The organism is Brucella rhizosphaerae (assembly GCF_002252475.1).
Classification (GTDB): Bacteria; Pseudomonadota; Alphaproteobacteria; order Rhizobiales; family Rhizobiaceae; genus Brucella; species Brucella rhizosphaerae.
Genome location: NZ_NNRK01000022.1, coordinates 1 through 57,671 on the forward strand (window position 1 = coordinate 1; position 57,671 = coordinate 57,671).

The window sequence follows — 57,671 nt, forward strand, 5'->3', positions numbered from 1 at the left end:
CGAATACCCCATCTGTTGCATGTAAACTGAACTGCAATCACGTTCGACGCCAACTCCAGACTAAAGAGATCTCATGTCCGTCCAGCGCGTAAGTTTTTATATTCTTCTGGCTCTGGTCACTATAGCTTTCGCTTGGCTGCTCATTCCTTATTATTCCGCCGTTCTTTGGGGCGTCATTCTGGCGGTCATTTTTTACCCGGTTCAGCAATGGCTGCTGCGGGTATTGAAGGGGCGGCGCAATGTTGCAGCGCTGCTCTCGGTATTGATGTGTATCTGCCTTGTGATCATTCCAACGCTTTTGATTTTTGGATCGCTGGTTCAGGAAGGCAACTCGCTCTACCAGCGGTTAAGCACACGCGAATTCGATCTCAACAGATACATCACCAGCATTCTGGGGGCGTTGCCCGACTCCCTTGAAGAATGGATGGTTCGTTTTGAACTCGGAAGTTTTGCGGAATGGCGCTCGCGAATTTCATCCGCTATTTTGCAGGGCAGTCAGCTTTTTGCTGGCCGACTGGTAAGTCTGGGGCAAAACACGCTCCAGTTCTTCATAAGCTTTGGCATTATGATTTATCTGCTGTTTTTCTTGTTCCGCGATGGTGCTGAGCTGGGCGCAAAAATTCGCCAGGCCATTCCGCTTAGCGATGAATATACGGGCCAAATTCTGGAAAAATTTACAGCAGTCATCCGCGCGACTGTTAAGGGCAACATCATAATAGCGCTTATTCAGGGAACGCTTGGCGGCGTCACCTTCTGGTTTCTTGGCATCGAAGCCGCGTTGCTCTGGGGCGTGATGATGACAATTTTTTCATTGCTTCCGGTGGTCGGCGCGTCCCTTGTATGGGGACCGGCAGCGATCTGGTTTATGGTCAACGGCATCTGGATCAAAGCGACAATCCTGATATTCGTAGGGGTTTTCGTAATCGGCCTGATCGACAACTTCTTGCGCCCACCGCTGGTTGGCAAAGGCACGCGTATGCCAGATTTCGTCGTACTCATTTCAACAATCGGCGGTATTTCGCTGGTGGGCATCAATGGCTTTGTAGTTGGTCCCATGATTGCAGCCATGTTTATCGCTGGCTGGTCTCTTCTCGCTCAAGAGCAGAAAACAGAGATTGCCCCTGAGAAGCAATCTGACTGACAAAATACTCGGGAAGTGCAGGGGGCCTTAAAACGAGAAAGCCCGCTGCACTGGGAGGAGGAGTGTGCAGCGGGCTGATCTGGAAAGCGCGACTGGGAGGAGGAGTGCCGCGCTTCGAGTTCAGTTTCTGGGAGGAGGAGTGAAACTGAACAACCCCAAAATAGGAGCATGGCCCGCCACTTACAAGAGGCGATGCTGCAAGGCAGTTATGCATTTATGAATAGCTTAAAAAAGAAACCGCCCCGCAGCGATATACGCGCTGGGGCGGCTCTATCCTCCTCCAAGTGGAGCCGACAATAACGGCAAGCTGTTAAAAAGCAACCCCTTAATATCCGCCGTCGATTTTCAGAAATTACTGAAAATAATGTATGTTTAAGTGCTGTTATATAATAGTGAACAAGCCTTAACTGAACAATTTTCATTCCTCATCTGTATTGAGTAATTTTTTCGTTCTTCTGTAAAATTTTACACGCACTAACCTCGGTTACATCTTGAAGAAACTGGCTAAGCACTCAATTCTTTAATCGATTGAAGCTTTGTAAAGCCGAGCATTTTGCAACCCTGCACATAGCCATACTCACATTCATATAATTAAAGTTGACTAATTATATCATGATTAATATAGCCTCCCATTTAATATGAGTCTTTTTATCATCTTAGTGGCATGACGGCGGAAGCCAATACGGGGGTTGCAATGAAAGTGAAGTCAAAACGCGGTGGCTATCTGTTGGAAACAACAGTTCTGGGCGGGGCAATTGGTTTGGGTCTTCTGGCGGCAATGCCCGCTTTTGGACAAACTGTTCAGAATCAGAAGACAGCAGAGGAAGGTCAGCAAGCTCAAAAGAAAGAGCAGGCACTTCAGCTCGATACAATCACCATTTCGCCAACCATCCAGAACCAGGCTGCTATTGATGCCATGGCATCGACAAGCGTCATCACGCAGCAGCAGCTTGATCGCATTCAGGCAACCACTGCCGCTGACATTTTCCGTTCCACACCCGGCGTACATGCGTCCCTGAATGGTGATGATCCTGCGACATCCATCAATATTCGCGGCCTTCAGGAATACGGTCGTGTCGCAGTAACTATTGACGGCGCACGTCAGGATTATTGGCGCGTCGGTCACGGCTCAGGCTCATTCTATATCGACCCGGAAATGCTCAAGCAGGTAACGGTCATTCGCGGACCTGTTTCCAATGCCTATGGTTCTGGTGGCATCGGCGGTCTTGTTGCTTTTGAAACCAAGGATGCGGGCGATTTCCTTCGCGATGATGAAACATGGGCGTTAAGCGAAAAGCTGCGCTATGAAAGCAATGGAAACGGCTGGATGACCAGCACGGTGGGCGCCTATCGCTTGAACCCCAATTTCGATGTCATCGGCAATATCAACTATCGTGACAGCGATGCTTACAAGAATGGTGATGGCGATGTCGTTCGCTGGACTGGCGAACGTGTGGTCAGCGGACTTGGTAAAGTCACAATCCGACCGGCTGATGGTCACGAAATAAAACTCGGTTTCCAGCGCCAGAAATATAATGACATTATGACAGGCAGCAGCGGATCAACGTCCAGCACATTGTCGCGTTATAATGCCGAAACGATTGTCAGCACTTATACAGGTAACTACACCTATAAGCCGGACGATAATCCGTTCTGGGACCTGTCGGTCAATGCCTATTATAGTGACACCGACAATGACCAGTATCAGGTCTGGCCAAAGGCCAACATCGGCAAGAGCCGTTATTACGATGTTTCGACGGCTGGTTTCCGCGCCTATAACAGTTCACGCTTTGAGACAGCTGCCATGAGCCACACGCTCACCTATGGCGTGGACTATTACAAAATGCGCGGTGAATCTGACACCGACAATTTTGGTAATGGCGAGCAACAGGCTTACGGCGGCGTTATTCAGTGGCAGGGCGATTATCAGAAGTGGCTCGAACTGATCGGGGCTCTACGGTACGATGGCTACCGTCTCGACGGCACAACCAAGGCTACCAATGTTTTGCCATCCGACGACGTAAGCGTGGACGGCAATCGCGTTTCCCCGCGTTTCAGTGTTGGTGTAACGCCTTGGGATGGTGTGCAATTTTATGGCCTTTATTCGCAGGGCTATCGCGTTCCACATATGCAGGACATGTTCAGGCAGAATGGCGCGCACGGCTCAGGTTATGAACCGAACCTGCTTCTTAAGCCAGAAGTCGCAACCTCGTATGAATTTGGTATCAATCTGCGTCAGGACGGTGTTCTGGATGGGGGTGATCAAGTCCGCGCGAAGCTCAATTTCTTCCATACCGACGTCAAGAACTACATCAATACCGTCAAAACCGGCAATGTAACGACATCCGAAAATGTCGGCGATGCGCGCCTGCGCGGCGTCGAACTCGAAGGTACCTATGACAATTGGTGGGGCTATGTGAACCTTGGTGCTTCTTATACTGCCGCAGAGATGAAGGATGGCGTTTACAAGGGTGAAAGCCTGAGCAATACACCGCTCAACAACTTCAGTGCAACACTTGGACTCAAGGCGTTTGAAGAAAAACTTGTCTACGGTGTCGAATATGAAAGTGTCGGCAAGGTCAATCGGGCGCTTACAACGGGCGGAGTCAAAGTTTATCCGCGCGTTGATCTCGTGAATGTATTCGCCAACTGGCAAGTCACCGACAATGTGAAGCTCGACTTTGGCGTCGATAACCTCTTCAACAAAGCCTACACCGACGCGCAGACCGGCTGGGCTACCAGCACAGATATCGAACAGGCGAAGGGGCGCACCTTCAAGGTTGCCATCACCGGTCGCATCGGCGGCTGACTTTGCGGGAGGCGAGGCATCTGTTTTGCCTCGCTTGCCAACTTCCATCCATAACGACAAAACTTTTCAAGAATACTCATGTTTATGCTAGAGGTTCTTTAGATTTCGACATTTGTCCAACGCCGATATCCGTGGGATGCAAATGTCGGAATCAGACCACTCGTGAGATTCTGGAAAACTCAGATTGAGAAAAGCCGTGTCCAAGCTGTCATCAGAACTGACCTCCAAGCTGACAAGCCATTCCCACATCAGCCTTCAGAAAGGCGAGACTTACCTGCCGAACATTATTGATCGGCTGAACTCCTATCAGGCGCAATATGATAGCCACAAAGGCCGCCATGCTTTCCGGTACCACTTCGGCCGGATTGAAATTGATGCGGCAGATAGTGGATATCGCGTTTCACTTTTCGCTGATGAAGATATTGGGCTGCATCGTCTCAAGGACCTCGCAGCCGTCGCTATCAAGCTTTACACCAAGGAAGAAGCACCAGAAATCGTGTGGCAGGGTGACCGCGCTGGCGAACAGGTCTTGCCGCAGTTTCGACTGATGCGTGTTTTGTCCGCGAGCCATTTCACACCGCATATGATGCGGGTACGGCTTGCTGGTGAAGATTTGAAGCGCTTTTCGCTTTTTGGAGCGATGCATGTGCGTCTACTACTACCCACGGAAGAAGCACCTCAGCCAGTATGGCCAATAATGGGGCCGAACGGTTTGCCATTCTGGCCTGATGAAGCCCGCAGACCGGCTTCCCGCGCCTATACGATCCGTGGTCTGGATATCGATGCGGGCTGGCTTGAAATTGACTTCTATCTTCATGACGTGGAAGGCTTGGCCTGCAAATGGGCCAAAGGCGCACAGATTGGTGATATTGTGGGCCTGATGGGACCAGTGGGACGTCCGTTGCGCCAGGCAAGTCGTTACCTGATTGGGGCCGATGCCACTGGATTGCCAGCTATCGGACGTATGCTGGAGGAGTTTTCCCCGGACGTAACGGGCCGCGTTATAATCGCTGTTGATAGTGAAAAAGACGTACAGCCTTTGCAGCATCCCCAAGGTATTTCCGTCGACTGGATTATCGATCCAGATCAAAGGCGCGCTGCGGAAACATTGACGCAAGTTCTCTGCGAAGCCGATTGGCCAGAAGGCCCGGATAGTTTCGGCTGGTTTGCAGGCGAGGCGGATCAGGCCAAGATTATTCGACAATATTGGCGACAGACACTCGGCAAGAGCCGAGAGAACACGCTTGTCGCTGGTTATTGGCACAAGGATGCAGTGGGTTTCATGGCAGGATAAAAGCCTGTCGTGGCTAAAGACCATAATAACCTGCACCACCATGCAGTCCTCAAAGCAAGATAGTGGGTCTTTCGAATTTGACGTTTGAAACAGAATTTTTGATGGTCGGGATTCAAACGTCAAATTCAATCCACCACAGCGGACAGTGAGTATACTATGGTTGAAACAACCATTTCCGAAAGAATGCTGACTTAGAAAGTCATAATAACCTTTCGCTTGCAAACAGAATGCGCTAGGCACCCTACTAATTGTGATTAGAAGGAGCCGCGCCATGGCCGATTTGTTGAAACGCTTTGCCAGCTATTACCGACCGCATCGTGGTTTGTTTATACTGGACTTTTCAAGCGCTGTGGCAGCCGGTCTTCTGGAACTGGCTTTTCCAATTGCTGTAACACTATTCATCGACAGGCTGCTGCCGACTGGCCAACTTGGCCTTATTTCGCTGGCGGCTTTAGGTTTACTTGGGATCTATCTGGTCAACGCGTTCCTACAGGTTATTGTAACCTATTGGGGCCACATGCTCGGTATCAACATTGAGACCGAGATGCGCCGCAAGGCTTTCGATCACTTGCAAAAGCTGTCATTTGGCTTTTTCGATAATCAAAAAACCGGTCATCTGGTCGCCAGATTGACCAAGGATCTCGAAGAGATCGGCGAAGTCGCCCACCACGGGCCGGAAGATCTGTTCATTGCCATCATGACGCTGATAGGCGCGTTCTGTCTGATGATGTGGGTTCACGTGCCGCTGGCAATTATAACGGCTGTGATCGTGCCGCTTTGTGCCTATGTGACGCTCCGCTATGGTGGGCGCATGACGACTACATGGCACGCGCTCTATCGCCGTGTCGGCGATTTTAATGCCCGTATTGAAGAGAATGTAGGTGGTATCCGCGTCGTCCAGGCCTTCACCAATGAAGACCACGAACGCAAACTCTTTGCAGAAAGCAACGAGAACTATCAAAAAACAAAGCTCGCCGCCTACAAGATCATGGCAGCCTCGATGTCGCTGTCTTATCTCTCCATGCGCTTCGTGCAGGTGGTGGTTATGCTTGCTGGTGCATGGTTTGTCTTGCGCGGTGAGCTGACTGCAGGTGGCTTTGTCGGCTTCCTTTTGCTCGTGAACGTCTTCTTCCGGCCCATCGATAAGATCAATTCGGTTATCGAGACTTATCCGAAGGGCATTGCTGGTTTTCAACGCTATATACAGTTTCTCGATACGCGGCCTGATATTGCCGATCGCCCGAGTGCGACTTCGGTCGCACGCCTCAAAGGTGACATCGATTACCGCAATGTTGGCTTCGGTTATACTTCAGAGCGACCGATATTCGATGGTCTGAATATGACAATCAATGCAGGCGAAACAATCGCTTTCGTTGGCTCTTCCGGGGCAGGCAAGACGACGATCTGTTCCTTGCTGCCACGTTTCTACGAAGTTAGTGGCGGAGCAATTCTGGTCGACGGTATCGATATTCGCGACATGACCTTGAAGTCACTCCGTTCCAATATCGGAATTGTCAGTCAGGACGTATTTCTGTTCGCGGGAACCATCCGCGAAAACATTGCCTATGGCCGCTTAGACGCAAGTGATCAGGACATTGCCGATGCGGCCCGGCGTGCTCGTCTCGACGCAGTCATCGCTGCAATGCCTGAAGGTTATGACACAGTTATTGGCGAGCGTGGCGTCAAGCTTTCCGGCGGACAGAAGCAGCGCCTCGCTATCGCACGAATTTTCCTGCGAAACCCACCGATCCTGATCCTCGACGAGGCGACCTCTGCTCTCGATACGGAAACCGAGCGCGCTATCCAGCAGTCTTTGTCGGAACTTTCGATTGGTCGAACGACACTGGTAATCGCGCATCGTCTGGCGACCATCGTCAATGCAGACCGAATTATGGTTGTCGAGGGCGGTCAGATTGTCGAGCAGGGAAACCATGCGGAACTATTGTCTGTAAAGAATGGGCGCTACAAGCGCCTTCATGCGGCACAGGCGGGCTCATCAGGGGACGGCTTGTTTTCGGCCGCAGGCTGATTAGAGCCTCAACTTAAATTAACATTTAAATAAATCTCATCATCTGTTTGTAATATATAATTTAAAGCGCCCTGAATTTGATAATTCGGGGCGCTTTATCTATCAGAATTATGCTTTGAATTCTAATTCTACCACTTGGTATGAACCTTCAGCAGAGCCTTTCGACCTTCGCCATATCCACAGACGAAGACACCCTGACATCCTGCAACATAATTCTTATCGAACAGGTTGGTCACATTGAGGTCAACACCCCAATTATCCTTCTCATAACCCAGCTTCAAATCAGCAAGAGCTACGGCAGGAACCTTGAGTGTATTTTCTTCGTCCGCATAGGATGAGCCGACATAGCGGACACCGCCACCCAAAGTGATACCTTCGAGCGCACCTTCAGGTACTTTGTATTGGACAAAGACGGAGGCTTGCTGTTCAGGCAGGAGATACGGCCGCTTGCCAATGAGTGCTTCGTTGCTGTCATTTTCCTTGATCTTCAGATCGTAGGCGGTCACAGAAGCGGTCACTTTCCAAGCGTCATTGATATTGGCCTGAACTTCCAGTTCGAAACCACGCGAATTAACCTTGCCAAGCTGTTCGCGGGCGAAGCTGGAACCGGTCAGCGCATTTTCTTTGGTCAGATCAAACAGTGATGCAGTAATCAGACCATCAAAGAGTTCAGGGCGATATTTCACGCCCACTTCATATTGCGTGCCTGTTTCGGGCTGAGCGTAGCTGCCGTCAAAAAGCGTCTCAATAATCGGATTAAAGAACGTTGCAACACTCAAATAAGGCGTGATGCCATTGTCAAACTGATAGCCCACACCGGCACGACCCGACAGGCGACCCGTATTGTATTCATATGCAGGCAGGCCGGTTGCATCCGTCCAGACATAGTCATAGCGACCATTCGCCGTCACGATCCAACCGTCGCCAAACTCGAGACGATCCTGCGCATAGACGCCAAGCTGATGTCGGCGCAAATCCTGATCAATATACGGGTCCCACATCGGCCCCTGCGGCTCACCATAAACCGGATCATATGGATTGATAGGCGTTGCTCCGCCGGTTTGCTGCATCTGATTGATGCGGAAATACCGATATTCGGCGCCGAACAGCAGATTATGAGTGAGAGCGCCGGTCGTCACAGCACCTTCGAGCTGATTATCCGCCTGAAAGGTATGGACCGTCGTGTCGTGCTTGAAATTGATGCGAGCAACACTCGGATCGCCGGGCGCAGGCTGTGCGAGATAGTTATAGCCGTAAGCATAAAGGCTATGTTCTGTGACATGTGAAAAGCCATAACGAACGTTTTGACGCACAGTCCAGTCATTGTCGAACTGGTGTTCGAACTCGTAGCCAATCTGGGCCTGCTCTCGCTTATAATCGTCCAATCCAGGTTCGGTCAGATTGGTCTTACGTGAGATCTTGCCAAACTCCGTAGGTACGACAGTGCCATAATAAGGGAGGAAGCCACCACCATCATGCGTCAGGTCGAGGTGAGTATAATTGGCAAGAATTGTAAGACGTGTCGATTCATCCGGCTTATATTCAATACTCGGTGAAATGACGCCGCGAAATTCCTTGGAAAAGTCAGTGTAGTTGTCGCCACCCTGAATTTTGCCGTTGATGCGATAGTTGATCGTATCTGTCGCCTTATCGCCAATATCGAAACCAAGGTAACCGTTACCGTAACTATTAATGCCGGCTTCCAGATAGCGGATGCGCTCACCAGTCGGACGCTTGCTGATATAGTTGACGATACCGCCTGGATTGGACCCGCCATAAAGCGCCGAGGAAGCGCCGCGCAGAACATCAATGCGCTCGATATCGAAGCTGTCGATAAGGAAGCCACCAAAACCATAGCTGAAGTTTTGAAGGCCGTTGAGATACGTACCATACTGCGTCGCTTCAAAGCCGCGAATATAGATCCAGTTTGTATCATTATCGACGCCGAAAGGTTGGCCGAGCACGCCGGGGGTATAGCGCAGCGCTTCATCAAGTTTCTGCGCACCGATGGCATCCATCTGGTCTCGACCAACGACGGAAACAGATTGCGGGATTTTTTCGATAGCCACGCTGCTTTTCGAACCGGTTGTCGTTGCGGCAGGCACAAAACCATCGACCGGTGCCGTACCATCAGAAGGTTTGCCAGCTCCGGTCTGCACGACAACGGGGTCAAGACGTATCGATGTATTGGAATCCTGTGCATAAGCTGGATTACCCGTGAGCGGAAGCAGGGCAAGCGCAGTTCCGCTCGCCAGCAGCGTCATCATTTTGTGCTTCATCGATATCGTCATATGGCTTTGGCCCCTCATATAAACTGATAAGTGCCTGCTTAACTGACGGAAACATCCACTTCAGGTGTATTCTCAGGCACAATCATTGCAAACTCTGATCAAGTTGCAAGTTAATATGAGTATTTACATCAAGATATGATCTGAAGATTGATCATTATTCCGCTGAATTGAACGATATTTGGCTAATATCACCAAGCAATCAAATGATGGGTTTACAACTGCAAACGCAGCCATGCCGCTGGCGTAATACCGGTCAACCGTTTGAATACGCGTGTAAAATGGGCTTGATCTGAAAAGCCTGTAATTGTCGCTATATGAGGGAGTGAGGCGCGAGGCTGCAAGAGAAATATCTGCGCATGTTCAATACGCCGCTTCATCTGCCATGCATGCGGCGAAACACCAGTCGACGCTTTGAATGCGCTGCAGAAGTAGGATTCTGATAGTTCCGCTAAGGTAGCAAGCTCCTGAAGGCGGATAATTCGATAGTAATTATCCTCAATGAAATCGGTGACCCGACGCAATTGCCATGGTGACAGCTTGCTTGCGCGCGCCGCCTTTTCGGGGCGGGCTTCAAACAACTCGCTGACAAGCGCATTGATCAGCCCTTCGCCATAAAGCCCATGCAAAGGTGCATCAGACAGGCATTCCTCCGCAAGGAGAGTACCAATCTGTTCTATCCTGGTGTTGGAGAAGAGAAGGCGCGGACGCTCCATGGCAGTGACGTCAAGCGCATTGCCAAAGCGCTGTTGGAGCACGCGCGTATCGAGATGCAAATCGAGATGTTTCAACTTTCCCGGTCTGGTGACACGGCTCCAGATTGTCATGCCTGCCGGTATATAGCACAGTTTCGGCTGTTCCGCTGTTTGTGCAATTGCGCGGGAGCTTAGCTCAGGTCTGATCGCCAGTTCGCCGCGACTTTCAAGGACCAGAAAAAGGCGTGGCGCCTGAGAAACATATTCTCCACGTGCACCCGGGCCGCATTCAACTGACCACACATCAGCAATAGCGCCATTCCAGACGCGATAATGAAGATCGTCCAGCAAGCGGACGTCTTCAATGCGGCTTTTCATGTGCGGATGGAAGCCCAATGGCATTTTTCCTGATGAAACAATTTTAACATGTATATATTCGTCATGTTTTGCTATCAACCAGCCAAATGCAGCTTTAACGCACACCTGCTATCCGAAAACGGAATAAATTGATGACTTCCGCATTGTTCGAACTTGAGAATGTCAGCTTCGCAGTTCCAAGGCGCACCTTGTTGCAGCCTTTGACCATGTCGATCCCAGCAGCAAGCCTGACAGCACTCATCGGACATAATGGATCGGGGAAATCGACACTTTTGAAAATTCTGGCCCGACAGCATCCCGCATCAGGCGGAACAGTGCGCTTTGCCGGCAAGCCGCTAAACGATTGGGGCGATCGAGAGTTTGCGCGCAAACTGGCTTATCTGCCGCAACAAACGGCGGCAGCTTCAGGTATGTTGGTCAAGGAGCTGGTGGCACTGGGCCGATATCCATGGCACGGCGCACTTGGTCGCTTTAGTGCAATCGACCGTCAGAAAGTCGAAGAAGCTATCGAATTAACAGGCATCGCGCCTTTTGCGGATCGCATGGTCGATACGCTTTCGGGCGGTGAACGTCAGCGCGTTTGGCTCGCGATGCTGGTCGCACAGGATGCAGAATGCCTGCTGCTGGACGAACCGACATCGGCGCTCGATATTGCGCATCAGATCGAAGTTCTTTCACTTGTGCAGAAACTCTCGCATGAAAAGAACCTGAGCGTATTCGTCGTCCTCCACGACGTGAATATGGCAGCTCGCTTCTGCGATGCGGTGTTCGCATTGCACAGCGGGCGTCTGATCGCACAATCGACGCCGACTGGTATTATGGTTCCTGAACAGCTTGAAGAGATTTACGGCATCCAGATGGACGTCATGCAACACGCATCAACGGGCCACCTGATAGCCGCGCCTAGATAAAAGCGAAACTCAGCCTTCAGATTTGTAATCCGCCCGGTTTATCCCGTGGCGTTGCATCTTGTCATAAAAGGTCTTGCGCGGAATACCGAGTGCTTCGAGCGTTTGCTGAACATCACCATTATTCGTCGCAAGCGTCTCACGGATCAGCGTCGCTTCATAAAGCTCCAGCCGTTTAGGCAGTGTCGTTTGCTCGTCCAGAAGAGGTGCTGACTTGGCAGGCGTGGAGACGCCCAGCGAAAACCTCTCGGCAAAATGTACCAGCTCGCGAACATTGCCCGGCCAATTATGCTCCATAAGATGCCGATGGGTGGCAGCATCCAGCACAGGAATATCCCGATTAAACCGCCGCGCAGCACGCGCAAGAAAATGCGAGAAGAGCAGGGGAATATCCTCACGGCGTTCCCGTAAAGGCGGAATGGTCAATGTGACGACATTCAACCGATAATAGAGGTCTTCGCGAAAATCACCGCGTTGTTCAGGACTACCGAGATCAATCTTGGCTGCGGCAACCACGCGCAGATCAACTGGCCGGATTTCATTCGTTCCGAGCGGCGTAATCTCGCGCATTTCCAGCACGCGCAACAGCTTCACCTGTGTTGCGGCTGGCATACTTTCTATCTCATCGAGAAACAACGTGCCGCCGCTTGCATGTTCGATGCGTCCGACCCGCTTTTTCTGTGCGCCGGTAAAGGCTCCCGCCTCATGACCGAACAATTCACTTTCGATAACGGTTTCCGGCAATGCCCCACAGTTAAGTGCAACGAAATTTCCTCGCCGCCGCCGTCCCCAATCATGAAGCAATTGAGCCACAACTTCCTTGCCGCTACCGGTCTCACCTGCAATCAGCACGTCCACATCTGTATCCGCAATGTCGCGTATAGTGCGCCGAAGATTTTCGATAGCTGGCGTTTGACCTATCAGCGGCATATCGTTCTGTGCTTCATTTGCAAGCTGCCTCAGGCTGCGATTTTCCAGAACAAGCTTTCGCCGTTCTCCAGCTCTCAGCACGCTGTGAACCAGCCTGTCAGTCGCAAACGGCTTAGCGATAAAATCGTACGCGCCGTCCTGGATTGCCTGAACCGCCATAGGAATATCACCATGACCGGTAATCAGGATAACTGGCAGGTCCGCGTCAATTTCGCGAATGCGGGAAAAGAGCTCGAGCCCGTCAATCTGGGGCATCCGCACATCTGTAACAATAACGCCCTCGAAAGACGGCACAATTGCCATTAACGCTTCACTGGCGCTTCCAAAATCCAGAACTTCATAGCCTGCCAGCTCCAGTGTCTGTCTGGTTGCGCGGCGTAGCGCCTTGTCATCATCAACGAGTATGACCGGAATATTCATCATGCCTTCTTAAATTCCACACGAAATACAGTGCTGTTGGCACTGCTCTTAACTGAAATCTTGCCGCCATAATCCGTAAGAATTTCCTTGACGATCACCAGACCAAGCCCAAGGCCTCTTTCTTTCGACGTATTGAATGGCGTGAAAAGATTATCCAGAATATGCTGCGGGATGCCGGGACCATTATCAGAAACGGTCAGCACAACGCTCTTCGACAAAGCTTTGGTTCGGACTTTAATCTGACCTTCACTACCTTTATTTTCAACAGCTTCCAGCGCATTTTGAAACAGGTTTATCAGCACCTGTTCAAGCCGGATCGAATGTCCGGTCACACAGAGATCAGGGGTGGGCAGTTCAATACTGAGTTGATCCATGCTGCCTGCAAACCGGCTACGCAGCAGCACCAACGCGCCTGAAATCACCTGCGCAAGCGGCACAGCTTCGGAAGCACGGTGACCTTTGCGCGCAAAGGCACGCAAATCGCCGGTAATTGTTCCGATGCGCTCTGTGAGCGATGCAATTTCCGCCAGATTATCCGCTGCTGCATCCAATCGCTTTCGATCAAGGAAGGTGCGGGCATTGTCCGCATAAGCACGGATTGTCGCGACCGGCTGGTTGATTTCATGTGCTACACCCGCCGCAACTTGCCCCATGATGGCAAGTCTGTTCGCATGTACGAGATCCTGCTGAACACCTTGCAACATAGTCTCAGTTTTATGGTGATCATTGATTTCGGATTCGAGACGGTCACGCGCGCTCATGAGATCGCGGGTTCGCTCATCCACACGCTGCTCCAGTTCGATCTGCCGGCGTTGCGCGTCAGCAATTCGCGCCACGACACGCTGACGGCGACGCAACAGAATACCAGCAACGGTGGCGATGCTCGCGATCAGAATGAAAGCAATCAGACGCGCCTCCCGCATTGCGGCTTCGACTGGCTGCCTGATGGGTGCAAGGCTATACATCAACCATGGTGTGCTTGGTACATGGGAGCGAATAGCCAGAAAGTCCGTACTGCGTGCCGAGCCGGGGAGAATGGCATCGACCAGCACCATATCGTCACCAGCCACAGGTTTGAGCGAAAGGGGTAATGGCTTTAAAGGCGCATCGCCAAACTGGAGGCTATTGCGGATGGTTTCAACATTCTGAGGCTGTAGTTCGCCAATGGTCATAAACCGCCAGGACGGCATAGTCGTGATCAGTACGATATTTCGATTGTCGGTCACGAAAGTCGGGCGACCGGTTTCGTTCCAGTCGCTTTCAAGCTGATCGAAAGACAGTTTCACCACAACAACGCCAAGCGGTCCATTTGGCCCATCTACCCGACGCGAGATGTAAAGCCCTGGACGAAGGCTAACGTTACCAAGCGCAAAATACTCGGCATTGGTATTTTTCAGAGCATCATTGAAATAGGGCCGGAATTTATAGTCATTGCCAACGAAACTATCCGGCTCGCGCCAGTTACTGGCCGATATGGCATAACCGTGCAGACCCACGAGATAGATCACGGCTGCTTGTGTGCCTTCGGCCAGCGCTTCCAGTTTGCGATTAAGTTGATCAACAGCCACATTGCTGGGCATTGCAAGCGCATCGGCCAGTTCCTTGTCTTTGGACAAGACCAGTGGAAGCGCGCGCTGTTTCTCCAGAACCGTGCGGAGGAGGGCGGTGTTGAGATTAGCATCAATCTGCGTCTGCTTGCCCAATGAAAGCAACGCACGATCACGCGCCGCATTTCCCACAATCCAGAAAGCCAATGCAAATATGACAGCGCAAATCACGCCAAATACCCACCATGTGCGGTGATTACTGGCAAATGGTGGGTTCGTTTCGATTGTAGAACCGTCCGCTTCATTCATAGAACGCAATGTGCATTATTTCGCACTTCATGAAAAGATACTTGTGCGATAAATCGCACAAGTTGAACAATTCTCACAGCGATGAAATAATATAATTATTATATTTCAGTAAGTTAATTCATTTGCCATCAACTGGCACGAACCTTGCAAATCATGATGTGAGCGGCGGCGAGGGCCGCCGAACAAGAGGACGAAAGGCTCGGGAGGCTGGACGCGTTCCAGATAGAGCCGAACGGAGGACATCATGATTGCCGTACCAAATGGTGCCGTGGCAGAACCACGCCGCCCGATCCCATTCTACAAGCAGCTTTACGTGCAGGTTCTGTTTGCGATTGCAGCGGGTATTCTGCTCGGGCATTTTAATCCTGATCTCGGCACGCAGCTCAAGCCTCTGGGCGATGCCTTTATCAAACTCGTGAAGATGATCATCGCTCCGGTGATCTTCCTGACGGTCGCAACCGGTATTGCCGGCATGACCGACATGAGGAAAGTCGGGCGTGTAGCTGGCAAGGCCATGATCTACTTCCTGACCTTCTCTACCCTTGCGCTGATCATTGGCTTGATTGTTGCCAATGTTGTGCAGCCGGGCGCAGGAATGCATATCGATCCCGCCTCGCTTGATCCAAGCGCCGTCGCAAATTACGCCGAAAAGGCGCATGAGCAGACCATCACGGGCTTCCTGTCCAACATCATCCCAACCACAATCGTTGGCGCGTTTGCGTCAGGCGACATCCTTCAGGTCCTGTTCTTTTCGGTCCTGTTCGGTGTGTCTCTTGCCATGGTCGGCGATAAGGGCAAGCCGGTAACCGACTTCTTACAGATGCTGACTGCGCCTGTTTTCAAGCTGGTTTCTATCCTGATGAAGGCTGCGCCAATCGGTGCTTTCGGCGCGATGGCATTCACTATCGGCAAGTATGGCATCGGCTCCATTGCCAATCTGGCAATGCTGATAGCGACCTTCTACATCACGGCATTGCTGTTCGTTCTCGTCGTACTGGGTGCCGTTGCTCGCTATAACGGGTTCTCGATCCTCGCGCTCATTCGTTATATCAAGGAAGAGCTACTGCTCGTGCTTGGCACGTCATCATCAGAAGCTGCTTTGCCCAGCCTTATGGACAAGATGGAAAAGGCAGGTTGCAAGCGCTCCGTCGTTGGTCTCGTTATTCCAACGGGCTACTCCTTCAACCTTGACGGCACCAATATCTATATGACGCTTGCAGCGCTCTTCATCGCACAGGCGACAGATATTCCCCTGTCATTGACGGACCAGATTCTGCTTCTGCTGGTTGCGATGCTGAGCTCGAAGGGCGCAGCGGGTATCACAGGTGCAGGCTTCATCACGCTTGCCGCAACGCTGTCAGTTGTACCGGCAGTTCCCGTTGCCGGCATGGCACTGATCCTTGGAATTGACCGCTTTATGTCGGAATGCCGTGCTTTGACCAACCTTGTCGGCAATGCAGTTGCGACCATCGTTGTTGCGCGTTGGGAAAACGAACTCGATACGGAACGTCTCAATGCCGCGATGAATGGTAAGCCGATGGCGATCGAACCCGAGCCAATGGGCGAGCCCATCTTGCAGCCAGCCGAATAAGATTCAGAGCGTTTTTCCGTAACAAAGTCTTGAGAAAAACGCTCTGAATATCTCTTTGTGGAATTATCCCACGCAAAGCCGTTACGCATTTTCGCAGGAAATGCCCAAATCTCTCAGGCAACAGAAACGGCCCGCTTTTGGCGGGCCGTTTTGTTTTATTTATTATCTTCTGCGGCTTTTCCCTGCGTAATCAGGCGGGCGCTATGTTGACCCGATATGAAGGTCCAGAGCCAGCTCCAGGCCACAGCCGCGCGACTGCGCGTACCAATAAGAAAGAAGATATGGGCAATACCCCATACCCACCAGGCGATTGCACCCTTGAGCTTGATACGCCCCATATCGACCACCGCAGCCCCTCGACCAATAGTCGCAAGGTTTCCCTGATGGCGATAGCGAAACGGTCCCGGAACTGCTGTCCCAGCGGTGCGGCTGCGAATGACCTTGGCAACATAGGCTCCCTGTTGCTTGGCTGCTGGCGCAATTCCCGGCACAGGTTTTCCATCCGGCCCTTCAACCCAAGCCGTATCGCCGATCACAAAGATATTCTCATGGCCGGGCACAGTCAGGTCTGGCAGAACGCGAGCACGGCCAGCGCGGTCGCTTTCAGCACCCAACCATGCGGCTGCGGGCGATGCAGCAACGCCAGCCGCCCAGATGGCCGTTTTGCAAGGGATAAACTCCTCACCAACTGTCACGCCATCTTCCGTAATTTCCTTGACCGGCACACCGAGGCGCACTTCGACACCGATTTTCTGCAATGCATTCTGCGCATAAGTGGAAAGATCTTCCGGGAACGCCGCAAGAATACGTGGTCCCGCTTCAACCAGCAGGATGCGGGCTTGCCTTGTGTCAATGTTCCGGAATTCCGGCCACATGGTCTGTTTGGCCAACTCAGCAATGATACCCGCCAGTTCCACGCCAGTCGGCCCTCCACCAACTATCGAGAATGTGAGCAAGGCCTGCTGTTTTGCCGGATCGGTTTCGCGTTCGGCGCGTTCAAATGCAAGAAGCAAACGGCGGCGAATGGTCGTGGCGTCCTCCAGCGCTTTCAGACCGGGTGCAACCTTTTCCCAACGATCATTGCCAAAATAGGCATGGCGCGCACCGGTAGCGAGTACAAGCGTATCATAGGCAATCTCCGCACCATTTTCGAGCCGCACTTTCTGAGTGGCAGTATCCACACCGACAACGGTACCAAGTAAGGTTGTTACGTCCTTGCGATCGCGAAACAGGTGGCGGATCGGCCAGGCAATTTCAGAAGTTGCGAGGATTGTCGTCGCAACCTGATAAAGCAGGGGCTGGAAAAGATGATGGTTGCGTTGATCAACAAGCGTAATGCGGACATTAGCACCTTTCAGATCATGGATAAATTGCAGGCCGCCGAAGCCTGCACCAACGACGAGGATATGGGGGGTATCCGGTTCGTTCATTGAAATTATACACCTGCGTTTGGCGTGAGACTGAGTCACGCTCGTCAAAAATAGCTACGCTTTGCAAACTAACGCTAACAGGTGGATGGTAAAGAGCCTAACGGCAAAGCGCCACTAATTCCTGACGAAATAATTCAAGGTTGCCGCCAGGAAACGTGCTTTCAAGTTTTGCGTGGGCTGCGGTCCAGATTGGGACAGCAGAAGCAAGCACTGCTTGACCTTCGGATGTGAGACAAAGCAGTCGCTCACGACGATCCTTCGGATTGACAATGACTTCAATCCAGCCGTTGCGCTGCAAGGGTTTCAATGCAGCGGTGAGGGTAGTCTGATCCATGGCGAGAAGCTCAGCAACCGGCTTCATAGGGGGAGGACTAGGGCGGTTAAGCGACATGAGCAGGGAGAATTGGCCATTGTTCAGGCCTGACTGTCGCAATTCATCATCAAAATAGCGCGCAAGCGCACGCGCTGCACGCTGAACATGCAGACATAAGCAGGTGTCACGCACAAGAAGCGTGGTTTCAAACGGAACGTCGCGACTTTCTGGCATCACCTAGTAATGTTGATATCAATCTATTTCGTCAAGCCAGTTAGTTCGCCTCATCACTAAAATACCAGTTAGAAATCATCACCGTGATGCATGTGACGAAGATAGGCGAACGCGGTTCCTGCCAGAATCGGCAGAATGACAAGTGCCATCCAGAAAATGATGTTGCTCATGTTTCCCTCCCTTTTTTTGCCAGTTTAACATATCCGGCGGATAAAGGAAAAACGCGCAAAGTTGCGGCTTGTTCCCGAGATATGGATTGCGAGCTTTCCGCCCGGAAGTGCTTACTTGCCCTGGAAGACAGTTCATTTCGTCTTCGGACTGAAATACCAATCCGGCAACCTCGATCAGCCCAAAGATTAGAATGAAATCCCACTGAGCTGAATCGCACGACGTTTAATCACTATTGCCAGCGAGCATCAGTTTGAGTAAAAGTATCGTCACATCAAGAGTTGGGGCGACGCCCAACGCCAACCTGCCTTTCCGGGCAAGGTGGTACTTCCTTAAAAGGAAGGATGTGGCCAACCGGCAAATATACGGATGAAGCCACGCGCGTCTGCTCTGACACAACGAAGGACCGACGCGACATGCCTATCAAGATTCCTGACGATCTGCCCGCAACCAGTGTTCTCGAAGCCGAGGGCGTTATGGTCATGCGTGAGGCGGACGCCATCCGTCAGGATATCAGGCCGCTCAAGATTGGCCTTCTCAATCTCATGCCGAATAAGGCTACAACAGAAACGCAGATTGCGCGGCTGTTGGGGGCGACACCTCTGCAACTTGAGTTGACGCTCGTGCGTATAACCAATCATGTTGCGCGTCACACGTCTGCTGATCACATGCTCTCCTTCTACCGCCCGTGGGAAGAAGTTCGCGATGAGCGCTTTGATGGCTTTGTTGTTACTGGTGCACCGGTTGAACGCATGCCATTCGAGGAAGTTACCTATTGGGATGAAATGCAGCGTGTTTTTGACTGGACCCAGACGCACGTCCATCGCACACTCAATATCTGCTGGGCAGCACAAGCGGCAGTGCATCATTTTCACGGTATGGGGAAATATGATTTGCCAGGTAAAGCTTCCGGCGTTTTCAGCCAACAGAATCTGGCACCGTCGTCACCCTATCTGCGCGGGTTCTCCGATGACTTTGCAATTCCCGTCTCTCGCTGGACAGAAGTGCGCAAAGACGACATCCCGTCAGAAAGCAGCCTGAAGGTTCTCGTTGACAGCCCGGAAAGTGGCCTTTGCCTGCTGGAAGATCCTCAGCACCGTGCGCTGCACATGTTCAACCATGTTGAATATGATACGACATCGCTTGCTGATGAGTATTTCCGGGATATCCAGCTTCAACCGGAAACGCCCCTACCTGCGAACTATTTTCCAAATAATGATGCAAGCCGCAAGCCACAGAATTGCTGGCGTGGCCACGCGCATCTTCTTTTTGGCAACTGGATCAATGAGATGTACCAGTCAACGCCTTATGATCTCGAAAATATCGGTAAGTTCTGACTGCTGCATTGTTCCTGAAATTTGCATCAGTCCAGTGTAAAATTATGCATGAAATTTAAACTGTTAGAGCCAATCCCCAAAAGGGATTGGCTTTTTCATTATCATGATTGGCTGGCAAAGCGATCAACCCATTTGTGCCATTGATCTTCGCTTCCGTGGAAAACGTTCAGGTCGATCTTGCCATTCACACCCTGAGACAGACCTGAGCCGGAATACTGCCAGAAGACCCAGCGACGGCCCGGATAGACCTTGGAAGGGTGCTGGGCGACTGCACGCAGCCAGAATGGATAATCTGTAAACGCGCCCTTCAAATTATCATCATAGAAATCCGGGGCGGTGTAGATGACTGGACGCTTGCCATAATGGCGCTCCAGCGCATCCATAAACACCTGCATCTTTTCACGCACCTGCGCCGGTGATGGACGGCGCTTGCAAGATGAATCGCCATTCCACTCGACATCGATCACAGGGGGCAGCGCATCGGGGTCGACCGGCACGTTACGGATAAACCAATCAGCCTGTTGGCTGGCTACACGGCACCAATAGAAGAAATGATAAGCACCACGCTTCAAGCCTGCTGCCTTCGCATCGCGCCAATTCTTGCGGAACATCGGATCGAGGTGATCGCCACCATCTGTTGCCTTGATATAAGCGAAGTTTGCACCATTTTTGCGCAGCGTTGCCCAATCGATATTACCCTGCCAGCGTGAGACATCGACGCCATGCACGGCATGTCTGCGTGGAGAGACGCTACCGAAGTTAATGGGCTTCGCATCACGGAAACGCTGGCTGTAGACACGCGAACGTTCTTGCGGCGCAAGACGTACAGGTGGATAGGCCGCAACTTCTGGCTTCGGAACGGAAATGGGAGCGGCCACACTCTGTTCCGGGCGCTGCGTCAAGGGAGCGGGAGGCTCACTTTTAAAAGGGCCCGCATCGGGCACAGGACCTGCCCATGCAAGAACTTCTTCCTGCGGCGCGGTGGGCATCGATTGCGGCGCCCTCGCTGTTTCCATCACAGGTGCAGATGGCCGCACCACGGAGCTGGTCAGCTCAGCAGATGGCTGCGGCATAAGACCGTCGATGCCGGAACTTGACGTGCAACCCGCCAGAGCGGTGCAGGCAAGGGCAATTGCTGACACAACTGAAAAACGCATGATACCCGTACACAAACTCAGGCGCTCTACAGCCAAACAAAAAAGGTTGCAGAAAAGCCATCAACCAACACTCGCAATGCTCCTCCCGAGCAAATTGCTAACCAAAGATTACCGCACAAAGCTGAATCCAAAGTTTACGAAAGGCTTAAAGGTTCTGGAATGACAGGCCGAGCTATAAGCAGGTACTATGAAGTAAAAACAGTATGTTACGTCTCTGATTTAGTAAATCATCTGAATATGCAGATTCTCGGCGATTGATTGTCCATAAATTTTTTGGAATTTCATCGAAGACGTCAGGCCGTTCTGGCGGCGCGGTCCAAATCCTGCTCGAACACCTGTTCTGCAAAAGGTTTTGGTTTTACGCTTTCAATTTGCATCATGAGATCGGCTATTTTGTCGGGATTTGAAATACCGCATTCATAAATCTGGATGATTTCGTGCGCCATTTCATCTTTCTGAGGAGAGGTTATGGGGCAACGCCCAAGACGTTGGCACGTCTCTACAAATGCCGCCTGCAACTGTTCCAGTTCAGCGGGCTTAAAACGCTTAAAGTAATAATCTCTCGAAAACGGCATATCAATTCATTCGCAGTTTGGTCGTGATTGACCGAATTTCATAACCTGGACGATCATCCGGAGCGCGTTTCAATCTGATTATACCAGATCGGCGCTCCAATAGTTTGTCTTAACGCGCATCTTATCCAAAAACCGGTTCACACTTTTCGGGGATGCGCTCTTAAAGCATGTCCTTAGTAAATCTGAACGTATTACTATCATACATCGCGATAGTTTACATTCAGTAACTGGTTTCAACTGCGCATAAGCTCTACTCGCGCTGCGATTGCAGCAATTTTTCCTGGATCGCACTCACCGGATTGAAATGTCCTGATAATGGCGCGTGCGAGATCATTTTTTGCCTCATGTGTCGTCGGACAACGGTCCAACAAGGCACAGCTTTGATTATAAGCGGCTTGCATCAACTGCAAGTCTTGGGGCGTGAACGTTCCGTGATACTGGCTGCCTCTGAATGGCATGGTGTTTTCCCCTTGAATTTTTCGATTGAAGCTCGAATTTCAAAGGAAAGCAACAGCATTTTAAGCGGAACTCGATAAACAGTGTTCGGGATATGTCCGCTTAGAACCGAAACCTTCACAAGCGTTAGAGGCGGCTGTATAAGCCACGCTAAAAGTTCAATGAAAAGGATGCGATAGTGAAAATCGGCGTCGTTACAGTTTCCGACCGTGCAAGCCGCGGCGAATACGAAGATTTGAGCGGGCCGACAATAGAATCCTGGCTAAGAAGCGCGATTGTGACACCGTATGAGATCGTCAAACGCGTCGTTCCAGACGGCATGGAATCCGTGCGTGATACACTGATGGATCTTGCCGATAATGTCGGATGCGATTTGATACTCACGACAGGTGGCACAGGCCCCAGTCCACGTGATGAAACACCGGAAGCGATGAAGGCTGTTTTACATAAAGAGTTGCCGGGCTTTGGCGAACAGATGCGCCGGGCAAGCCTTGAGCAGACACCGACAGCAATCCTCTCACGTCAAACTGCTGGCAGTCGTGGTAAGAGCTTCATACTCAACCTCCCAGGAAAACCTGCATCCATTGCAATGACCTTGCAGGCTATTTTCCCAGCTGTGCCTTATTGCCTTGATCTGATTGGAGCAGGGCGCATCGAGACCGATCCTTCAGTTGTGAAAGCCCATCGCCCGGGTTGAGATTAGCGGCGTCACGGTTCATTCGCGAAATTTGCATCTCTCGATGCAAATCCCTGCATGATTTATAAGAAATACCGTCACAAAATGGACGGCGCTGATCATGTGACGCCATATTTTTAAACCAGAATTATAAGTTCCCGGCACTAAATATTGTTAGTGCCGGGAATAAGCATACCAGTTACTTATCTGCACTGGGCTCGGACAACGGCAGGCCTTTCGCTCCAGCATAAAATACAATGAGAGTAACAGGCTTATCTCCAGTTACGCCCCTATGAATCTGTCCGACTGTCTCAGCTATTGCTTGTCCTTCGGTAAAATGCCTGGTTTCTCCTGTCGCCTTTTTTTCAAGAGTGATTTCACCTGACAGAATATACCCAGCATTGATCATTGGATGAGTATGCCACGGTAACTTGGTATGTGGTGGTATTGTAATTTTTACCATTGATATCTCCGGAGCTACATCGGGATACGATTTGTAAGCAGTTCCCTCCCAAGATGAGCCAGTGCTTAGCAATTTTTCAACCTTGACGGTTGGTAGCTCTTTGGCACTAACCAAACCACTTGGCGCTAATATGAAAGTGCACATTGTCAAACTCAAATAAAACAATTTATCTTTATTAATTAATATCAAAAATATACTCCTAATTTATTGTATTAAATGTATTAATGTAATTTATATTTCGTATTATTGTGTTTAAATATTGACTCTGTCAGTCAAAGTGAAATTTATACGTATAAAAAGCGGTTCTCCGGCTGCGGTCCAATTTGCAATCAAGCCACGCCAGACACAGTTAAAACATCGGATTGGTTCAATAAAATCTGTGCTTTAAGCCTATTCAGAATGGATTAGAAACCATCGCCAATTCGCTGTCGCGACGAAATTGCGCAACCCAGCCTTGCGCTTTTGCATGACGTGCACACTTGCATTTCTCTGATTTGAAGCTGAATATTAGCGAAAAGAAGGGGAATTAAGTGAAGCCATTCGATGAGATGCTCAATCATGGCGGGGGTGTCCGCCAACCATACGAATTTCTCAAGCAGTGGCTCGACCAGCAGGATCAACACAAACTTCTGCAGAAAACGCAGGATGCCGAAAGCGTCTTTCGCAAGACCGGTATTACATTTGCGGTTTATGGCGATCAGGATGCAGCCGAGCGACTGATCCCGTTCGATATCATTCCGCGCATTATTTCGGGTCAGGAATGGCGACGACTTTCGCAAGGTATTGAGCAGCGTGTCATGGCGCTCAATGCTTTTCTTGACGATATCTATCATCGTCAGGAAATTGTCCGGGCAGGGCGCATCCCCAAGGAACTCATTACCAATAATGAGGCGTTCTTGCCGGAAATGATCGGTTTTCGTCCACCCGGCAATGTCTATACGCACATCATCGGCGTCGATATCGTCCGCACTGCTGAAAATCAGTTTTACGTGCTCGAAGACAATGCACGTACTCCTTCCGGTGTTTCCTATATGCTGGAAAACCGCGAAACCATGATGCAGCTCTTTCCGGAATTGTTTCAGAATGTGAAGGTTCGCCCGGTTGAAAATTATCCGCAATTGCTGCGCCAGTCATTAGCCAGTGTCGCACCTCCCGGCACGCAAGGTGTGCCGACGGTGGCTGTGCTGACGCCCGGCATCTACAACTCGGCCTATTTCGAACACGCCTTCCTCGCAGATCAAATGGGTGTAGAACTTGTAGAAGGGAGTGACCTACGCGTTGTGGATGGGCGTGTCGCAATGCGCACAACGAAAGGATATCGTGCCATCGACGTGCTTTATCGTCGTGTGGACGATGAATTTCTTGATCCTCTGACATTCAGACCAGATTCAACCCTTGGCGTCGCTGGCATCATGGATGTCTATCGCGCCGGAAACATCACCATCGCCAATGCGCCGGGGACGGGAATTGCCGATGACAAGGCAATCTACTCCTATATGCCTGAGATCATCGAGTTCTATACGGGCCGCAAAGCGATCCTTGAGAACGTTCCGACCTGGCGTTGTTCTGAACCGGACAGCCTGGCCTATGTTCTCGATAATCTGGCCGACCTCGTCGTCAAGGAAGTACATGGTTCAGGCGGCTACGGCATGCTGGTAGGCCCAGCTGCGACCAGGGCTGAACGCGATACTTTTGCAGAAAAGCTTAAAGCGCGTCCGCGTAACTACATTGCGCAACCGACATTGGCGCTTTCAACAACGCCTATCTTCACTGAAAGCGGCCTTGCACCACGCCACGTTGATCTCAGGCCATTTGTACTGGTCTCAGACCGCATTCGTATTACACCCGGCGGTTTGACGCGCGTGGCACTGAAGGAAGGCTCACTCGTTGTGAATTCCAGTCAGGGCGGCGGCACGAAAGACACTTGGGTACTTGACGACTAATGGAATGAATTTGGAATTGCGCATCAAAGCCGGCAACAAGACCGGAGCGCGAGAAGGGGAATGAATTTATGCTTCTTGGCCGTACGGCAAACGGGCTTTACTGGATGTTCCGCTATATCGAGCGCGCCGAAAACATGGCACGTCTCGTGGATGCGGGCTTGCGTATGGCACTTACAAAAACATCGGATGCACCGGAAGAGTGGTCTTCTGTGGTGGTATCGGCAGGTGCAAGCCAGACATTCTCAGCAAAATATCACGCATATAATGCTGCCAATGTCGCCGATTTTCTGTTGCGTGACATGGACAATTCGTCAAGCGTCATGTCCTGCATAGAAACTGCGCGTTCCAACGGACGTATGGTGCGAACAGCACTGACGCGCGAAGCGTGGGAAAGCGTCAATGAAGCATGGATGGTGCTTAAAAAGTCGCTCTGCAAACCGCTGAAAGAAGCAGATTTGCCGCCACTGCTCGATCAGATCAAACGCGAGACAGCACTGATCCGCGGTGCCTTTCACGGCACGATGTTGCGCAACGAGATCTTCGATTTTGCCGGGCTTGGCACTTTTATTGAGCGCGCAGACAATACCGCCCGTATCCTCGACGTAAAATACTATGTGCTTCTTCCAGCTGTTTCCTATGTGGGAACCACGCTCGATAATTATCAGTGGGAGTCGATCCTCAGATCAGTTTCAGCACATCGCTCTTACCGCTGGGTCTATGATGGCGACTATCGTCCTGCGCATGTCGCAGACTATCTGATCCTCAATGGACGTATGCCGCGATCGCTCAATTATTGCTATCAGAGCATCAACGGACATCTGAACTATCTGGCGAAGGATTATGGCGATAGCGCCATTTGTCACCAGACGGGGGATAAAATCTATGCAACCCTGCAAAATCAGGACATTGGTGCGATCTTCGATGTCGGCTTGCACGAGTTCCTGACGGATTTTATTTCACGCAACAACCGGCTCGGCAACGAGATCGCGGAAAACTACAATTTTTATTGAGGTGATCGCTTGTTGCTCAATATCCGGCACGTTTCGCATTATCGCTACGAAAATCCGGTTCCCTATGCGGTCCAGCGCCTGCGTTTACGTCCACCGACGTTGCCCGGCCAAGTGGTCAAGCACTGGGAACTGAAGATTGAAGGTGGAGAGCCTGAAGTCTCCTACATCGATGGTTTTGGCAACAAGACCGATCTGGTACAGCACGCGCGCAACGTTAATGAGATCATCATTACGGCGAGTGGAAGCATTGAGGTGGAAGATCGCGTTGGCGTTCTGGGGCCGGTCTACGGCTATGCGCCACTGTGGTTGTATGAACGCGAAACGCACCTGACCATGCCCGGCGAACGCATTCAGTCACTTGCCGGTGACTTGAGGAAAGACCAGGAACGCCTCGCATTGTTGCATGAGCTGATGAATTCTATTCATACGTCAGTTGCCTATATGCCCGGTACGACGAGCGTTGCAACCAATGCCGAAAGTGCACTGGAAGCAGGCAGTGGCGTTTGTCAGGATCACAGTCAGATATTCCTGTCAGCGGCTCGGCTGCTTAAAATTCCGGCCCGTTACGTCTCCGGCTATCTGTTGATGGAAGGTATCGAGGAACAGACGGCAAGCCATGCATGGGTGGAAGCGCATGTTGATGGGCTTGGCTGGGTCGGATTTGATGCCGCGAATAATGTCTGTCCCAATGATCGTTATGTTCGTCTGGCGACAGGTCTTGACTATCGCGATGCCGCGCCAATTTCCGGGGTAAGGATGGGAGGGGCTATCGAAAGTCTTGCGGTCCACATCAATGTAGGGCAGTGATTGTTCAGAGCATTGCGCTTCATGAATGAATAAGAAGCAATACCCAGATGATCGGGGCTCTAAGTGTTTGTTTTGTCGCATTGTCCTATGCAAAACCGCTTCGCACTTTTGCTGGAAATGCTCACGATTTTAAAGTGCCCGCCGGAAACTGCAGATGACTTATTGCGTTGGAATGAAAATTGATCGCGGCCTCGTATTTATGTCCGATACAAGGACAAATGCAGGACTCGATAATATCTCGACATTCTCGAAAATGCGTAGCTGGAACAAGGACGGCGAACGCGTAATCGTGCTTTTATCAGCGGGTAATCTCGCCACTACACAAGCCGTTGCCAGCCTGCTTGAAGAGCGCATGAAAGCGCCGGAAGACAGGCACCCGTCAGTATTTGATGCACCGTCCATGTTTCAGGTGGCTCGCCTTATCGGCGATACCGTCAAAGAAGTAATCATAAATTCAGCGACTGGCGGACAGAGTGCAGACGCATTCGGAGCATCGTTCATTCTGGGTGGGCAGATCAAGGGCGGACAGCCACGGCTGTTCTATATCTATCCTGAAGGCAATTTCATTGAAAGCTCGGTCGATACGCCGTTTTTCCAGATTGGTGAAAACAAATACGGCAAACCAATTCTGGTGCGTGCCTATCACGAGACAATGAGTTTCGAGGAAGCGGTCAAGCTGCTGCTGGTTTCTTTCGACTCCACCTTGAAGGCAAACCTCTCAGTAGGTTTACCGCTCGATATGCAGATTTACGAGACCGACAGTCTGGAACTCGGCGAACACAGGCGCTTTGAAGCAAGCGACCCTTATTATCAGACGGTTTCGGAAAGCTGGTCTGAGGCGCTGAAATCGGCACTCGAGCAACTGCCGCCGTTCAGCTTCGACAAGTAAAGAGAATCCCGGATGGTTTAGTGCAGACCGATTTGATTCAATCTGATCGGTACACCAAACCCTTGTTTTAACGCGCATCCCGAAAATCGTTTCATACTTTTCGGGATGCGCTCTGACATCCGGCCTATGTGTTTTAGTCTTTGGTCACGGTCGCTACATAATTCGCATCAGCAACCATATTGAAGTTGTGAACGTTGGACGCTGTCACAGCAGTTTCGATCTGCTGATAAATGACTGCAAACGGGCTTTCTTCCTGAAATTTCTTCTGAAGGTCACGATACATGGCCTCACGCTTGGACGTATCGCGTTCCTCTGCGGCCGCCATAGTTTCCGCGGTTAGTTCTGGAATATCCCACGACGCCTGCCACGCGGTTGTGCGCAAGTTGACGTCATCTCCATTGTTCGGATTGTTGGTGAATGTGACGGCGTTGGTGTGCGGATCCCAATAATCCGGGCCCCAGATACCCAATGCGAGCTGATGTTTGCGTGCGCGAACCTTGGTAGTCGTAAGCTTGCCGTCACCTTGCAGGATTTCAACATTGACCCCGGCTTTGCCCATAGTCTGCTGAATGCTTTCAGCAATGCCGACATATGGCTGGTTATTGCGAACATCGAGTGTAATGTTGAATCCGTCCTTTAGCCCTGCTTTTTCAAGCAGTTCCTTTGCTTTCTCAACATCATACTTGAAAGGTTTGTCATCCACCGCTCCAAACATGCCCACAGGCAGGAACGACTGGTGCTTGCGACCAATGCCTTTAATCAGTGTGGCTTCGATAGTGTCATAATCGACCAGATATTTCAGCGCCTGACGCACTTCGGGCTTCGCCAATTCCGGCACATTCTGATTTGCAACGAGATAGTAGATACGGCCCTTCGGCGCGTTGATCACGCTGAACTTGGCATCTTTGCCCAGTTCTTGAATGTCGCCCGGTTCGAGATTGCGTGCAATATCAATATCGCCAGCCTGAAGCAGCAGGCGCTGCGAAACACCTTCCTTAATGTGACGATAGATAATGCGCTTCATAGCGGGCTTGGCGTCAGTATAGTTCTCATTGCGTTCAAGAAGCATAACCTCATTGGCACGCCACTGTTTCAATGCGAATGGACCAGAACCGGCATAATTGTTTTTCAGCCACTCATAGCCGAAGTCAGTGTCATAAGCATAAGTGTCCGTCTTCTCGGTCTTCTGCTCGTGTTCCTTCACCAGTTTGCTGTCGACAATCGATGCAACGCTGGAGGTCAGGCAGTTCATAACAAAACTCGGCGCAAAGGCCTTGCCAGTGGTAAAAACGAATGTCTTGTCATCCGTCGCAACGACATTCTGGTCAACGTTTTCGGCCGTGATGCCAAACTGGCTCAGAATAAATGCAGGGCTTTTGTCGAGCTTGATTGCACGTTGGAGCGAATAGGCGGCGTCATGCGCCGTAATCGGGTTGCCTGAGGCAAACTTAAGACCATCACGGATTTTAAACGTGATCGATTTTCCGTCCTCAGAAAAGGTCCAGCTCTCAGCGATCTGTGGAATGATCCTGGTTGGATCTTTCGTATCTGTGGTCACCAGTCGTTCATAGGTACTGGTCAGCATCTCGGATGTTGTGATTTCAAAGATTTCCGCCGGATCGAGCGAAATGATATCGTCGATACTCATTGCGATCACGAGCGTGTCGGAGGGCGTAGCAGCTTCCACGGCCTTTGGTGAGGCTGACAGGCAAAGAGCAAATGCCAGCGCTGCAGGAATGGATACACGCAACAGTCTGGTGGTGAGCGCCCCATGCTGCCAAGCAAGAACAGGTAATGCAGTTCCGAATTTCATGTGTTTTCCCCTCGAGATCATGTCCATTCCCCGGACATGCTCATCAACTCTCTATTCGTTCCGGTTACGACTCTCCTGAACGTGAAAGTATTAGATTCCGTTTTTTAAGGGGGCACAATGGTAGGGGATATTTAGCCGCAAAATAAAAACGGCTGGAAAAATCCAGCCGTTTCACAAGTCAATCGAGAAGGATTATGCGAAGACTTTGAAGCGTTCAGCGTCATCCATGAATGCCTTATCGCCAAAATCCTGCTCGTTGGAACCGAATGGCATCTGGGCGCGCAGCTTCCATGACGATGGAATGTTCCAGGTTCTGGCAACTTCAGCATCAATCAGGGGATTATAGTGCTGAAGGCTAGCGCCGATATTTTCATTGGCAAGCGCCGACCAAACCGAAAGCTGTGCCATGCCGCCGGCCTGTTCTGACCAGACAGGGAAATTGTCTGCATAGAGTGCAAAGTTTTCCTGCAAGCCCTTAACGACATTCTGGTCTTCAAAGAAAAGTACCGTACCGGCACCTGCAGCAAAGCTGTCAAGCTTGGCTTCAGTTTGTGCAAACGCATCAGCAGGAATGATCTTGTGGAGCGTTTCCTTGGCGATGTTCCAGAGCTTGTCGCTCTCTTCGCCGAAAAGAATAATGGCGCGCGAGCTTTGCGAATTGAAAGAAGATGGCGAATGCTTGATTGCTTCACGGATCAACTCAGCTGTTGCATCCTGGGAGAGAGGAAGGTTCTTGCCGAGTGCATACTGTGTACGACGCTTCTTGAGGGCGGCGATATAGCTATTGCTCATAATCATTGTCCTGTTTTTACAGCGATTCTTTGCTGCGAACTTATTGCAGCTTGCAGAGATCGGGAAAATCTTATGTAAAATATTGCGATTTTTGAGCAGGAAGCCAGCCCATGTTTCTGAAACACACTGTCAACAGATAATGCGGTTTTCGGTTTCATTGTTTCAGCTTGCTGAACTAATCGATCGGGATTTTTTGGATAATTTAGCTTTTTCCTTTCGTTTATAATCAATATCTGACAAAATTTATCGGAATATGGGAACCCCAAAACGCGTTGCGGAAAACGCGACATGCTTTCAAGAAAAGGTCAGTGTGAGCCGCCGGTTCATAACGGACTATGGACTATGAGGTTACAACAGTTTGAAGTCATTTATCATTATCGGGGGCGGTGCGAGCGGTGTTCTCATGGCGTTACAATTGCTTGTCCGATCGCCAGAAGCCACGGTTCGTATTTTCGAGCGATCAGGTAGTTTGGGCGCGGGGATCGCTTACTCAACGCAAAATCCCAACCATTTGTTGAATGTCCGTGCGAGCAATATGAGTGCATTTCCGGATCAACCCGAACATTTTTTTAACTGGCTTAGCACCAACTCTCACGCAGCCAGTGAAGGCGGATGGCAGCCGCAATCTTTTGCACCACGTGCGCTCTATCGACTCTATCTGAATGATCTGCTCAAGCCATATCTTGAGAGTGATAACCCACGTATTACTATCGAAAATGCAGATGTTTCGGACGTGGCCTTTAATGCCCTCCGACCGCAGGTAACAAGCTCATCAGGAGAGAGCTTTTCAGCAGATGCTATTATTGTCGCCACAGGCAATGAGGCTGCAATTGCGACCTCAGGCAGCCATGTGACAGAATACTGGTCCAGCAACGGCTACTTCGATATTCCCTCAGATCATTCGGTCGCAATTCTCGGGACCGGACTGTCGATGATCGATAGCGTGATTTCACTGCTCGATAAGGGACATAAGGGGCAGATTCATGCAATTTCGCGGCGTGGCCTGCTTCCTGCACGCCACGAACCAGCAGAACCGTTCCCAATCGAAGCAAGTGCGCTGCCCGTGGCAGATGGATTACCTAAGCTTTTGCATATTGTGCGTAAGATGATTGATCAATGCGAAGCAGAGGGCAAAAGCTGGCGCAGCGTGATTGACGGATTGCGGCCGCACACAAAAAACATCTGGAACAGATTACCATTGAGGCAACGCCGTAGCTTCCTTCGACACTTGCGGCCATGGTGGGATGTACATCGTCACCGGATGGCCCCGGCAATCGCTGATCGGATCGAATTTGCCCAACAATCAGGGCAACTCACTATCACCGCTGCCCATCTTGCCTCGGTTAAAAACAAGGCTGAATACATCGCAATCCGTTATCATAAACGAGCCGGCGAGGGCCTTGAAGAGCTTGATGTTCAATCCATCATTGATTGTCGAGGAGGAAGCTCGCGGTTTTCGACAACGCGCAATCTCGCACTGATTAGCCTCATGGAGCGTGGTCTGGCAAAGCCAGACGCACTTGATCTTGGTCTGGATGTTACAGCCGATCTGCAGGTCCTGAATGCCCGTGGCGAGCCTTCAGGACCAATCTTCGCAATTGGGCCGGTAACAAAGGGCATTTTCTGGGAAGTGACGGCAGTGCCTGATATTCGTGTTCAGACGGAAAAACTCGCCAAAACGCTTCTGGTGGTCTGATTCCGACTTTTACATCCCTCGGTTACAGGCGCTGGACAAATGTCAGAATCAAAAGGGCCATTAACAAGTTTATGAATTGAGTGGATTTTTCGAATTTTACGTTTGAAACAGCAGTGTGGGTTGGGATTCAAACGTCAAATTCAATCCACCAGAAGGTTAGGAATCACTAATTTAATTAGCCGATGCAAACAGAGGCATGTTGTCATTCGGCTGCAAAAATTACGCGTCAATATGTCCGATAAAAAGTGGTTGTGTGGACAGCTGGCCCCAAGGAAGCAGTTTTCTCGGGCGTTTGTAGAATAAAATGATTCAAAATATCGCGATAAGCCATTGAAAGCTATTGCCATAATAACCGCTAGCCGGTCATAATAAAGACATCGGAATATATGATTCCTCTCGACATCTTACCGGAGCGTTCCTGTTACTGTTTTCATGAGCGGTGCCTGCTTCGGATCAACCCTGATTACGGAATGGAGGCCTGTGGCGCATGACGATGGACGGCAGAATGCTTTTCTTGCTTGTCCTTCTACCGTTTCTTGGCAGCGCTGTAACAGGTCTATTCAGGGGTGTAGATCGCACCGGATCGGCATGGTTTACAGCTGCCATAGCGCTCGTTGCCTTTGTCATCACAGCAAGTCTTTATCCTATCGTATCGAATGGCGGCGTTGTTCGCGGATCGATTGATTGGCTTCCGAACTACGGTCTGAATGTAACGTTCCGAATGGACGGCTTTGCATGGCTTTTTGCCATGCTCATTACCGGCATTGGCCTTTTGGTCGTCATTTACGCGCGCTATTACATGTCGCCGGAAGACCCGGTCCCGCGTTTTTTCTCGTTCCTCCTATCCTTCATGGGGTCGATGCTCGGCGTTGTTCTGTCGGGTAATATCGTTCTGCTCGCAGTTTTCTGGGAGCTGACCAGCATCTTCTCGTTCCTGCTCATCGGCTACTGGTATCACAATGCCAGCGCGCGTGATGGCGCACGTATGGCTTTGACAGTGACTGGTATCGGCGGCTTCTGTTTGCTCGCAGGCGTGCTTTTGCTCGGTCACATCGTCGGTAGCTACGATCTCGACAAGGTGCTTGAAGCAGGAAACATTGTTCGTGCGCATCCACTTTATACGGTCGCGCTTGTTCTCATTCTAATGGCGGCTTTCACCAAGTCGGCACAGTTTCCATTCCATTTCTGGCTTCCCAATGCAATGGCAGCGCCCACGCCGGTTTCGGCCTATTTGCATTCTGCCACCATGGTGAAAGCAGGCGTCTTCCTGCTTGCACGCTTGTGGCCAGTATTTGCCGGTACTGAAGAATGGTTCTGGATTTTAGGGCTTGCAGGTCTGACGACTTTGTTGATCGGCAGCTTCTTTGCTGTTTTCCAGCAAGATCTTAAAGGCTTGCTAGCCTATTCAACCATCAGCAACCTTGGCCTGATCACCGCATTGTTGAGCCTCGGCAGTCCGCTCGCAGCAGTCGCAGCCATCTTCCATATGGTCAACCACGCCATCTTCAAGGCATCGTTGTTCATGGCAGCAGGCATCATCGACCATGAAACCGGCACGCGTGACATGCGCAAGCTAAGTGGTCTTGCACGCGCCATGCCTTACACTGCAACACTTGCCATGGTTGCGAGTGCATCCATGGCTGGTGTTCCGCTGCTCAACGGCTTTCTATCCAAGGAAATGTTCTTTGCTGAAGCGGTTGAAACGCATATGGCATCGTCATTGGATACGATCACACCATATATCGCGACACTGGCTGGTGTATTCACAGTCGCATATTCGATACGTTTCATTTATTCGACCTTCTTTGGTCCTGCACCGCATGATCTACCAAAAAAACCGCACGAACCTCCGCACTGGATGCGTCGCCCCATCGAACTTCTGGTTTTGCTCTGCCTGTTGATCGGCATCATTCCAAATATTGCAATCGGGCCTTTCCTTCACTCGGCCGTGGTTTCTGTACTCGGTGATGCAACACCGCAATATAGCCTTTCAGTCTGGCACGGATTCAACCTTCCGTTGATGATGAGTATAGTTGCGATGATTGGCGGTATCATTCTGCATTGGGCGCTGAAAAACTATCTTGCGACCAGTGAAGATGGACCACCTTTCTTCCGTCATTTGCAGGGACAGCGTATTTTCGAGCGCGTGCTTGTCACTGTTTCCTGGAACTGGGCACGTAAGGCTGAAAACTTCTTCAGCACGCGTCGTCTCCAGCCACAGCTTCGCATTGTTGTAGCCGTTGCACTTGTTGCTGCTGCATGGCCAATTTTTGAAGATGGCATCCATGCAGGCATGCTTGGCGTACAACCTGTCGATCCGATTTTTGCCGGTCTTTGGATTTTGGGCGGAGCCTGTGCGATTGGTGCTGCTTATCAGGCGAAATATCACCGTCTAGCAGCTTTGATCCTGCTTGGCGGGGCGGGGCTTATCACCTGCATTACGTTTGTCTGGCTCTCCGCACCCGATCTTGCCGTGACGCAGTTGCTGGTAGAAATCGTGACCACCGTTCTGCTTTTGCTCGGGCTGCGCTGGCTGCCCAAGCGTTGGGAAGATCCAGATCCCATTCCTGTGAAATTCGGCCCGAGATTGCGCCGTTATCGCGATTTCGCGCTGGCTATCGGCAGTGGCGTTGGCGTGTTCATCATTTCATATGCCATGATGACCCGCCCATCACCGGTCAGCATTGGAGACTATTTCCTGCAAAACGCCTATTCGGGCGGCGGCGGCAAGAATGTCGTCAACGTCACTCTGGTCGACTTCCGCGCTTTCGATACATTTGGTGAGATTGCGGTTCTTGGTATCGTTGGTCTTACGGTCTTCGCGCTGTTGCGTCGTTTCCGTCCGGCACCAGACAGCACTGGCTCAACTGCACAGCAGAAGATTCAGGATGCCTATGATGAGGCCATGGAAGATCGCGAAAAAGGTGAGACGCTCGCCGATTATCTGGCAGTTCCTTCTGTGATCATGCAGTGGTTGTTCCCTGTCATCATCGTGCTTGCGGTTCATCTGATCTTGCGCGGTCACGATCTGCCAGGTGGCGGTTTTGCGGCCGGTATTACCCTAGCGGTTGCGTTCATCCTGCAATATCTCGCGGCTGGCACGCGCTGGGTTGAAGATCACCTGCGTATTCTGCCTGTTCGCTGGATCGGCTTTGGCTTGTTAATTGCAGCGGCAACTGGTGCGGGTGCATGGATATTCGGTTATCCGTTCATGACCACATTCTTCCAGTATGCAGATATTCCATATGTAGGAAAAATGCCCGTTGCGAGCGCGTTGATCTTCGATATCGGCGTCTTCGCTCTGGTCGTGGGTGCCACTGTTCTGATGTTGATTGCGTTGGCCCACCAGTCAATCCGTAAACACCGTGTTGAAAAACTTGCCGCTGCGAAGGAGGAGAACTGATGGAACTGGTTCTCGCTATTGCAATCGGCGTGTTGATGTCGTCTGGTGTCTGGCTGATCCTGCGTCCGCGCACGTTTCAGGTCGCCATCGGTCTGGCGCTTGTGTCTTATGCGGTTAATCTGTTCATCTTCTCGATGGGCCGTTTGCGCACCAACGCACCTCCCTTGCTTGATTCCGGCATCAATGTTCAGGCCGCGCAATATACCGATCCTGTGCCTCAGGCACTGGTTCTGACTGCTATCGTTATTGGCTTTGCAATGACTGCGCTTTTCCTTGTCGTGTTGCTCGCATCGCGCGGAATGACACGCACCGACCATGTCGACGGCAAGGAGAATTGATGATGGATTGGAAATCACACCTCATCGTTGCGCCCATTCTCTTGCCGCTGGTAACTGCTGCATTGTTGCTGATGTTCGATGAACGCAAGCGCAAGCTCAAAATGGCGATCAATACGATCTCCATCATCGGCCTGATTTACATCGCGTTCACGCTGCTCGGTGTTGCAAGCGAAAAAGCGCCTGAAGCATCAGTTTATCTGATCGGCAACTGGCCTGCACCATTTGGCATCGTGCTGGTTCTCGACAGGCTCGCTGCGCTGATGCTCATGTTGACCAGTGTGCTCGCTCTGGCAGCTCTCAGCTTTGCGCTTGCCCATTGGCACAAAGCGAGCCCGAATTTCCATACGATTTTCCAGCTCCTGCTCATGGGCCTTAATGGCGCGTTTCTGACAGGCGATCTGTTCAACCTATTTGTTTTCTTTGAGGTTATGCTCGCAGCCTCTTACGGTCTGGCGCTCCATGGTTCAGGACCGGCGCGTGTAAAAGCTGGCATGCATTACATCGCGGTCAATCTGGTTGCTTCATCGCTGTTCCTGATCGGCGTCAGTCTGATCTACGGCGTAACGGGTACGCTCAATATGGCGGATCTGGCGCAGAAGATTTCACAGGTTGCGCCAGAAGATCGTATGCTCCTTGAGGCAGGTGCGGCCATTCTTGCCGTTGCATTCCTCGTAAAAGCAGGCATGTGGCCGCTCAACTTCTGGCTTGTTCCTGCTTACACGGCAGCAGCCGCTCCGATTGCGGCGATTTTCGCGATCATGAGTAAAGTCGGCATTTACGTTCTTCTGCGTCTATCGCCGCTCATGTTCGGTATTGGGGCTGGCGAATCCTACGGTTTTGGTAACGACTGGCTCTACTACGGCGGCATGGTCACGCTGGCCTTCGGCCTGATTGGCGTCGTCGCGTCACAGGCGATGGGTCGCCTCGCAAGCTACAGTATTCTGGTGTCATCCGGCACGTTGCTTGCAGCCATCGGTAGCGGCAACACCGCGATGACCGGTGCAGCACTCTTCTATATGGTCAGCTCTACACTGACGATTGCAGCTTTCTTCCTCCTGATTGAACTTGTTGAACGCGGTCAGGATGCGGCGGCAAACGTTCTTGCCGTTACCATGGAAGCCTATGGTGACGACGAAGAGGAGGAAGAGGAAGAAGAAGTTGGCGTGGTACTGCCTGCCACCCTGGCCATTCTCGGCACCTGTTTTGCCGTGGTCGCAATTCTTCTCATTGGCTTGCCGCCATTTTCCGGCTTTATCGCAAAGTTCCTGATCCTTGCAGCCGTATTCAACGGCGACGGCGCAGCACCGACATTAGCCATGCCGGTCAGCCCGGCAAGTTGGACACTGATCGCACTTATCCTGTTGTCAGGTCTGTCGGCGCTGATTGCAATGACACGCACAGGCATTCGTACGTTCTGGGCTTCGCTTGAGGGTAATGTGCCTCGCGTTCTGGTGCGCGAAGTGGTGCCAATTGCCGGTCTTCTGGCTGTCTGTCTGGCACTGACAATCGCAGCAGGCCCGGCCATGCAATATATGGATGCAACCGCTCGTTCGCTGCACAATCCAAAAGACTACATTAACAGTGTCCTGAATACGCCACGCGTGGGCGGAGAAACGGTGGAGGTAAAATGAGAAAAATTCTACCATTCCCGCTGCTCTTCCTATCGTTGATCGTGTTTTGGCTCTTGTTGAATGGCTTCACACGCGCGCAATTGATACTGGGCATCTTTATTTCGCTCTTTGCCTGTCATGCGATGACGGCGCTGCAGCCGCAGAAAAACCATCTGCGCTCGATTCCAACCATGTTGTGGTTGTTTGGTGCGGTCAGTATCGACATTCTTATGTCGAACATTGCGGTGGTGAAACTCATCCTTTCCAGACGTAAAGAACGTCATCCGGGCTTCGTGGTTATACCGCTCGATCTCGAAAATCGCACAGGACTGGCAGTCCTTGCGTGCATTATCACAACAACGCCCGGGACCGCCTGGGTTGACTACAATGTGGCCCGCAAGGCGCTGACAATCCATGTGCTTGATCTCGAAGATGCGAAAACCTGGCGAACGACGATCAAGCAGCGCTATGAACAGCCGCTTATCCGCATATTCGGAGCCAGAGACGTGATGAAAGAGGAGCAATCGGCATGAGCGCAGTTATTCTTTTCTGGTCACTGCTGGCTGCACAGATCATGCTCGTCGCCGCTATGGGCTGTGTGGTTTATCGATTGCTCATCGGGCCACGCGCGCAGGATCGTGTTCTGGCGACTGACGCTCTTTATCTCAATGCGCTTCTTCTGTTGCTCACTTTTGGCATGCGTACAGGCAGCGTTATCTATTTTGAAGCCGCACTCATCATTTCACTGCTCGGTTTTGTCGCCACGGTGGCGCTTGCCAAATTCCTGATGCGCGGGGAGGTGATCGAATGATCGGAGCAGCTGATCTGCCCGTCTGGGCCGCAATCGTCATTTCATTTTTTCTTGTTGCCGGTGCCTTCCTGACACTTGTCGGTTGTATCGGACTTGTTCGTTTTAAGAGTTTTTATGAACGCATTCACGCGCCGACAATTGGTTCTTCGTTCGGTGCCGGTGGAATCTTGATCGCTTCCATCATGTTTTTCTCCATCTTGCAATCCAAGCCGATTCTGCATGAAGTGTTGATTACCGTCTTTGTGGTCATCACAACGCCGGTAACGCTCATGTTGCTAAGCCGTGCGGTGATTCATCGTGATCAAACGCAGGACAGCAAAGAGCTTCCTTCATCTTCCGACCAGAAATAATGGTTGGAAGCATCGGCTTGAGGCATTTGGAGGAGTGCTGAAGGCTGCGGCCAATTGTCCATATGCGCCATGCATCCAGACATGCGGATTGAAGATTGAGGCCATTTGAATTATCTGAATTTCAGTAATTTCTGAAAGTTCAGAATTTACGGGAGAGAGAACTTGGAATTATCGCCAATTGTTCAGTCGTTTGTACTCCACTTCGGAGAGATGGGTAGCCGCTGGGGTATCAATCGTACGGTTGGACAGATTTATGCGCTGCTCTATCTATCGTCTGAACCCTTGTGTGCGGATGATATCGTTGATGCGCTTGGTGTTTCGCGCTCCAACGTCTCGATGGGTATCCGCGAATTACAGGGCTGGAATCTTGTACTGCTAAAGCACATACCCGGTGATCGTCGTGACTTTTTCACGACCCCCGGCGACGTATGGCTGATTTTGCGAACGCTTGCAGAAGAACGCAAGAAGCGCGAAATCGATCCGACCCTGACCGTACTTCGCGAAGTGCTGATGGAACAGCCGGAGAGCGACAGCGACCGATTTGCGCAAGATCGCATGAAGGACATGTACGCACTCATCGAGCGGCTGACCAACTGGTACGACGACGTCAAGAAACTCGATACAGACAGATTGACCAGCCTTCTGGCGCTTGGCGCCAAGGTAACCCGCTTCCTGGAAACCACAGACAAGATCGTGGCGCTGGGACGTGGGAGAGCATCGGCCAAAAAGGAGCCTAAACGAGAGTGAAACCCGTTGCCCCCCGAACGGAAGACGCGGCACAACAAGACGGCGAAACATCTGGCGACAAACGTCGCCCGCGTCGGCGTCCAGTTCCGTCTCTGCTCAAAACGGGGGCAAGGCTTCAGGCCGTGGCAGCGCTTCTATGGCTGCCACAGGCCGCACTTCTCGCCTACGGGGTAGGTTATCTCGCCAATACTGGTTTTGATGCCACAATCTATTATCTTGCTGCTGGGTTGTTTCTTCTTGGTTGTTTACGCAGCCTTCTGGATGCGCGCGGCGCGACAATGGCTTTCGATGCCGCACGAAGCGAATTGGCCAGCCTGCGCGAAAAGGCAGTAACGGCATTATCGCAGCGCTCACCTCTTGATACATTCCGCCCATCTTCAGGGGAGGCGGCCAGCATACTCGCCGAACAGGCCGAGATGGTCGTTCCATATCTCTCTCGTTTTGTACCTGTTCGCATTCGCGTCATGCTGGTTCCACTGGCAATTCTCGTAGTTGTCTTGTGGTTTTCCTGGATTGCAGCGCTCATCCTGCTGATTGCAGCACCTTTGATCCCAATTTTCATGGCACTGATCGGCTGGCGCGCAAAAGCGGCCAGTGAAAAACAGCTTGTTGCATTGGGCGATATGAATGGTTTTCTGCTTGATCGCCTGCGGGGACTGGCAACAATTCGTAGCTTTAACGCCGTCGATATGACCGCCACGCGTCTTCGCGATAATGCCGAGACGTTGCGCAGAAAGACAATGATTGTTCTGCGTATCGCTTTCCTGTCATCTGCTGTTCTTGAACTCTTCGCGGCCCTTGGGGTTGCGATGGTGGCTGTTTACATTGGCTTTCATCTGCTCGGCCCGCTGGGCTTTGGAGCATGGGGACATCAGCTAAGCCTCGCTGAAGGCTTGTTCATTCTGCTGCTTGCACCCGCATTCTTTGAACCTCTGCGCGATCTGTCCGCCGTTTGGCATGACAGAGCATCTGGTGAAGCAGCCATTGATGCACTGGAAGAACTCGCAAAGCATGAAATGCCGGTTGTAGGCAGCAGCATCGCCGCCGAAGAAGTCAACAACGCACCTTCGCTGATGTTGCGGGATATCCGCTTTCGTTATTCCACTGGAGAGGATGTCTTCAGCGGCTTTAATCTGGATATTGAGCCAGGCGAGCATGTGGCACTTCTTGCGCCAAGTGGTTTTGGTAAGTCGACATTGCTCGCGCTAATTGCCGGACTAGCTGCACCGCAAGAAGGCCAGATCACGATTGGCGGTGTGACACTTCAGAATGAAACCGCCGCAACCCTTCGGGCAAGAATGCGTTGGGTCGGTCAGAAGCCGCATATTTTTGCTGGCAGCGCGCGACACAATATAACGCTTGGCCGTCATGCTGATGCTGAGAAGACCGCGTCAATCATCAACCAGATGGCCTTGAGCCATGTCGCCGGCATTACCGGAACCGGTGTGATTGGTGAAAATGGTGCAGGACTTTCTGGCGGTGAAGCACTTCGATTGGCCTTGGCACGCATTGCTGTGGATCAAAACGCTGACATCATTCTCGCTGATGAACCAACTGCACATCTTGACCACGAAACGGCGGACCGCATTGCTGATAGTTTGATCAGCCTCGCCAAAGGCAAGACGCTCATCATCTCAACCCATGACGAGAAACTTGCAGGTCGGATGGACCGCATCGTTCGGCTCAATGATTTGAGTGGTAACGCGCAAATCTGGCAGAAGAGGGCAGCAGAATGAACGGACTTCAATCGCTCCGCCCGATCCTGCAACTCTTCTTCCGTACAAAAGGGATGATGCTCTATGCGGGTATTGCAGCTGCAACGGCGACGGTTCTTGCCGGGATTGCGCTGCTCGGTCTGTCCGGATGGTTTATCACAGCCACTGCCATCGCTGGCTTGAGTTTGGCAACCGCCGTTGTATTCGATGTTTTCGCACCAGCTGCCGGCATTCGTCTTCTTGCAATTTTAAGAACAGGCGCACGTTATCTGGAGCGCCTTGTAACTCATGACGCAACGCTCGCCATTCTTGCAGCGCTTCGCGAAAAGCTGTTCCGCAGCTGGGCTCGTCCCGCAGCAGCAAGTGCGTTGCTCAAACGACCAGCACGACTTCTGTTCAGGTTAACCGCTGATATCGATGCGCTTGATTCACTTTATCTCCGCGTTCTCGTGCCAGCAGGTGCAGCTTTCGCCACAGCGCTCGTTGCGGGTGTGGCACTTGGGCTAATGCATCCGCTTTTTGGTCTGATTATCGCTTTGACACTGCTTGTTGTCGGACTGGGACTACCGCTCAATGCAGCCAAGCGTGCTGAAAAACCGATGCGTCGGCGTGCCAAGGGTACCGAAGCATTGCGGGCGCGAACGGTTGATCTGGTTGCAGGACAGACCGAACTCATCATGGCTGGCCGCATGGACAGTCAGAATGCGAGCATCATACGCGCCGACAATTACATTGCATCGAGCGACCGCGTTCTCAACCGCATTGAAATTTCGGCGGGTGCCGGTCTGGGCATTCTTCATGCGGGTCTTCTCGCCGGTGGACTGGTTGGTGCCGGTCTGCTCATGCAAGCCGGACTGATCAATGCCCCGGTAGCGGCGCTCGCATTGCTGATCATCCTCGGCGCGATGGAGCCATTTGCAGCACTGCGCCGTGGTGCGATGGAACTTGGCCGCACAATACTTGCCGCGCGCCGTGTGGCTCCGGCACTTGAAGCAACTGATACATTCCAGTCGCTGCCATCGCCCGCAAAGGGCAATGCAGTAAACCTCGAACAGGTTACCGTTCGCCATGAGGGTTCTACTGCGAAAGCGCTGGATGCGATCGACTTGAACATTGCCGTAGGTGATCGCGTCGCGATCATTGGCACCAGCGGTGCAGGCAAGTCTACACTTTTCAATGTGCTGGCAGGCGAGATCAATGCCGAAGACGGCAATGTCCGAGTTCTGCCAGCACGACTTCTGACCCAGCGAACTGAGCTTTTCAAAGATAGTCTTCGTAACAATCTCAGGCTCGCAAAGTCAGATGCAAGCGATGCGGAGTTAAACGCCGCATTGGAAGCCGCCGGTTTAGGCGACTTCATGAAAGCCCAGACCGAGGGACTGGATACGGTTTTGGGTGAGGGGGGACTTGGGCTCTCTGGCGGTCAGGCCAGACGCCTTGCTTTGGCTCGCTTGTTCCTGACTGACGCTCCTTTATGGCTCCTTGATGAGCCCACTGAAGGACTCGATCAGGCAACAGCAGAAGATGTGCTTTGCCGCCTCAATGAACAGGCCAAAGGCCGTACCTTGTTGATAGCAACGCATATTCAGCGTGAAGCACGCGTTTGTGATCGTGCAATTGTTTTGGATCAAGGCGCGATCGTTCAATCGATGACCAAAAAAGAAGCCTCTTTCGACGACGTCCTCAAATTCTTGAGGTGAAATTTAAGTAGGGGGGCTGTGAGCCGACGCAGTGTCGGGAACAGCTCGTAACATCAGGAGGGCCGGACTTGCCGGCTTAAAGAGATGGAATTCGATATTGTCTCCCTGTCGAGATTGCAGTTTGCAATCACGGCACTTTATCACTTCCTTTTCGTACCTCTGACATTGGGTCTATCCGTGTTGCTTGCCATCATGGAGACCGTTTATGTCATGACCGGACGGCTCATCTGGCGGCAGATGACCAAATTCTGGGGTACGCTGTTTGGTATCAACTTCGTTATGGGTGTTGCGACCGGCATTGTGATGGAATTTCAGTTCGGTATGAACTGGAGCTATTACAGCCATTATGTCGGCGACATTTTCGGAGCGCCGCTGGCCATTGAAGGCATGATGGCCTTCTTCCTGGAAGCGACCTTTGTCGGCCTGTTCTTCTTTGGCTGGGATCGGCTTTCCAAGGTTGGCCACCTCATGGCGACCTATGCGGTTGCTGCCGGTTCTAACTTCTCAGCGCTATGGATTCTGATCGCTAATGGCTGGATGCAAAATCCGGTTGGTTCGGCTTTCAATCCTGAAACCATGCGCATGGAAATCACCGACTTCTTTGCGGTTCTGATGAACCCGGTTGCTCAGGCGAAATTCGTGCACACGGTTTCGGCGGGCTATGTAACGGCTTCGATTTTCGTACTCGGCGTTTCAGCCTGGTATCTGTTGAAAGGGCGCTCAACCGAACTTGCCAAACGGTCGATGACTGTCGCGGCATCTTTCGGTCTTGCCGCTTCTCTCTCAGTGGTCGTTCTCGGCGATGAAAGCGGTTATCTCGCAAACGAACATCAGAAGATGAAAATCGCGGCCATTGAAGCCATGTGGGAAACAGAGCCAGCTCCGGCTTCCTTCACCGTCTTCGGTTTTCCAAATCAGGAAGCCCGTGAAACCCACTATGCCGTGCATATTCCCTGGGTCATGGGTCTGATCGGCACACGCTCGCTCACAACGCCTATCGAAGGCATTGAGCAGCTTGTCGAAAATGCGCAGGGACATATCCGCAAGGGTATCATCGCTTATGACGCGCTACAGAAAATCCGTGCAGCAGGCGATACAAGCGTTGTGCCGCAGGACGTGAAAGATCTGTTCGCCGATAACAGCCAATGGATGGGCTATGCGCTGCTTCTGAAGCGTTACGTCGATGATCCCCGTCAGGCGACGGATGCGCAGATCACGCAGGCTGCCAATGATACAGTTCCCGGTGTACTGCCATTATTCTGGGCCTTCCGCATCATGGTCGGCATCGGCTTCTTCTTGATCCTGTTGACGGGCACATTCTTCGTGCTGTCGGCAAGACGCAAGCTGGATCGCCATCCATTCCTGCTCAAAGTCGCGGTCTTTGCAATTCCGTTGCCATGGATTGCCGCAGAAATGGGCTGGATAGTTGCCGAGTTCGGGCGACAGCCATGGATTATCGAAGGCATTCTGCCGACAGCAGTTGCTGTCTCCAATCTTGGTGCTTCTACGGTTCTTCTCACCATCGTCGGATTTGTCGCGATCTATACGGTCCTGTTCGTTATTGAAATGGGCCTGATGTTGCGCGCTATCAAAGCTGGTCCTGAACCGGACAGCAAACCAGAAGCAAAGCTTGCACCTGTAAGCATTGCGCCAGCGGAGTAAAGATCATGATACTCAGCGACTTGTTGGACTATGAAACACTCCGCATCATCTGGTGGGTACTGCTCGGCGTATTGCTGATCGCCTTTGCTGCGATGGACGGTTTCGATCTTGGTGTCGGCATTCTGTTGCCGTTCGCCGGTAGAACGGATGTGGAGCGTCGTGTCGTCATAAACACCATCGGTCCCATTTGGGAAGGCAATCAGGTGTGGCTCATCCTTGGCGGCGGCGCTATCTTCGCCGCGTGGCCACCGCTTTATGCCGTATCGTTCTCAGGCTTCTATCTGGCAATGTTCCTCATATTGTTTGCCCTGATCCTGCGTCCGGTTGGCTTCAAATATCGTTCCAAGCGCGATAGCGTTGCTTGGCGTACCGGCTGGGACTGGGCTTTGTTCATCGGCGGTTTTGTGCCTTCGCTGATCTTCGGCGTTGCGGTCGGAAACGTACTGCAAGGCGTGCCATTCCGTTTCAACGACGATCTCCAGATCTTCTATGACGGAACATTCTTCGGCCTGCTCAATCCGTTCGCACTGCTTTGCGGCCTGCTTTCGGTCGCAATGCTGACGATGCTCGGCGCGGGATGGCTTGTACTGAAGACCACTGGCGAGGTGCAGGCAAGGGCGCGTTCATATGGCAGCATCGCAGCGCTGCTGACGACCGTACTCTACGTGTTGGCAGGTATCGTCAGCTGGCTCTGGGTGTCGGGTTATACGATCACAAGTGCTGTTGTCACGGGTGGACCATCGAACCCATTGCGCAAGGCGGTTGAACTGGATCACGGTGCATGGTTCGTCAATTATACGAACTATCCGATCCTGCTGATCGCGCCTGCACTTGGTATTCTTGGTCCGCTGCTGCTTTTCATCACGCTTCGCAGCAAACGAGAGATAGCACCAATACTTATCGGTCAGCTATCGATCTTCGGCATCATCGCCTCGGTTGGTGTTTCGATGTTCCCGTTCATTCTGCCATCTTCGATCGATCCACGTTCGAGCCTGACAGTATGGGATTCATCGTCGAGCCATATGACCTTGTTCATCATGCTTGTTGTGACGCTGATCTTCCTTCCACTCATCGTTGCGTATACCTCATGGGTCTACAAAGTTCTCTGGGGCAAGGTTGAGAAGGAAATGATCGAAGACGAAAGCAACCACGCTTATTAAGCGCCCGAAAAACCTGAACTGAGAAAGGAAAAGCAAGATGTGGTATTTCTCCTGGCTTCTGGGACTTCCGCTTGCTGTAGCCTTCGCCGTATTGAACGCCATGTGGTATGAGTTAATGGATGACAGGGCACGCAAGCGCCTTGCTGGCGACCCGACCGCTGAACTGGCACGCGAAGGCACCAGGCATCATTGATGCTATGAAGTGAAATGGCCCGGAAACGGGCCATTTCCTTTTTCAAGCACCCATTTCCTTTTTAAAACGCCCAAGCCGGATTGATTCCGGGAGTTGGGTTGGCCCGCAAAGCTGCTGTGCCTATGTTTTCGCGTGTGTCAGGCCTGTGGACAAAATGCCTCATGCATCGGTAAGACCTGAAGTTTATTTTTCATTTTCATTACAATAGTACCGAAAAGTACTGACCTTATCGTCAACGATAAGTAATAATATTGCGCGACGCACATCCAATCTTATCATAAAAAACGTATACGAAATCAGTTGTATAAGCTTGTTTCGATCGCACATTTCCACGATCCGTATTTCTATTGGGAACCAACCGGCTTTTCGCGCTTATCGACCCAAGAAGAATAATCTTGCTTTATTTCTGAAGCCGTTCCACCCTGAATGAAGTGAAATCGGAGGAGGAAAACCGGCTTCACGTCGCATGGGAGGAATGAAGCCAATCTGGTTTAGAATGGCTATCGGCCAAGCGCAGATGCTTTGCTGGAACAAAATCAAAATCCACCCGTTCGACATTTTGTGCCAGTTTTGCGAGGTATCCCGCATGAGCGACGATGTCGTCCTATCCCTGCATGTTCCGGAACCGGAATGGCGGCCCGGCGATGCGCCGGATTTCTCCCATGTCAAAATCCCGCGTGCAGGTAGCGTGCGCCGCCCCGAAACAGATGAAAAGCCGGAAGCGATGCGCGATCTGGCCTTCAGCATCATTCGGGTGCTCAATCGCGAAGGAGAGGCGGTTGGTCCGTGGGCCGGAACTCTGACTGACGATGAGCTGAAAGAGGGCTTACGTCATATGATGATCCTGCGCGCTTATGATGCGCGCATGATGATGGCGCAACGTCAGGGCAAGACATCATTCTATATGCAACATCTGGGAGAAGAGGCCGTCAGCTGCGCTTTTCGGAAGGCGTTGCGCAAGGGCGACATGAATTTCCCGACCTATCGGCAAGCCGGGCTTCTCATTGCTGACGACTACCCACTTGTCACAATGATGAACCAGATTTTCTCCAATGAGCAGGACCCGCTGAAAGGCCGTCAGCTTCCGGTGATGTATTCATCACAGGAGCATGGCTTCTTCACCATTTCAGGCAATCTTGCCACGCAATATACGCAGGCGGTGGGCTGGGCGATGGCATCGGCTATCAGCCACGACACAAAAATTGCAGCCGCCTGGATTGGCGACGGGTCTACGGCGGAAAGCGACTTCCATGCCGCACTGGTTTTCGCATCAACCTATAAAGCCCCGGTGGTGATGAATATCGTCAACAATCAGTGGGCGATCTCGACATTCCAGGGCATCGCACGGGGCGGCTCCGGCACATTTGCAGCGCGCGGCCACGGCTTCGGTATTCCGTCATTGCGTGTGGATGGCAACGATTATCTGGCTGTTCATGCTGTAGCCAAATGGGCAGTCGAACGCGCAAGACGCAATCTTGGTCCAACTATCATTGAATATGTGACCTATCGCGCTGGCGGACACTCAACATCTGACGATCCATCCGCCTATCGCCCGAAAGCTGAAAGCGATGCATGGCCTTTGGGTGATCCAGTGCTGCGATTGAAGAACCATCTCATTCTGCGTGGTGTTTGGAGTGATGACCGTCACAAACAGGCCGAAGCGGAAGTGATGGACATGGTTGTGACTGCACAGCGTGAGGCAGAGGCCATCGGTACATTGCATGACGGACGCAAGCCTTCGATGCGTGACATGTTTGAAGATGTCTATGCCGAAACGCCGCCGCATCTGATCCGCCAGCGCCATGAAGCGGGGTTCTGAGACATGACCAAGACGACAAAAATGAGCATGATCGAGGCCATTCAGAACGCCCATGACATTGCAATGGAGCGTGATCAGAAGGTTGTCGTGTTCGGTGAGGATGTGGGCTATTTTGGCGGTGTATTTCGTTGCACTGCCGGCTTGCAGAAAAAATATGGCAAAGAGCGCTGCTTCGACGCGCCTATCAGCGAGCTTGGCATTGTTGGCACAGCCATCGGCATGGCAACCTATGGGCTGCGGCCCTGTATCGAAGTGCAGTTCGCGGATTATGTCTATCCGGCTTATGATCAGATTGTCTCCGAAGCGGCACGCTTGCGTTATCGCTCGGCGGGTGAATTTACCTGCCCTCTGGTGATCCGTATGCCTTCGGGCGGCGGCATCTATGGAGGACAAACGCACAGCCAGAGCCCGGAGGCACTTTTCACCCACGTTTCGGGTTTGAAAACGATAATGCCCTCAACGCCGGCCGACGCGAAAGGCTTGCTGCTGGCAGCCATCGAAGACCCTGATCCAGTTATCATGTTTGAGCCGAAGCGGCTTTATAACGGCCCGTTCGATGGCCACCACGATAAGCCGGTTACATCCTGGAAAAAGCATGATCTGGGCGATGTGCCCGAAGGCTATTACACTGTACCGCTCGGCAAGGCGGCAATCCGTCGTGAAGGCAATGATGTAACCGTGCTCGCATACGGCACCATGGTGCATGTGGCTTTGGCCGCAGCAGAAGAAACAGGAGTCGATGCTGAAATCATTGATCTGCGTACGCTTCTGCCGCTTGATACCGACACCATCATGGCTTCTGTCAAAAAGACCGGGCGCTGTGTGATCGTTCATGAGGCAACGCTTACCTGTGGCTACGGTGCTGAACTCGCAGCCCTCGTGCAACGCGACTGCTTCTATCATCTCGAAGCGCCAATCGTTCGTGTGACCGGCTGGGACACGCCGTACCCACATGCGCAGGAATGGGCTTATTTCCCTGGCCCTGAACGGGTAGGCCGCGCACTCACATCAATCATGGAGGCCTGAGGGGAGAGAAGCATGGCTCATTTTACAATCAAGCTCCCCGATGTTGGCGAAGGTGTTGCTGAGGCCGAACTTGTCGAATGGCACGTGAAGGTTGGCGATATTGTTCGCGAGGATGATCTGCTTGCTGCCGTCATGACTGATAAGGCGACGGTAGAAATTCCATCGTCGCGTGCAGGCAAGGTTTTGCTGACAAACGGCGAAATCGGTGAAAAAATTGCCGTAGGCTCCGAACTCGTACGTCTTGAAATTGAAGGTGCTTCGGATAGCAAGGCCGAACCGGCTAAGGCGGAGACATCGGCTTCTGTCGAGCCTCCAAAGGCAAAAGCCGCAGAAGATGCACCGGTTCTTTTGCAAACACCAGTGCCAGAAAAACCTGCCGCACCCAAACGCGAAACGGTAAATCGAGCCTTCGCGGGAGCCGGTCCGGTGCGAGCGGAGGGAGAAAAGCCGGTCGCGACACCTTCGGTCAGGCTGCGAGCACGGGATGCAGGCATTGATCTCAGACGTGTGCGTGGCACAGGCCCAGCAGGGCGTATCACGCATGAGGATATGGATGCATATTTCAAGCTGGAGGCGGGCGGTGCGCCGCAATCTGCTGGATACGTTGCCGATACGTCTATCAATGAAATCAAAGTAATCGGACTTCGGCGTAAAATCGCCGAACGTATGGCGGAAGCCAAACGTCATATCCCGCATATCACCATCGTCGAAGAAGTCGACGTCACGCAGCTTGAAGAACTACGCGCAGGCCTTAACAATGAAAAGAAGGAAGGGCGTCCGAGGTTGACGCTATTGCCTTTCGTCATCCGCACAATCGTCAAGGCTGTGAAAGAGCAGCCAGGACTGAATGCACATTTTGACGACGAGGCTGACATTATCCGTCAGTTCGGCGGCGTGCACGTGGGGATTGCCACGCAAACGCCCAACGGGCTGATCGTTCCGGTGGTACGTCATGCCGAAAGCATGAGCGTCTTTGCAGCAGCGACCGAACTGGCACGCGTTACGGAAGCTGCACGCAATGGCACCGCAAAGCGTGAAGAACTGTCCGGTTCCACAATCACAATCACATCGCTGGGACCACTTGGCGCAATCGCCACGACACCGATCATCAATCGACCGGAAGTGGCGATTGTCGGCATCAACAAGATGGCTATCCGCCCGATGTGGGACGGCACACAGTTTGTGCCGCGCAAGATGATGAACCTTTCGTGCAGCTTCGACCATCGCGTGATCGACGGCTGGGACGCAGCTGTTTTTGTGCAGAAGCTAAAGGGCCTGCTCGAAACGCCTGCGATGATCTTTGTGGAAGGCTGACACTATGAGTGAAATTTCATGCAAGCTTCTGATCATTGGTGGTGGTCCGGGCGGATATATTTGTGGCATCCGCGCGGGTCAGCTCGGTATTGATACAGTGCTGGTCGAAAAAAAGCGTCTCGGCGGCACATGCCTTAATGTCGGCTGTATTCCATCCAAAGCGCTGATACACGCAGCAGATGAGTTTCATCGCCTCACAACATTCGCAGACAAGGGCGCGCTTGGCATTACGGCACAAAGCCCCGCGATTGATTTTGCCAAAACGCTTGACTGGAAAGACGGTATAGTCAATCGCCTTAACAGCGGCGTGGCAGGGCTCTTAAAACGCTCACATGTGCGTATGTTTCAGGGACAGGCGCGGTTCATTGATGGCAAGACCGTGCTGGTCGATACCGATACCGGACGCCAGACAATCCACGCTGAGAATATCGTTATTGCGACGGGTTCAGTGCCAGTAGAAATTACCTCGTTGCCGTTTGCTGGTAACATCATTTCATCGACCGAGGCACTCGCGCTCGAAAAAATACCCGAAAAACTGGCAATCGTTGGCGGCGGTTACATCGGGCTCGAAATAGGCACAGCCTTTGCCAAGCTCGGCTCGAAAGTCACGATCGTTGAAGCAGCTGACCGTATCCTGCCCCAATATGATGTGGAACTGACACGGCCGGTCATGGCGCGACTGAAGCAGCTGGGTGTTGAGGTACTAACCAGCACCTCCGCCAAAGGCATGAATTCGGACGGAAGGGCCTTGGAAGTCACGACATCTGACGGCGCAACCCGTGCCATTGATGCCGACAAGGTTCTGGTAACAGTCGGCCGTAAGCCGCAGACCGATGGCTGGGGTTTGAGTGAAATCAGGCTCGATATGGAAGGGCGTTTCATCCGCATTGACGATAAGTGTCGCACCTCGATGCGCGGTGTTTATGCGATTGGGGATGTGACCGGCGAACCGATGCTTGCTCACAGAGCGATGGTGCAAGGCGAAATGGTGGCAGAGATTATTGCGGGTGGTAAAAATGCCTGGGACAAGCGCTGCATTCCTGCCGTCTGCTTTACCGATCCAGAAATCGTGACGGTCGGTTTGTCACCCGATGAGGCACGCAAGGCTGGGCACAATATCCAGACCGGCGTTTTTCCTTTTCAGGCCAATGGTCGCGCAATGACCATCGAGAGAGAGGACGGCATGATCCGCGTTGTGGCGCGGGCTGACAATCATGTCATCCTTGGTATTCAGGCGGTCGGTGTGGGCACTTCGGAACTATCAGCAGCTTTTGCTCAGGCGGTCGAAATGGGCGCGCGTCTGGAAGATATTGCAGGCACCATCCATGCTCACCCAACGCTGAGTGAAGGCTTTGCCGAAGCCAGCATGAAGGCGCTCGGCCACGCACTGCATATCTAGGCTATTGGCCTTTCTGGTGATCCTTTTGATGCCGACATTTGTTCAGCGCTTGTAATCGAGGGATGCAAATGTCGGAATCAGACCACTAGTCGTTTGCCTTCCGCTCGTGCCGCCAGACAAAAATGGCGGCACCTGCAACCATGGCTGCTAATGCGAACCATGTAATCGCATAAGAAAGGTGGTTGTTGCGGAAAGTCACAACAGTCAGACCACCAATTGGCGAATTACCCGTATTTGACTGCGCATCAGCATCGATGAAATAGGGGGCTACAGTGCCAAGGTTTTCCTTGATCGCAAAAGCCGCTACGTCGCGTGAGTTCCATTCGTTGCGCTCTGGATCATTTGGGCGAAGGAAAAACCCATCGGGCTCAGGCATACGCAGCAGACCATTCACAGTCGTTTCACCGGCGACCTGCATTTCGGTCCGCGCTGCGGGATCACGCTTGGCGTCAGGTATAAAGCCGCGGTTGATGAACATCAGAGCACCATCATCCGAACGCATTGGGGTCAGGACCCAGAAACCAGAACCTCGCTCAGTCAATGCACGAACGAGTACTTCCTTATCGTTGAGATAAGTTCCGGTCAGTGCCACGTGCCTGTATTCATCTTCGGCCTGATTAACATTGGCCCAGTCATCACGCCCAGGCGCTGCAACGGGTTCTGCATGCACACGAGCATCGACACGCGCAATGAGATCCAGCTTCCATTGCAACCGTTCTATCTGCCAAATTCCCAGACCAAGAAACAAGGCGAAGAAACCGAGAGCCAGAACTGACAAAAAGCCGAGAAATATGCGCGACTTCTTTGTGTGAGGGGCTTCATTCGTTTCAGCCGGGGCGGACATGGCAGTTTCCTGATCTTGGGAGGGACAAGTTGCCCTGAGATACCCCTGATGTCGCAATTAAGAAAGAGCAGTGACCGGCAAAAGAACGTGATTGGAGTATTTCCAGCGAAAACACGAGAGATAATCAGCCAGAGCATATCCCGAAAAGTGGGAACCGGTTTTCGAAAAAGATGTGCTTAAAAACAAAAGATAGATCATTTCGAATGGTTCAACTTAATCCAGAAATGCTCTACTGCATAATTCCTTAAACTTGAATCAGTTTAAGGTAAAATTATGCAGCAAATTTAATCTGTTAGAGCGACCTTTGTGCGCCCAAGAGGGCGCACGGCGCTCTAGTTGAGCCAAAAGATGGCGTCACTCAAAAAAACAGCGCCGAATGTCCTCTGAACAGACATGGCGCTGACACGTATAGGTTGGGTTATGCGCTTTTATGAACTCTACGTCTGCGATGCGAATAACCGCCTTTGGAAAGACGCAAGACATTGCAAACCTGTGTCCGATCTTCGGACGGCTTTTCCATTTGTGATTTTACGCTTTGCAATACCTGCTGCGAGACCACTCGATCTCTGTCGCTAGGTCCAACAATTATGCTTCTCATCGATCATTCTCCCTGTTTTTGGGGCGGCGGCAGCTTTGAAAGCCACACCGACCAGTAGTCAAGAATGTACGAATAAACCGATTATTAACCTAAATGGATAACTTGACAAGCACCGTTTTACAACCCTGCGTAAGCCTTTGGCCATACGCATGAAAAAGCCGGACCGCTCTCGCGACCCGGCTTTTTGAAGCTCAAATTTCTGTCAATTAATCGCGATTGCCGCTCAGAATTTCACGCTTGCCCACATGATTGGCAGCACCAACCAGGCCTTCCTGTTCCATACGTTCAACGAGTGAGGCAGCGCGGTTATAACCGATACCCAATCGGCGCTGGATATAGGAAGTGGAGCATTTCTTGTCGCGCATCACAACCTTGACGGCCTGTTCGTAAACATCGTCGCTATCTTCCGAGCCCATTGCAGAGCTGTCAAAAACGGCCGTGTCCTGTCCGGTGTCGTCATCGTCTTCATCTTCGGTCACGGTCGCCAGATAGTCTGGGCGTCCCTGTTCTTTGAGATGATTGACGACCTTTTCGACTTCCTCATCGGAAACGAACGGTCCATGAACACGGACGATACGACCGCCACCGGCCATATGCAGCATGTCACCCTGACCGAGAAGCTGCTCTGCTCCCATTTCACCGAGGATCGTACGGCTGTCGATCTTGGATGTGACCTGGAATGAAATGCGGGTCGGGAAGTTCGCCTTGATCGTGCCGGTGATGACATCAACGGAAGGACGCTGGGTTGCCATGATGAGATGAATACCGGCAGCACGAGCCATCTGTGCGAGACGCTGAACAGCACCTTCTATGTCCTTGCCGGCAACCATCATCAGATCGGCCATTTCGTCGATAATTACGACAATATATGGCATTGGCGTCAGATCGAGCTCTTCCTGAACGTAAGTTGGCTCGCCTGTTTCCTTGTCAAAGCCCGACTGCACCGTGCACATCACGGTTTCGCCCTTGCCCTTGGCGGATGCTGCACGCTGATTGAAGCCCTCAATATTGCGAACACCGAGACGCGCCATCTTGCGGTAACGATCTTCCATTTCGCGCACGGCCCATTTGAGAGCCACAACGGCCTTCTTCGGGTCGGTAACGACAGGTGTCAGCAGGTGCGGGATACCATCATAGATAGAGAGTTCCAGCATCTTGGGGTCAACCATGATCAGGCGGCATTCTTCCGGCTTGAAGCGGTAGAGCAGCGACAGAATCATCGTGTTGATGGCAACTGACTTACCAGAGCCGGTTGTGCCAGCAACGAGCAGGTGAGGCATTTTCGCCAGTTCGGCAATGATCGGCTCACCACCGATGCCTTTGCCCAAGCAAAGCGGCAGACGATAATTCGAAGATTCGAACGTGCGGGAGTCGATCATTTCGCGCAGGTAAACAGTTTCGCGGTTGGCATTCGGTAGTTCGATGCCGATGACATTGCGACCTGGAACGACCGCGACGCGAGCAGACAATGCCGACATGGAGCGGGCAATATCATCCGCAAGTCCGATGACACGAGAAGATTTTACACCCGGTGCAGGTTCGAATTCATAGAGCGTGACGACAGGGCCGGGACGAACATGGATGATCTCGCCACGAACGCCAAAATCTTCCAGCACGCTTTCAAGCAAGCCAGCGCTACGCTCCAGCATTTCCTGCGTAATTACGTTGCCCTCAAGCGAAGGCGGCTCCTGAAGCAGATCACGTGGCGGAAATTCATAGTCGCCATGCATGACGACGGCTTCTGTCCGGGGGAGGGGCTGAGGCTGATAAAGTGCAATAGAAGGCGCAGCTTTTGCAGGAGCGGCAACGGGTGCTGGCTCTGCTACTTCTTCGACAATCGGGTCTTCGGCGACACTGAGGACCGCTTCCGCTTTGATCACTTCTTCAGCAACCGCGACGACTTGCTCAACCTTCGGTGCGTTGGCTACAACTGGACGTGATGCCACTGCTTCAACCTGAACAGCGACGGGTTCAGGCACGACAGGAGCCTCAATCTTTACCTCTGCAACAGGTGCAACAACAGGCTGTGGTGCAGGTTCGGCCACGACTGGCTGCGCGACGGCTGCAACCAGCACCTCTTCAGTTTTCTGCTTGTTCCACTCGACAGTACGGAACTGGGAAATGATGGATTCAACTGTGGGAGCAGGGCGCTTTGGTGCCTCTGGAACGACTGAGACAACGGGCTGCACCGGTGCTGAATCGAAGTCAAAGCTTTCCCAGAATGCAAAATCCGACAGGAGTGCGAATGCCGAAACATTTGCATTGCTGACTGAGCTGACTGAGCTGACTGGGCTGACCGGTTCAACGTCCAGCGTCACAGCGGCCTGTACTGGTGGTGCAACTTCAACCGTCTGTACGACGGGTGCGACTGGAGCCGCTATTACTACAGGCGGAACAGGCGCTATGGGCGAGCGGACCATATTCTGTGATACTGACTGCTGGAGAGCCGCGACAGCCATTGGCTGGGCTTCTGCGGCTTCCGCAACTTCAGTAGAAGACGCTTCCGGCGCGACAGCCTTCGCACGACCATTGATGTCTGGGAGATCTTCACCACGACGCCGAACGAGTTCAACCTCAGGCGTACGGGTAAAGCGAACATTGGCACCCAGCGCAAAATGCGCTTTCCATGCTCCGTCCGAATCCGGTGAATGCGCACCCAACGGGTCGCGTGGTGGCTTCTGCTCTGAAGCAGATTCAGCACGATTGCCATCAGTATGGGGAAGATTTTCTCTCAAATTACGCATGATACCTGAACCATAGATATGTCGCCCGAATGAGCCTTAGTAATAAAAAATGAAGGTTAACAACCCCCTTCACAATTCACTCAAAACTGACAAATTTCTTGGATCAGGCAAACAATCATTGGAGCTGGAAAAAGCCTTATTATCTGATATTATCATATATAATCAATGCTATATTACGTAATATTAATTCCAAATATTAAAACCATAGCGCCCCACTGTAAGGTTTACAGCCTCCGCTGCGATTACATGCGTGCCCCGCTACGAGACTCAGTGAGAAGCCACTTCTTCGAGTCGTGCGCCAGTGAGCAACGACTGCCTCGGTTAGGAATGCCGAAGCAGAAATCAATTTCTGCACCGAAGCCCTTTAAGAGTGTCCTGAAAGCCGCACCCGTGGGTTACTTATGCTCACTTTAAGCAAAAGTCTGGATTTTTCACTGAACTCTCATTGACAGATGCCATTCGGAGGCGCAGCAAAAGCACCGTAGAATTTCGGCCGGAAAGAGGGGATCAGCGCGGCATGAAAGTTACTATCGAACAAACGCTCGATCAGGCCGGAGCCGGCCGCTTCCAGCGCAACCTTCTCGGTGTATTTGGACTGGTGTGGGCAGCAGATGCCATGCAGGTACTTGCGGTGGGCTTCACCGCCGCGTCAATCGCCATGACCTTTGGCCTGACTGTACCGCAAGCCTTGCAGACAGGAACATTGTTCTTTCTGGGCATGTTGATCGGTGCCGCTCTCTTTGGCAGGCTCGCTGATAAATATGGCCGTCGCCGTGTGCTTTTGATTACAGTTGCCTGCGATGCCGTATTCGGCCTGCTCTCGGCTTTCTCTCCCAATTTTGCCATTCTGCTCGGACTGCGCTTTCTGACGGGGATTGCTGTTGGCGGCACGCTGCCTGTCGATTATGCGATGATGGCAGAATTCCTTCCCTCCAAGAACCGCGGCCGCTGGCTGGTGATGCTTGAAGGTTTCTGGGCCGTTGGCACCGTGATCATTGCGCTGGCTGCATGGGCTGCTAGCCTCGCAGGCGTTGCCGATGCATGGCGTTATATCTTTGTAGTGACTGCTGCTCCTGCTTTGATTGGGATCTGGCTGCGCTTCTGGGTGCCGGAATCGCCAATGCATCTGCTCAAGACAGGCCAGACCAAAGAAGCCAAGGCTGTCATGAACCGCGTTCTGCGCAAGAACGGTAAGCCTGAACTGCCGCCCAAGGCAATGCTTGAAGCGCCGCTTATGGTGACCAACGAGAGGCTGTTATCGCCTAATTTACGGCAGCGGACGCTGACCACTCTGGCGATCTGGTTTCTGGTATCAGTCTCTTATTACGGCATTTTCACGTGGATACCGGCGAAGCTTGCCGGTGATGGTTTCGGCTTCGTGCGCGGATATGGCTTTCTGGTTATCGTCGCTCTGGCGCAATTGCCTGGCTATGCGCTCGCAGCCTATGGTGTTGAAGCATGGGGGCGCAAGAAGACGCTGATCGGCTTCCTCTTCATCAGCGCGGCTGCCTGTGCGCTCTTCACGGTTGCGGGAAGCTCTGCTCTGGTTGGCGCGTCTATTCTGATCATGAGTTTTGCTCTGCTTGGCACATGGGGCGCACTCTATGCCTTCACACCTGAGCTTTACCCAACGGCCTTGCGCGCAAGCGGAATGGGAGCGGCAGGCGCTATGGCTCGTCTTGGTGGTCTGCTCGCGCCGTCTGCCCTCGCTCTGGTCATCAGCCAAAGCTTCAATATGGCCGTAGCAATGTTTGCTGGACTGCTGGCATTGGCCGGGATCATCGCGTTTTTCATCAATGTGGAAACACGTGACAAGGCGCTCAACTGATAAATGATGGCCCGGACTTCAGATGTGAAATCCGGGCTTCTAGTAAACTATTTTCTTAATTAGATAGTTTTATCCATTGTTTTTTATATGATTTATACACTTCAACATTAGCTGGATATCGCTGATTATGCAGTATTGGACTCACTGCGCCCGCCAATAATCCCGCACCGGATGCTGTGCCGGTCGTGCCAGAAACCGCAATCACATCACGCCCTGAAAATCCGGCCAAAGCGGCGAGATAGAAACTATTTGCAGCAAATGGCCCCTCGACAATAATCGGCCCGTCCGCGCCCAAAAGTTCCAGGCATGCTT

At 52.0% G+C, this 57,671-nt stretch carries 45 protein-coding genes and 1 riboswitch (1 of these 46 running past the window's edge); of the genes, 30 read left to right on the plus strand and 15 right to left on the minus strand.

The features are described 5' to 3' along the window. The first annotated feature begins 73 nt into the window (after window positions 1-73). The 4 genes from CEV32_RS05710 to CEV32_RS05730 all read left to right on the plus strand — a co-directional run bounded on the left by CEV32_RS05710 (window position 74) and on the right by CEV32_RS05730 (window position 7,273). Entirely contained in the window at window positions 74-1,141 is a 1,068-nt protein-coding gene (locus tag CEV32_RS05710) for an AI-2E family transporter (RefSeq protein ID WP_094575027.1), read from the plus strand. A 694-nt stretch (window positions 1,142-1,835) separates the two neighbouring features. Beyond that, complete coding sequence (locus CEV32_RS05720; protein WP_167382751.1) at window positions 1,836-3,950, plus strand: TonB-dependent hemoglobin/transferrin/lactoferrin family receptor; 2,115 nt, start codon at window positions 1,836-1,838, stop codon at window positions 3,948-3,950. Between the two features lie 196 nt (window positions 3,951-4,146). Beyond that, complete coding sequence (locus tag CEV32_RS05725) at window positions 4,147-5,244, plus strand: siderophore-interacting protein (protein WP_094575031.1); 1,098 nt, start codon at window positions 4,147-4,149, stop codon at window positions 5,242-5,244. Window positions 5,245-5,515: 271 nt separating this feature from the next. Next, a complete protein-coding gene (locus tag CEV32_RS05730) occupies window positions 5,516-7,273 on the plus strand; it encodes an ABC transporter ATP-binding protein (RefSeq protein WP_094575033.1) in 1,758 nt (585 codons plus the stop codon). Window positions 7,274-7,401: 128 nt separating this feature from the next. On the opposite strand, the gene CEV32_RS05735 is transcribed toward CEV32_RS05730, so the two are convergent. Both CEV32_RS05735 and CEV32_RS05740 read right to left on the minus strand, forming a co-directional pair. Continuing rightward, window positions 7,402-9,552: a TonB-dependent siderophore receptor gene (locus CEV32_RS05735; RefSeq protein WP_235818739.1), complete on the minus strand. Its 2,151-nt coding sequence runs from the start codon at window positions 9,550-9,552 to the stop codon at window positions 7,402-7,404. A 224-nt stretch (window positions 9,553-9,776) separates the two neighbouring features. Further along, window positions 9,777-10,658: a helix-turn-helix transcriptional regulator gene (locus tag CEV32_RS05740; protein ID WP_235818740.1), complete on the minus strand. Its 882-nt coding sequence runs from the start codon at window positions 10,656-10,658 to the stop codon at window positions 9,777-9,779. A gap of 107 nt (window positions 10,659-10,765) precedes the next feature. Here CEV32_RS05740 and CEV32_RS05745 point away from each other — a divergent pair, with 107 nt between their 5' ends. Then, window positions 10,766-11,545, plus strand: coding sequence for an ATP-binding cassette domain-containing protein (locus CEV32_RS05745; RefSeq protein ID WP_094575037.1), 780 nt, complete (start codon window positions 10,766-10,768; stop codon window positions 11,543-11,545). Window positions 11,546-11,554: 9 nt separating this feature from the next. Here CEV32_RS05745 and CEV32_RS05750 read toward each other — a convergent pair whose 3' ends face one another. Next, entirely contained in the window at window positions 11,555-12,895 is a 1,341-nt protein-coding gene (locus CEV32_RS05750; protein WP_094575039.1) for a sigma-54-dependent transcriptional regulator, read from the minus strand. Beyond that, a complete protein-coding gene (locus CEV32_RS05755; RefSeq protein ID WP_094575041.1) occupies window positions 12,892-14,748 on the minus strand; it encodes a sensor histidine kinase in 1,857 nt (618 codons plus the stop codon). The genes CEV32_RS05750 and CEV32_RS05755 overlap by 4 nt, the downstream gene beginning before the upstream one ends. Window positions 14,749-14,992: 244 nt before the next feature. Between CEV32_RS05755 and CEV32_RS05760 the strand changes: the two genes are divergently transcribed. After that, on the plus strand, window positions 14,993-16,339 hold the full coding sequence (locus CEV32_RS05760; RefSeq protein WP_094575043.1) for a dicarboxylate/amino acid:cation symporter: 1,347 nt from the start codon (window positions 14,993-14,995) through the stop codon (window positions 16,337-16,339). Between the two features lie 155 nt (window positions 16,340-16,494). Here the strand turns inward: CEV32_RS05760 and CEV32_RS05765 are convergent, their stop codons facing one another. Then, on the minus strand, window positions 16,495-17,769 hold the full coding sequence (locus tag CEV32_RS05765; protein ID WP_094575045.1) for an NAD(P)/FAD-dependent oxidoreductase: 1,275 nt from the start codon (window positions 17,767-17,769) through the stop codon (window positions 16,495-16,497). A 97-nt stretch (window positions 17,770-17,866) separates the two neighbouring features. Beyond that, the gene (locus tag CEV32_RS05770) at window positions 17,867-18,316 is read right to left on the minus strand and encodes a MarR family winged helix-turn-helix transcriptional regulator (RefSeq protein ID WP_094575047.1); all 450 of its coding nucleotides are present in this window, start codon (window positions 18,314-18,316) and stop codon (window positions 17,867-17,869) included. A gap of 434 nt (window positions 18,317-18,750) precedes the next feature. Continuing rightward, window positions 18,751-18,859, plus strand: a riboswitch (SAM-I-IV-variant riboswitch). 41 nt (window positions 18,860-18,900) lie between these two features. On the opposite strand from CEV32_RS05770, the gene CEV32_RS05775 reads away from it, so the two are divergent. Next, window positions 18,901-19,821, plus strand: coding sequence for a homoserine O-succinyltransferase (locus CEV32_RS05775; RefSeq protein WP_094575396.1), 921 nt, complete (start codon window positions 18,901-18,903; stop codon window positions 19,819-19,821). 101 nt (window positions 19,822-19,922) lie between these two features. On the opposite strand, the gene CEV32_RS05780 is transcribed toward CEV32_RS05775, so the two are convergent. Both CEV32_RS05780 and CEV32_RS05785 read right to left on the minus strand, forming a co-directional pair. Then, entirely contained in the window at window positions 19,923-20,978 is a 1,056-nt protein-coding gene (locus tag CEV32_RS05780) for a glycoside hydrolase family 25 protein (RefSeq protein WP_094575049.1), read from the minus strand. Window positions 20,979-21,271: 293 nt separating this feature from the next. Beyond that, window positions 21,272-21,553: a hypothetical protein gene (locus CEV32_RS05785; RefSeq protein WP_094575052.1), complete on the minus strand. Its 282-nt coding sequence runs from the start codon at window positions 21,551-21,553 to the stop codon at window positions 21,272-21,274. 634 nt (window positions 21,554-22,187) lie between these two features. On the opposite strand from CEV32_RS05785, the gene mog reads away from it, so the two are divergent. After that, window positions 22,188-22,706: a molybdopterin adenylyltransferase gene (gene mog / locus CEV32_RS05795; protein ID WP_094575056.1), complete on the plus strand. Its 519-nt coding sequence runs from the start codon at window positions 22,188-22,190 to the stop codon at window positions 22,704-22,706. 178 nt (window positions 22,707-22,884) lie between these two features. Here mog and CEV32_RS05800 read toward each other — a convergent pair whose 3' ends face one another. Beyond that, window positions 22,885-23,337, minus strand: a complete 453-nt coding sequence (locus CEV32_RS05800) for a cupin domain-containing protein (protein WP_208620805.1) — start codon at window positions 23,335-23,337, stop codon at window positions 22,885-22,887. Between the two features lie 341 nt (window positions 23,338-23,678). Between CEV32_RS05800 and CEV32_RS05805 the strand changes: the two genes are divergently transcribed. The 4 genes from CEV32_RS05805 (at window position 23,679) to CEV32_RS05820 (ending at window position 27,797) form a co-directional block, all read left to right on the plus strand. Further along, window positions 23,679-25,091: a circularly permuted type 2 ATP-grasp protein gene (locus CEV32_RS05805; RefSeq protein ID WP_094575058.1), complete on the plus strand. Its 1,413-nt coding sequence runs from the start codon at window positions 23,679-23,681 to the stop codon at window positions 25,089-25,091. A gap of 68 nt (window positions 25,092-25,159) precedes the next feature. Then, the gene (locus CEV32_RS05810) at window positions 25,160-26,101 is read left to right on the plus strand and encodes an alpha-E domain-containing protein (RefSeq protein ID WP_094575061.1); all 942 of its coding nucleotides are present in this window, start codon (window positions 25,160-25,162) and stop codon (window positions 26,099-26,101) included. 9 nt (window positions 26,102-26,110) lie between these two features. Continuing rightward, window positions 26,111-26,908, plus strand: a complete 798-nt coding sequence (locus CEV32_RS05815) for a transglutaminase family protein (protein ID WP_094575063.1) — start codon at window positions 26,111-26,113, stop codon at window positions 26,906-26,908. 154 nt (window positions 26,909-27,062) lie between these two features. Next, complete coding sequence (locus CEV32_RS05820) at window positions 27,063-27,797, plus strand: proteasome-type protease (protein ID WP_094575065.1); 735 nt, start codon at window positions 27,063-27,065, stop codon at window positions 27,795-27,797. Between the two features lie 133 nt (window positions 27,798-27,930). Here CEV32_RS05820 and CEV32_RS05825 read toward each other — a convergent pair whose 3' ends face one another. Together CEV32_RS05825 and CEV32_RS05830 are read right to left on the minus strand one after the other, a co-directional pair. Further along, the gene (locus CEV32_RS05825; protein ID WP_094575067.1) at window positions 27,931-29,610 is read right to left on the minus strand and encodes an ABC transporter substrate-binding protein; all 1,680 of its coding nucleotides are present in this window, start codon (window positions 29,608-29,610) and stop codon (window positions 27,931-27,933) included. Window positions 29,611-29,802: 192 nt separating this feature from the next. Beyond that, window positions 29,803-30,402 carry a nitroreductase family protein gene (locus CEV32_RS05830; protein WP_094575404.1) on the minus strand — a complete coding sequence of 200 codons (600 nt, stop codon included), beginning with the start codon at window positions 30,400-30,402 and terminating at the stop codon, window positions 29,803-29,805. A 358-nt stretch (window positions 30,403-30,760) separates the two neighbouring features. Here CEV32_RS05830 and CEV32_RS05835 point away from each other — a divergent pair, with 358 nt between their 5' ends. The 17 genes from CEV32_RS05835 to lpdA all read left to right on the plus strand — a co-directional run bounded on the left by CEV32_RS05835 (window position 30,761) and on the right by lpdA (window position 51,345). Continuing rightward, window positions 30,761-32,098, plus strand: a complete 1,338-nt coding sequence (locus CEV32_RS05835; RefSeq protein WP_094575069.1) for an FAD/NAD(P)-binding protein — start codon at window positions 30,761-30,763, stop codon at window positions 32,096-32,098. A 487-nt stretch (window positions 32,099-32,585) separates the two neighbouring features. Continuing rightward, window positions 32,586-35,501: a monovalent cation/H+ antiporter subunit A gene (locus CEV32_RS05840; RefSeq protein WP_094575071.1), complete on the plus strand. Its 2,916-nt coding sequence runs from the start codon at window positions 32,586-32,588 to the stop codon at window positions 35,499-35,501. Continuing rightward, window positions 35,501-35,839 (plus strand): Na+/H+ antiporter subunit C, encoded by a 339-nt coding sequence (locus CEV32_RS05845; RefSeq protein ID WP_094575073.1) that lies wholly within the window; start codon window positions 35,501-35,503, stop codon window positions 35,837-35,839. The genes CEV32_RS05840 and CEV32_RS05845 overlap by 1 nt, the downstream gene beginning before the upstream one ends. 2 nt (window positions 35,840-35,841) lie before the next feature. Beyond that, window positions 35,842-37,470, plus strand: coding sequence for a monovalent cation/H+ antiporter subunit D (locus CEV32_RS05850; RefSeq protein WP_094575075.1), 1,629 nt, complete (start codon window positions 35,842-35,844; stop codon window positions 37,468-37,470). Further along, the gene (locus CEV32_RS05855; protein WP_094575077.1) at window positions 37,467-37,982 is read left to right on the plus strand and encodes a Na+/H+ antiporter subunit E; all 516 of its coding nucleotides are present in this window, start codon (window positions 37,467-37,469) and stop codon (window positions 37,980-37,982) included. Before CEV32_RS05850 ends, CEV32_RS05855 begins: the two co-directional genes overlap by 4 nt. Then, window positions 37,979-38,260: a K+/H+ antiporter subunit F gene (locus CEV32_RS05860; RefSeq protein ID WP_094575079.1), complete on the plus strand. Its 282-nt coding sequence runs from the start codon at window positions 37,979-37,981 to the stop codon at window positions 38,258-38,260. Before CEV32_RS05855 ends, CEV32_RS05860 begins: the two co-directional genes overlap by 4 nt. Next, on the plus strand, window positions 38,257-38,610 hold the full coding sequence (gene mnhG / locus CEV32_RS05865) for a monovalent cation/H(+) antiporter subunit G (protein ID WP_094575081.1): 354 nt from the start codon (window positions 38,257-38,259) through the stop codon (window positions 38,608-38,610). The genes CEV32_RS05860 and mnhG overlap by 4 nt, the downstream gene beginning before the upstream one ends. Window positions 38,611-38,772: 162 nt before the next feature. Further along, window positions 38,773-39,357 carry a GbsR/MarR family transcriptional regulator gene (locus CEV32_RS05870; RefSeq protein WP_208620806.1) on the plus strand — a complete coding sequence of 195 codons (585 nt, stop codon included), beginning with the start codon at window positions 38,773-38,775 and terminating at the stop codon, window positions 39,355-39,357. Next, a complete protein-coding gene (gene cydD, locus CEV32_RS05875; RefSeq protein WP_094575084.1) occupies window positions 39,354-41,093 on the plus strand; it encodes a thiol reductant ABC exporter subunit CydD in 1,740 nt (579 codons plus the stop codon). The genes CEV32_RS05870 and cydD overlap by 4 nt, the downstream gene beginning before the upstream one ends. After that, on the plus strand, window positions 41,090-42,772 hold the full coding sequence (cydC, locus tag CEV32_RS05880) for a thiol reductant ABC exporter subunit CydC (protein ID WP_094575085.1): 1,683 nt from the start codon (window positions 41,090-41,092) through the stop codon (window positions 42,770-42,772). Before cydD ends, cydC begins: the two co-directional genes overlap by 4 nt. An 84-nt stretch (window positions 42,773-42,856) precedes the next feature. Beyond that, window positions 42,857-44,434 carry a cytochrome ubiquinol oxidase subunit I gene (locus CEV32_RS05885; RefSeq protein WP_094575087.1) on the plus strand — a complete coding sequence of 526 codons (1,578 nt, stop codon included), beginning with the start codon at window positions 42,857-42,859 and terminating at the stop codon, window positions 44,432-44,434. 5 nt (window positions 44,435-44,439) lie between these two features. Beyond that, complete coding sequence (gene cydB, locus CEV32_RS05890) at window positions 44,440-45,594, plus strand: cytochrome d ubiquinol oxidase subunit II (RefSeq protein WP_094575089.1); 1,155 nt, start codon at window positions 44,440-44,442, stop codon at window positions 45,592-45,594. Between the two features lie 37 nt (window positions 45,595-45,631). Continuing rightward, window positions 45,632-45,787, plus strand: a complete 156-nt coding sequence (gene cydX, locus CEV32_RS05895; protein WP_094575091.1) for a cytochrome bd-I oxidase subunit CydX — start codon at window positions 45,632-45,634, stop codon at window positions 45,785-45,787. A 586-nt stretch (window positions 45,788-46,373) separates the two neighbouring features. Further along, a complete protein-coding gene (locus tag CEV32_RS05900; RefSeq protein WP_094575407.1) occupies window positions 46,374-47,606 on the plus strand; it encodes a 3-methyl-2-oxobutanoate dehydrogenase (2-methylpropanoyl-transferring) subunit alpha in 1,233 nt (410 codons plus the stop codon). 3 nt (window positions 47,607-47,609) lie between these two features. Next, window positions 47,610-48,632: an alpha-ketoacid dehydrogenase subunit beta gene (locus tag CEV32_RS05905; RefSeq protein ID WP_094575093.1), complete on the plus strand. Its 1,023-nt coding sequence runs from the start codon at window positions 47,610-47,612 to the stop codon at window positions 48,630-48,632. A gap of 12 nt (window positions 48,633-48,644) precedes the next feature. Next, a complete protein-coding gene (locus CEV32_RS05910; RefSeq protein ID WP_094575095.1) occupies window positions 48,645-49,946 on the plus strand; it encodes a dihydrolipoamide acetyltransferase family protein in 1,302 nt (433 codons plus the stop codon). Between the two features lie 4 nt (window positions 49,947-49,950). Continuing rightward, a complete protein-coding gene (lpdA, locus tag CEV32_RS05915; protein WP_094575097.1) occupies window positions 49,951-51,345 on the plus strand; it encodes a dihydrolipoyl dehydrogenase in 1,395 nt (464 codons plus the stop codon). An 85-nt stretch (window positions 51,346-51,430) separates the two neighbouring features. Here the strand turns inward: lpdA and CEV32_RS05920 are convergent, their stop codons facing one another. The 3 genes from CEV32_RS05920 to CEV32_RS05930 form a co-directional block, all read right to left on the minus strand. Next, entirely contained in the window at window positions 51,431-52,189 is a 759-nt protein-coding gene (locus CEV32_RS05920) for an SURF1 family protein (protein WP_094575099.1), read from the minus strand. Between the two features lie 418 nt (window positions 52,190-52,607). Further along, on the minus strand, window positions 52,608-52,787 hold the full coding sequence (locus CEV32_RS05925) for a hypothetical protein (RefSeq protein ID WP_094575101.1): 180 nt from the start codon (window positions 52,785-52,787) through the stop codon (window positions 52,608-52,610). A 206-nt stretch (window positions 52,788-52,993) separates the two neighbouring features. Then, the gene (locus tag CEV32_RS05930) at window positions 52,994-55,531 is read right to left on the minus strand and encodes a DNA translocase FtsK (protein ID WP_094575103.1); all 2,538 of its coding nucleotides are present in this window, start codon (window positions 55,529-55,531) and stop codon (window positions 52,994-52,996) included. 517 nt (window positions 55,532-56,048) lie between these two features. On the opposite strand from CEV32_RS05930, the gene CEV32_RS05935 reads away from it, so the two are divergent. Continuing rightward, window positions 56,049-57,359 (plus strand): MFS transporter, encoded by a 1,311-nt coding sequence (locus CEV32_RS05935; RefSeq protein WP_094575105.1) that lies wholly within the window; start codon window positions 56,049-56,051, stop codon window positions 57,357-57,359. Window positions 57,360-57,414: 55 nt separating this feature from the next. Here CEV32_RS05935 and CEV32_RS05940 read toward each other — a convergent pair whose 3' ends face one another. Then, window positions 57,415-57,671 carry the final stretch of an FGGY-family carbohydrate kinase gene (locus CEV32_RS05940; RefSeq protein ID WP_094575107.1) on the minus strand. It continues 1,105 nt past the right edge of the window, so the window shows 257 of its 1,362 coding nt (coding positions 1,106-1,362); its start codon lies beyond the right edge, outside the window — the gene reads right to left on this strand; its stop codon occupies window positions 57,415-57,417.

Bases quoted from the DNA above. Each gene is read 5' to 3' on its own strand.
- cydB (WP_094575089.1), top strand. From the start codon at position 44,440: ATGATACTCAGCGACTTGTTGGACTATGAAACACTCCGCATCATCTGG.
- CEV32_RS05935 (WP_094575105.1), top strand. From the start codon at position 56,049: ATGAAAGTTACTATCGAACAAACGCTCGATCAGGCCGGAGCCGGCCGC.
- CEV32_RS05720 (WP_167382751.1), top strand. From the start codon at position 1,836: ATGAAAGTGAAGTCAAAACGCGGTGGCTATCTGTTGGAAACAACAGTT.
- cydX (WP_094575091.1), top strand. From the start codon at position 45,632: ATGTGGTATTTCTCCTGGCTTCTGGGACTTCCGCTTGCTGTAGCCTTC.
- CEV32_RS05760 (WP_094575043.1), top strand. From the start codon at position 14,993: ATGATTGCCGTACCAAATGGTGCCGTGGCAGAACCACGCCGCCCGATC.
- CEV32_RS05730 (WP_094575033.1), top strand. From the start codon at position 5,516: ATGGCCGATTTGTTGAAACGCTTTGCCAGCTATTACCGACCGCATCGT.
- CEV32_RS05860 (WP_094575079.1), top strand. From the start codon at position 37,979: ATGAGCGCAGTTATTCTTTTCTGGTCACTGCTGGCTGCACAGATCATG.
- CEV32_RS05775 (WP_094575396.1), top strand. From the start codon at position 18,901: ATGCCTATCAAGATTCCTGACGATCTGCCCGCAACCAGTGTTCTCGAA.
- CEV32_RS05785 (WP_094575052.1), bottom strand. From the start codon at position 21,553: ATGCCGTTTTCGAGAGATTATTACTTTAAGCGTTTTAAGCCCGCTGAA.
- cydC (WP_094575085.1), top strand. From the start codon at position 41,090: ATGAACGGACTTCAATCGCTCCGCCCGATCCTGCAACTCTTCTTCCGT.
- CEV32_RS05850 (WP_094575075.1), top strand. From the start codon at position 35,842: ATGGATTGGAAATCACACCTCATCGTTGCGCCCATTCTCTTGCCGCTG.
- CEV32_RS05780 (WP_094575049.1), bottom strand. From the start codon at position 20,978: ATGCGTTTTTCAGTTGTGTCAGCAATTGCCCTTGCCTGCACCGCTCTG.
- CEV32_RS05745 (WP_094575037.1), top strand. From the start codon at position 10,766: ATGACTTCCGCATTGTTCGAACTTGAGAATGTCAGCTTCGCAGTTCCA.
- mnhG (WP_094575081.1), top strand. From the start codon at position 38,257: ATGATCGGAGCAGCTGATCTGCCCGTCTGGGCCGCAATCGTCATTTCA.
- CEV32_RS05905 (WP_094575093.1), top strand. From the start codon at position 47,610: ATGACCAAGACGACAAAAATGAGCATGATCGAGGCCATTCAGAACGCC.
- CEV32_RS05910 (WP_094575095.1), top strand. From the start codon at position 48,645: ATGGCTCATTTTACAATCAAGCTCCCCGATGTTGGCGAAGGTGTTGCT.
- CEV32_RS05930 (WP_094575103.1), bottom strand. From the start codon at position 55,531: ATGCGTAATTTGAGAGAAAATCTTCCCCATACTGATGGCAATCGTGCT.
- CEV32_RS05830 (WP_094575404.1), bottom strand. From the start codon at position 30,402: ATGAGCAATAGCTATATCGCCGCCCTCAAGAAGCGTCGTACACAGTAT.
- CEV32_RS05765 (WP_094575045.1), bottom strand. From the start codon at position 17,769: ATGAACGAACCGGATACCCCCCATATCCTCGTCGTTGGTGCAGGCTTC.
- CEV32_RS05755 (WP_094575041.1), bottom strand. From the start codon at position 14,748: ATGAATGAAGCGGACGGTTCTACAATCGAAACGAACCCACCATTTGCC.
- CEV32_RS05920 (WP_094575099.1), bottom strand. From the start codon at position 52,189: ATGTCCGCCCCGGCTGAAACGAATGAAGCCCCTCACACAAAGAAGTCG.
- CEV32_RS05750 (WP_094575039.1), bottom strand. From the start codon at position 12,895: ATGATGAATATTCCGGTCATACTCGTTGATGATGACAAGGCGCTACGC.
- CEV32_RS05825 (WP_094575067.1), bottom strand. From the start codon at position 29,610: ATGAAATTCGGAACTGCATTACCTGTTCTTGCTTGGCAGCATGGGGCG.
- lpdA (WP_094575097.1), top strand. From the start codon at position 49,951: ATGAGTGAAATTTCATGCAAGCTTCTGATCATTGGTGGTGGTCCGGGC.
- CEV32_RS05810 (WP_094575061.1), top strand. From the start codon at position 25,160: ATGCTTCTTGGCCGTACGGCAAACGGGCTTTACTGGATGTTCCGCTAT.
- CEV32_RS05740 (WP_235818740.1), bottom strand. From the start codon at position 10,658: ATGCCATTGGGCTTCCATCCGCACATGAAAAGCCGCATTGAAGACGTC.
- CEV32_RS05925 (WP_094575101.1), bottom strand. From the start codon at position 52,787: ATGAGAAGCATAATTGTTGGACCTAGCGACAGAGATCGAGTGGTCTCG.
- CEV32_RS05900 (WP_094575407.1), top strand. From the start codon at position 46,374: ATGAGCGACGATGTCGTCCTATCCCTGCATGTTCCGGAACCGGAATGG.
- CEV32_RS05845 (WP_094575073.1), top strand. From the start codon at position 35,501: ATGGAACTGGTTCTCGCTATTGCAATCGGCGTGTTGATGTCGTCTGGT.
- CEV32_RS05710 (WP_094575027.1), top strand. From the start codon at position 74: ATGTCCGTCCAGCGCGTAAGTTTTTATATTCTTCTGGCTCTGGTCACT.
- CEV32_RS05735 (WP_235818739.1), bottom strand. From the start codon at position 9,552: ATGAAGCACAAAATGATGACGCTGCTGGCGAGCGGAACTGCGCTTGCC.
- CEV32_RS05885 (WP_094575087.1), top strand. From the start codon at position 42,857: ATGGAATTCGATATTGTCTCCCTGTCGAGATTGCAGTTTGCAATCACG.
- CEV32_RS05820 (WP_094575065.1), top strand. From the start codon at position 27,063: ATGACTTATTGCGTTGGAATGAAAATTGATCGCGGCCTCGTATTTATG.
- CEV32_RS05840 (WP_094575071.1), top strand. From the start codon at position 32,586: ATGACGATGGACGGCAGAATGCTTTTCTTGCTTGTCCTTCTACCGTTT.
- CEV32_RS05770 (WP_094575047.1), bottom strand. From the start codon at position 18,316: ATGCCAGAAAGTCGCGACGTTCCGTTTGAAACCACGCTTCTTGTGCGT.
- CEV32_RS05855 (WP_094575077.1), top strand. From the start codon at position 37,467: ATGAGAAAAATTCTACCATTCCCGCTGCTCTTCCTATCGTTGATCGTG.